The organism is Mesorhizobium sp. ANAO-SY3R2, from assembly GCF_042466635.1.
Classification (GTDB): Bacteria; Pseudomonadota; Alphaproteobacteria; order Rhizobiales; family Rhizobiaceae; genus Aminobacter.
This window is the reverse complement of sequence record NZ_CP159955.1, coordinates 1075087-1131094: the sequence shown is the minus strand read 5'-3', so window position 1 is coordinate 1131094 and position 56008 is coordinate 1075087. Positions and strand designations below refer to the sequence as shown.

The window sequence follows — 56008 nt, the reverse complement described above, 5'->3', positions numbered from 1 at the left end:
CGAACCGCAAGCCCGAAGTCTTCCCGTTGAGAGCAAACGCGTCACGACCCGCAGCCGCCGCGGCTGCCGGTTCGGCGAACGCCTTACCCTTTACTGGAACGAAATCATGGTTACCGATTTGGGATAACATGGGCCTATATGGGCGTCAACGGGAACTGAGCACACAGCGACAACGCGACAGCCCCTTTCGGACCCTTTCACGGCATCCCGACTTTTATGATCCATTAAGGCTAACGAAGAGTTATCGAGCGAGGGGTGCCGGCGGTCGCCCTTGCCCGGCAGCGCGGCTGCGCTTAGCGTCGGGCTCGGTCGATTAGAGAGAGTCCGCAAGCCATGACGAATTCATCGAATTCCCGCGCTGCCTCGCTTGCCCACCTGCGCCGGTCCAGGCTTTCCGTCGGCGACCCCATCCCACTTCCCCTGACCATGGCGGCGATCTACCACACGCCAGGCGATGCAACCGGCTTCGATCAGTACGGACGCTTCAGCAACCCCACCTGGGACGCGGTCGAAGAGATGCTCGGGCACCTCGAGGAAGCTCCTTGCGTGGCGTTCCCGTCGGGCATGGCAGCGATTTCCGCGGTGTTCTTCGGCCTGCTGAAATCAGGCGACCGCGTCCTCCTGCCATCGGACGGCTACCATACGACCCGCACGCTGGCAGAACGCTTCCTCAGCACCTTCGGCGTCGCCTGGGACGTCAGGCCGACAGCTTCGCTTCTTGACGGTGGCTTCGACGGCTACCGCCTGGTTTTCGTCGAAAGCCCGTCCAATCCGACACTCGACATCTGCGATATCAGTGCCGTCGCCACGGCCGTTCATACGGCCGGCGGCCTGCTGGTCGTCGACAACACGACGATGACGCCCTTCGGCCAGCGCCCACTCGATTTCGGCGCCGACATCGTGGTCGCAGCCGACACCAAGGCGCCGAACGGTCACTCCGACGTGCTTTTCGGCCACGTCGCCAGCCGTAATCCGGACATCATCACCGCTGTCACGGAATGGCGAGAGACAGCCGGCGGCATCCCCGGCCCGTTCGAGGCCTGGCTGGTCCATCGCGGGCTTGAAACGCTGGAGATACGTTTCGACCGCATGTGCGCTTCGGCGGAGATCATCGCATTGCGCCTCAGGAACCATCCTGCGGTGCGTTCCATACGTTTTCCGGGCCTACCAGAGGATCCCTCGCACAATCTGGCACGCGCCCAGATGGAGCGCTTCGGCTTCCTCATAAGTTTTATCGTCGCGTCAGAGGAGAAGGCCGAGGACTTCATCAACGGCTGCGAATTGATCCATGCCGCAACCTCGTTCGGCGGCGTCCACACCGTCGCCGAGCGGCGTGCCAAGCGCGGCGATGCCGTTCCGCCCGGCTTCATCAGGCTTTCGGTCGGTTGCGAACCGGTCGAGGAGTTGTGGTCGGTGATCGAAGCATCGCTGGATCGGATCGCCTGACGGCCTCACGACGCGATGTCGTCGCCGGTGATATCGCGGCGACCGTGGAGGACGCGGAGGATGAGCACATCACGCCCGACCACTCGGTAAAAGGCAATGTATTCGCCCATGACCAAATGACGAAGATCAGGCAGCACATCTTCCCGCGTAGCGCCTGAATAGGGCTGGGAGGCAAGGAGTTCCCAGTGCCGGGCAAAGCGCTGAATGAGCCGCACAGCAGCCTGCGGGCTCTCCTGACTGATATAGTCGCCGATGCCTTCAACATCAGCGATGGCCCGTGGTGCGAGCCGATAACTCACTGTCTCGCCTTTGGCTGCACCTGATATTTGGCGAGCAGGCGCTCCATCACCAGAGGCCCTTCCTCACCCGGCCCGCTGTCGATGCCCTCCTGCACCAGCGCGCGCAGTTCCTCGATCGTGTAGCCGAAAAGGTCGCGACGCTCTTTCCACAGCCGCAGCGCGTCGCGGATCACCTCGCTGGCGGATGCATACTCGCCGGCCTCGACTGCGCCATCGACGGCGGCGGCGAGTTCGGGCGAGAGCGTGATGCTGCGCTTGTCGACATGGCCCATGGCGACGCCTCCCGTTGGAAAGCCAAAAGGTACGATCAAATCGCACCGCCTGCAAGGAACACGCCGTCGCGGATATGGCCATGCGGCGACCGCACCTTGAATCAAGACGCGCGGAAATCGCCGCAAGGCACTGAAGGCATATGGCAAAAGGTCAGCGCCAGCTGGCCTATAAGCCGGGTTCTGTATGGCCCCCACGCCTTGCGGCGCGGGAACGTGGCGACCATTCTTCTTGGACGCATGTTGCCATGCGTCTCACGCAACCTACCCGGGCGGTGAGCCGGAAACAGCCCTGAGGGTTGCCCCTCGCACCACCCCTATTCGGTTTTGCTCCCGGTGGGGTTTGCCGTGCCGCTCCTGTTGCCAGTCGCGCGGTGGGCTCTTACCCCACCCTTTCACCCTTACCGCGGAAACCGCGGCGGTTTGCTTTCTGTGGCACTTTCCCTGGGGTCGCCCCCGCCGGCCATTAACCGGCACCGTGTATCCATGGAGCCCGGACTTTCCTCACCCGCTGCCTTTCGGCAATTGCGGGTGCGGCCGCCCGGCCAGCTGGCAAGGCGTATAAAATGGTTCGCTCGGCAAAAGGCAAATGAAAACATTCACCCCGGCTGGCGAACCATCTCGTCCGCGGACCTTATTTGCTGCCGATGCGGGCCTGGACCTTCTTGCAATAGGCTGCAGAGATCGGGTTCATGCGCTTCGCGCCATGGCCGGCATTGTATTTGAGGATCGTACCGCAAGTCGAACCACCGCCGAGCGCATGCGCCTTGGCGAGATACTTCATGCCGAACTTGATGTTGGTCTCGGGATTGAACAGGCCCTTGGCCGAGCCGCTGTAGCCCATCATGCGCGCCGTCGCCGGCTTGATCTGCATCAGGCCGATCTCACCCGCCTTGCCGCGGATATTGGGCTTGTAGTTGCTTTCGACGCTGATGACGGCATGCGCCAGCTTCACCGGCACACCGTAGGACGAAGCGTAGCGCTCAACGATTTCGCCATAGGGCGCTTTCGCCTTGCCGCCGATCGATCCGGTCGTCACGACGTCATCGGCTGCTTTGTCGGCTTCTTTCGTGGAAGCAGTGGCCTCAATCGCCTTCTCTGCGGTCTTTGCAGCACCATCCTTGGCGTGAGCGGCAAAAGAAGTAAGGCCGGCGGCAAATGCCACCGCAATAACGGTCAGATTCTTCATGTTATCCTTGATCTAGTCAGGCCGCGCGATGAACATCGCACAGCAACCCTTCCTAAACGCCGGCAGCTCTCTTCGGAGCGTTAGTCGATCTGGCCAGCGCCTTGCACGGCGATGCATTTGCCGGGAGAACTGGCAGGAAAAATGACCAGGGAAATCACAAAGGGTTACGAGACTGTAACCTTCACGATCGGATGCATGCTAGTCGTCGACTATTCGTCGACATCGATCGGAAGTGCCGCCAGCAGCCGGCGCAGGGTCGAAAGCGTCGACGCATCGGCCACGCCATCGACGCAGCGAGTCCGGTAATGTCGTTGAAAAGCTTGGACAGTTACCTCTGTCTGGCGGTCGAACAGCCCGGTGATCTCGACGCCGTAGCCATACAGGGCCAGCATCGATTGCAACTCTTCGACGGCGTCGCCGGCATCGCCGATCCGTAGCGTGTGCTGCCCTCGGCGCGGCGAGGGTGCGACCCAATGACCGACGCCGGCATGGAACAAAACGCGCCATGGGAACCGCTCGCCCGGGTCGATCTTGCGCCCGAGCGCCACATCCGAATGCCCCAGCACGCGCTCCGGCACGATTGCATGGCGCTCGATGATGCCACGGCACAGTGCCGCCACCGCTTCGATCTGCTTCTCGGGAAAGTCACGATAGCCGAGCGTATGGCCCGGATTGACGATCTCGATGCCGACCGAGCACGAATTTATGTCGGTTTCGCCGCGCCATGAACTCTTGCCGGCATGCCAGGCCCGGTCGCTTTCGCGCACCATCTGCACGACGCGGCCGTCCTCATGGACGAGATAGTGCGACGACACCTCGCTCTCCGGGTTGCACAGCCAGGCCTCGGCGCTGTCGCCGGTCTCCATGCCGGTGTAGTGCAGCACGATCATGTCCGGCTTCATCCCGTCGCGGCGTTGCCCGAAGTTGGGCGAGACCCTCACCTCGGCATGCGGATGATCGGGCAGGAAGCCGCTCATGCGTGCCGCAGCCCCCTTTCGATCATCTCATAGGCTGCGTTGATCGCGGCGATGCGCGTCGTGGCGATCCGGATGAACTCTTCCGGCAGGCCACGGGCAATCAGCCTGTCGGGATGGTTGTGGGCGACAAGCTTGCGGTAGTGCTTGCGCACGTCTTCGAAGGATTTGCCGCGCTCGATGCCGAGCACGCGATAGGGATCGGTCTCGCCCAGATCGACATGACGCGCCAGCATGGTCTGGTAGTGCGCGTCCTCGATGCGGAAGATCTCGGACACGCGATGCAGGAACGTTCCCTCGCGCTGGTGCAGCAGCCCGTCCGCCTTGGCAATGTGGAACAGGCCGTCGAGGATATCCTCGAGCATGGGGCAGTTGGAGTGGCCCGTACCACACAAACGCGCCATCCGCTCGGCGTAGAACTCGAACCCGGCCACATCCTGCTGGGCGATATCGTATAGCCGCGCCACGTCGCGCGCATGTTCGGGCGGAACCGAGAAGATCTCGTAGAAGGCGCGGATCTCGTCCTGCGAAACCACGCCGTCGGCCTTTGCCATCTTCGCCGACAGCGCGATCATCGCCACGGAGAAGGCAACACGCCGGCGCAGTTCGGCATCGCCTGAAAAAATGGTGCGAACGGCCTCGACGACATCGGCGACGCCGCTGGCCGCAGATGCAGAGATACGCGCAATGAAGTCGCCGAGACGGTCCCAAATCGACATTGCCGCTTCTTAGGATGAAACATTCGCAAATGCGAGGCGCATCGCACGTGAAGATTAACTTTGTCGGCGGAAGGCACCGGACGCTTGGACCAAAGGAAATTTCGCGACGCTCGCCCTCGCCATCGTTAACGCTGCCGCCATGGACGCAAGCAACGCCACCCCGCAATCACAGAAAGCCTCCCGCGAGACCATCGGCCTGGCACTGGGCACGCTCGGCGTCGTCATTTTCGGTGGAACCTTGCCTGCGACGCGGGTTGCGCTGGCAACCTTCTCGCCCTGGTTCGTCACCCATGGCCGCGCCGCCGTTGCTTCGCTTGCCGCTGCCTTTCTGCTCCTCATCCTGAGGAAGCAGCTGCCCAAGGACGATGTCCCTGCGCTGTTCCTCGCGGGCCTGCTCCTGGTGTTCGGCTTCCCCATCTTCTCGTCGATCGCCATGCAGACCGTGCCAGCCTCCCATGGCGGCGTCGTGCTGGGCGTGTTGCCGCTGACCACCAGCATTTTTGCCGCCATCATCGGTGGCGAGCGGCCATCGGTGTATTTCTGGATCTGCGGCGTGGCCGGGGCGGCCCTCGTCGTCACCTTCGCCATACGCGACAGCGGCATGCAGCTTTCGACCGGCGATCTGTTTCTGTTCCTCGCCGCACTTTCGGCCAGCCTGGGCTATGTCGTTTCGGGCAAGCTGGCGCGCCACATGCCGGGCTGGGAGGTCATCTGCTGGTCGTTGATCCTGACCGCCCCAATCTCCATACCTGCGGCGATCTGGAGCTGGCATCCCGAATTCGGCGCCGCCTCATCGTCCGAGACCTTCGCGTTCCTTTACCTAGGCTTCGGCTCGATGTTTTTGGGCTTCTTTGCCTGGAATGTCGGGCTCGGCATGGGCGGCATCGCCCGCGTCAGCCAGGTGCAATTGCTGCAATCCTTCGTGACGCTCGCCATTTCCGCCTTCCTGCTCAAGGAGCATGTCAGCGGCGAAACCGTGCTGTTTGCGCTTGGCGTCATCGCGATCGTCGCGCTCGGCCGCCGAACCCGAGTTTCCCGCTGAAACAGCCGGAGCCGCAGCCCCGGCCTTGCCACCATCCCATCGCTACTGGGCAGGCTCAGCCGGCTTGGGCTGCATGGGCTCGCCTTTGTGAACGCGGTCGCCAGTTTCCGGGGCCTTGTCGACACCTTGGGTGGTCATCTTGTCGGTCGCTGACGGCGACGCCTCGGGCTTGACCGTCGTCGACTGCTCGCTTGCCGGCGGCTTCACGCTCTGCGTGGTGGTCTTGTCCTTGTTTTCGTTGCAGGCGGCGATGCCAAACAGCGCAACTGCAGAAACCGATGCCAGAATGAGCTTCTTCATGAAGTATCTCCTTCGCTGATGGCCCCTACAGGCAGACCATCGGGTCCAGAATGCGCGCGCGCTCGATGAGTTTCCTCACGTTCTGAGTCGTATTGTAACAATCCGTGCTTTATGAGCACCATCCTGAGATCGTCATCGCCCCATCGCGCGGCTCGTCGTGGGCGGCGGGCTTATGCCTACTGAACGGCCCTGATCAGCGCCGAAAGCATGGCCTGCGGCTTGTAGTGCAGCTTGGACGGCGTCAGCCCCATACGCACCACGACCAGATTGGCCGATGGCACGATGGCAACCGTCTGTCCGTCGTGCCCCTGCATCCAGAAGGTGTCCTCAGGCAGGTCGAAGCCTCTGTCGGGATCTTGTCCACGCGGCGTGCCGCCTTCCGGTCCGCGTAGCCACAGCTGCCCGCGGCCGTATTCGCCCTTCGACGCCGGCGCTACCTCGCGCATCCAGCCGACATAACCTTCGGGCAGGATGCGCTGACCGTTCCAGGTGCCGTCCTGCAGGAGGAACTGGCCGAAGCGCGCCCAGTCATGGGCGGTGGCGTAGAGATAGGAGGAGCCGGCGAATGTACCGCGCGCGTCGGCCTCGAGCATTGCGCTCGTCATGCCGAGCGGGCCGAACAGCTTTTCGCGCGGCCAGGCCAGCGCTCTCGCCGGGTCGCCCACTGCCTGCTGCCACAGTCGAGACAACAGCAGCGTGGTTCCGCTGGAATAGGAAAAGACCTTGCCGACATAATGCGCCAGCGGCTTGGCTTCGGCGAAGCTGGCCATGTCGGGCTCGAGATAAAGCATGCGGGTGACGTCGGTGACGTCGCCATAGTCCTCGTTGAACTCGAGCCCGCTCGACATCGCCATCAGGTCGGCAAGACTGATTTCGGCGCGCCCGTCCGCCTTCCACGGCTCGAACAGTCCGGTTCTGTCCAGCGCCATCCGGCCCTCGCCGACCAGCGTGCCGATGATCGCCGCCGTCACCGTCTTGGTCATCGACCAGCCGAGCAGCGGCGTCGCGGCATCGAAGCCCGCGCCGTAGCGCTCGCCGATGATCCGGCCGTTCCGGACGACGACGACCGCGCGCATGCCCGGGCCGGCCAGCGCCACATCGTCCAACACCGCAGTGATGGCGGGATCCTGGGACGTTTCTACCTTCTCGCCTTCCGGCCAAAGCGCATCCTGATGCGGCACGGGCGCCGCTGGCACCGCCCCGAGTTTTGCTGCCGAAACGTCGCCGTCGGGCACGGCGGTGCAGCCCGCGCCCTCATGGGAGACGGCCAGTCCCTTCCCGAAAACCCCGAACAGCCCGGCCCGCACCGTGCCGGCATCGCGGTCGACATGGACCGCCATGAATTTCAATAACGGGTGCCCGGGCGCTTGAACGTCGTCGGCCAGAACCTGGCCGGCATCACGCCCGGCAACGAAGACATTCGAACAAACGATCTTGGCGGCATAGCTGGAGCCGACCCTGATCAGATCAGGCGGGGCGAAATAGAGCCAGGCAGAAAGACCTGCGGTGACCACGAGCAAGAGCGCAATCAGCCATTTCAATACTCCGCCCGCGACACGCATTGCTTCCCTCGCCCAGACGCCATGCTTGCGCCATTGAATTGCCCTCATTCGTCCCGCAGATTCGACAGGCTGTCGAGCGCGATCAACGGTTTATCAACCATGATCGGCGATGACAGGGAGGGGATATGCGGCCGCGTGGGGTGCCGCCGATCCGTCATTGAAATCAGTCCGGCCGCGAGGCCGGCCCCATCGCTACCCGTTTCGGCCGGTCGTCCCGGTCATGAGGAGAGGTCATGCGCCGCATTTCGGCTCTCGTGCTGCTCGGCTTGCTCAGCGCCTGTTCGACCGCAGACACGCTGTCATTGGCGCCGGTCGGCAACCCGGCCACGACCATGACCGGCGTGTCGGTCAAGAATCCGCGTTTCATGGACAGCGACCCGCACCAGTGGGAGAGCGGCGCGCCCTGGACCTATGCGGTCCACGGCACGGACGTGTCGAAATACCAGACCTCGATCGACTGGCAGCAGGCCAAGGGCAGCGGCATCTCCTTCGCCTTCATCAAGGCCACCGAAGGCGGCGACCGCGTCGACAGCTATTTCGACGAGCACTGGCGCGAGACCAAGACAGCAGGCGTGCCGCGCGGCGCCTACCATTTCTACTATTTCTGCCGTCCCGCCGCCGAGCAGGCGCGCTGGTATATCGAGAACGTGCCCAACGAGCGCTCCTCCCTGCCGCCGATCCTCGACATGGAATGGAACCCGCAGTCGCCGACCTGCAAGCTCAGGCCGCCGGCAGCCACCGTGCGCAGCGAGATGAAAATCTTCCTCGAGATGGTCGAGAAGCACTACGGCAAGAAACCGATCATCTACACATCGGTCGACTTCTTCGACGACAACGACCTCTCGACGTTCCGCGGCTACCCCTATTGGCTGCGCTCCGTCGCCGGCCATCCGACGCAAAAATATGGCAGCCACCCCTTCACTTTCTGGCAATATACCGGCACCGGCGTGGTGCCGGGCATCAAGGGCGATGCCGACATCAACGTGTTCAACGGCACCGAGCAGCATTGGAAGAAGTGGCTAGCAGCCAACGCCAGATAGCATTTTTGCATGCAGCCGGGCCCGCACTGCCGGGCTGCACATTTCGCATGGCAGATGCGACAAGAAGAGGGGATGCGGCCCTCATCGCGGTTCGGTAGAAGCCGCAGCAAACTGCTACCGCGCCGCTTGTCCCCTTGGATGCGCAATGCGTGCGGTAGAACCTTCAATGCGTGCAAGATCCTTTCCGAAAATCGCTCCCGATTTTTGGGGGCAGGCACCGGAGATCTGCCCATGAGACTGCTGAGCAAAGCACTATTCACCATCCTGTTCACTGCCACTGCCCTGCCGGCATTTGCCCAGGAATGCGGCGACGATTTCGCCGCCTGGAAACAACATCTGGCCGACGAGGCGCGCACTGCCGGCGTCGGTGAGAAAGGCCTCGCCGCCTTGGCCAACGCGACCATCGACCAGAAGGTGCTCGACCGCGACCGTGCGCAGGGCGTCTTCGCCCAGACCTTCACCCAGTTCTCCGAGCGCATGATCAGCGACTACCGCCTCAAGCATGGCGCGGCGAACCTGCAGAAATACGCATCCTACTTCGCCAAAGGCGAACAGGATTATGGCGTACCCGGTCCGGTGATCGCCGCTTTCTGGGCGCTGGAGACCGATTTCGGCGCGGTGCAGGGCAATTTCAATTCGCTCAATGCGCTCGTCACGCTCGCTCATGACTGCCGCCGTCCGGACCTATTTCGGCCGCAGGTCATCCCGCTCATCACCCTCATCGACCGCGGCGTCCTGCCAGCGGACGTCCAGGGGGCCTGGGCCGGCGAGATCGGCCAGACCCAGATCCTGCCGTCCGACTATCTGGCGCGTGGCGTCGATGGCGACGGCGACGGCGTGGTCGACCTGCGCAACACCCCGGCCGACGTGATCCTGACCACGGCCCGCAAAATCGAGTCGCGCGGCTGGAAGCACGGCGAGCCGTGGATCGAGGAAATCCGCGTTCCCGCCGAGATGGCCTGGGAAGAGACCGGCCGCACCAACAAGCTGCCGCTCTCCAGATGGGCTGAAATGGGCGTCACCATGCGCGACGGCAGCCCGCTCAAGGACAACGGCCTCAAGGCCGGCGTCGTCCTGCCGATGGGCCGCAAGGGCCCGGCTTTCCTCGCCTATGACAATTACGACGTCTATCTCGAATGGAACCAGTCGGCGACCTACACGCTGACCGCAGCCCATCTCGCGGCACGCCTTGCCGGCCAGCCGGCCTTCGATCGCGGCAATCCCGACCAGGGCTTCAGCGGCGAAGCCATGAAGCAATTGCAGCAGAAGCTTGCCGACAAGGGCTACGACGTCGGCGGCATCGACGGCATTTTGGGCACCAACACCCGCGAGGCGATCCGCCAGGAGCAGATGCGGCTCAAGCTGCCGGTCGATGGCTGGCCGACGGAAGAGCTGTTGGCGAATTTGTGAGCGAATAGCGAATAGCGAATAGCGAATAGAGAATAGAGAATAGAGAATAGAGAATAGCGAACAGGCAAGACAAAGGGCCTCGGTTCGTCAATGCGAACCGCGGCCTATTTCTTTTGTTCTATTCCCTATTCGCTACTCCCTACTCGCTATTCGCTCTTTTCAATCCGCCATCGTCTCCAGGCTCGCCAGTCCCACCGGCACGTCGCCCTCGTCGAAGGGCGTCGTCACCTCGACGAATGTGTCGGGATAAAAGCCGTTGAAACGGGTCCGCAGCGACAGCGAATAAGCGCCGATATGGCCGATCTCGATCCAGTCGCCGGTATCGATGGTCTCGGGCAGCCAGAACGGCCGCGACAGGATGTCGACGGAATCGCAGGTCGCCCCGCAGACCTTGAACGGCACGATCCTGTCGGCATCGCCGTTGCGCGTGCGGATCGCCGGATCAGGGATGAAGCGCGCCGGCAGCGTGATCTTGCCGGTCCATGAGTCCGACAGCGACGCCCAGATGCCGTCGTTGATGTAGAGCCGCCGCCCCTTGCGTAGCAGCACGCGCACGATGAGCGACAGGCAGCGCGCCACGATCACCCGTCCCGGCTCCGCCACCAGCGGCATCTCGTCGAAACCGTACTCCTTCAGGTCGGCGCGGAAGCGCGACATGATCTGCCCGATCGACGGCATGACAGGCTTCCTGCTGTTCGGATCGTGACCGTATTCGGCCGGAAAGCCCCCGCCGACATCAAGCCCAGCAAGGTCGAAGCTGATGCGGTTGCGCACCCAGTCGACCGAGGCCAGCGCCCGCTCATAGGTGTCTGGGTCCTCGATCTGGCTGCCGACGTGGAAGCAGAGACCGACCTTGTAGCCGTACCGATTGAGCCGTTCGGCGAGTTCCACCGCGTTGGCCGGTCCGGCGCCGAATTTCTTGGACAGCTCGTAGGCCGCCGAGCCCTTGGTCTGCACGCGCACGAAAACCGTGATCGCGCCGGGGTCGATGTCGAGCGCACGCACCACCCGGGTGAGCTTGCCGATCTCGTCCTCATGATCGACGGCGATCACCCTGATGCCGTAGGTCTCCAGTGCCAGCCTGATGTCGGACTGCGCCTTGACCGGATGCATGTAAATCATTTCGGCGTCGTCGGAGACTTCCCTGACCGCCGCGAACTCGCCGGGCGATGCGACATCGAACATCGTCACGCCCGCCTCGACCAGGGCCTTGAGCACTATGCGCTCGCCGTTGGTCTTGACAGCATAGGCGGTCCTGCCGGGAAACATCTCCATGAAGTTCTTGGCGTCCGCCTTGAGCACTTCGGGCCTAAAGCAGTAGACCGGGGCGTCGGGGCGAAGCGCGAGCGCCGCTTCGCGCGCATTCTCGAATCGCTGCATGGAAGCTCCCTCGTTTGGGGCCGGAATCTAGCTCAAGAGACCGTCGATGCAACCAGCGCGCGTCCACAAGGGCGCTGCGTCAGGACATCGAATTCGGGTGGCCCTATCATGGCGTGGCGACTACAGCTTGGATGTGACAGGGCGACGAAGGATACGCACATGACTGCAAGGGACTGGACCAAGCTGCTTTTGCTCGGCGCGATCTGGGGTGGGTCGTTCTTCTTCGTCCACATCGCGGTGGCCGAAATTGCACCGCTCAAGCTCGTCCTGTTCCGTGTGCTGATCGCCGCGGCAGCGCTGCATGTCTACCTGTTGGTGAGCGGCACGTCGTTCCGCCATGCCCTGCCCCATGCCGCGACCTTGCTCGGTCTGTCGCTCATCAACAACGTCATACCGTTTTCGCTGATCTTTGCCGGCCAGACCGAGATCGGCGCGGGCCTCGCCTCGGTGCTCAACGCCACAACCCCATTCTGGACGTTGATCTTCGCCAACATGATGACATCAGACGAGAAGCTGACCTTCAACAAGCTGGCCGGCACAGTCCTGGGCATCGGCGGCACGGCGGTGATGATCGGCCCCGGCCTGCTTGCCGGCCTCGGCGGCCCGATCTGGGCCAAGCTGGCGCTGATCGGCGCCTCGCTGTCCTATGCGCTGTCGCTGATGGTCGCCCGTCGCCTGCGCGGCGTGCCGCCGGCGATCATCGCCACCGGCCAACTGACCACCTCGACCCTCGTCATGATCCCCATCGTGCTCGCCATGCACGGCACCTCAGGCCTCTTCGCTGGCAGTACGAGCGCCTGGGCGGCCGTGTTCGCGCTGGCGCTGGTTTCCACCGCCTTCGCCTACCTCCTGTTCTTCGGATTGGTCGCGTCGGCCGGGGCGACAAACACCTCTCTGGTCACCCTCATCGTGCCGGCGAGCGCCATCCTGCTCAGCGTCACCTTCCTGGGCGAACGACTCGAACCGTTCGAACTTGGTGGCATGGTGCTGATCGCGCTCGGGCTGGTCACCATCGATGGACGCCTGTTGAGGCGCCGACAGGCCATGACAGGCTGAATGTCGGCCACAATTTTTCCACACCTGCGAGGATGGTTTTTGCCGAGTAAATCCAAAGGCTAAGACGGAGGAATGCGACGCATTTTTCGCAATTTCGTCGCAATGCAGCACATTTTTATCTTGTGTGTTGCCGAAATGCCCCTAAATTCCGGGCTGTGGCTTGGGCTTGCGAAGAGGGAGGCTATGCATGGGACTGACTAGGTCAATCAATGCACTCATGATTTGCGCCGCCTTTGCGTTCATTGGCGCGCTCATTGTCGGCGTACTTCCATAGGCCGCTGGACGGCGGAAGACGATAGCACCTCCAAGGTGGTGAGATTCGAGAAGGCCGGGACGGAAGTCCCGGCCTTCTTGTTTCAAGCCGCGGCAGATCCCGACACCGGCGCCTGCGAGCGAATGCCGATCATGTGGCAGACCGCAACCACCAGGTCGGCGCGGTTCATCGTGTAGAAATGAAAGTCGTTGACGCCGCGCTCGACCAGATCGAGAACCTGCTCGACAGCGACCGCCGATGCGACCAGCGCATGGGTCTGCGGTTCCTTTTCCAGTCCGCCGAAGCGCTCCGCCAGCCATGCCGGCACATGCGCGCCGCAGCGGGCCGAAAAATTCGCCACCTGGGTGAAGCTGTGGATCGGCAGGACGCCCGGCACGATCGGAATGTAGATGCCGGCCTTGCGGGCGCGCTCGACGTAACGCTCATAGAGATCGTTGTCGAAGAAGAACTGGGTGATCGCGCGCGTCGCGCCATTGTCGACCTTGCGCTTGAGCATGTCGAAATCGGTGGCGAAATCAGGACTTTCCGGGTGCTTTTCGGGATAGGCCGAGACCGAGATGTCGAAGTCGCCCTGCGCCTTGAGCGCGCCGACCAGTTCGGCGCCATTGGCATAGCCGCCCGGATGCGGCTGGTAGGCCGCGCCCACGCCCTCGGCAGGGTCGCCGCGGAGTGCCACGAAGCGCTTCACGCCCATTGCGGCAAACTCCGCGATCACCTGGTCGACCTCTTCACGACTGGCGTCGACACAGGTCATGTGCGCCGCCGGCGTCAGCGTCGACTCCGTGAGGATGCGCTTGACCGTGCGTGCCGTGCGCTCGCGCGTCGAGCCGCCGGCACCATAGGTCACCGAGACGAATTGCGGCTTGAGCGGCTCGAGCCGGGTCACCGTGTCCCACAACCGCGCTTCCATGTCGTCGTTCTTGGGCGGAAAGAACTCGAACGAGACGCGGATCTTGTCGCCGATATCGGAACGCCTGGAGAGTTGGAATTGGTTCATCAGGCAGTTTCCCTTGCCGCTTGTATTTCAGAATTGGGGTCGGCGATCAGCAGGCGGCGGTCGCGCGCCAGCCAAAGCTTGACGGTGAGGCCCGCCTTGGACGCGCCGCGCGGCTCGAACTCCTGGGTCTCCTCGAGTTCCAGTCCGGCTTCGGCGAGCCAGTCGGCGATCTGACGGTCGGAGAAGCCGAGCCGCGCATGGGCGTGCTCGGAACGCAGGTAGTCCAGCCCGTGCGGGGCGAAATCGACGATCAACAGCCGCCCGCCTGGGCGCAGCAGCCTTGCTGCCTCGTGGATGGCGCGGGCCGGATCGTCGAGAAAATGCAGCACCTGGTGGATCGTCACCAGATCGAAGGAATCGCGCTCGACCGGCGGCGAGAAAATGTCGCCCTGGCGCACCTGGGCATTGGCGACGCCGGCCTTGTCGAGATTGGCGCGCGCCACCGCCAGCATCTCGCGCGACATGTCGATGCCTATGCCGCGGCGATAGAGCGGGGCAAATATCTCAAGCAGCCGGCCGGTGCCGGTGCCGAGGTCGAGCATCGACTGGAACGGCCTCTTGCCGACCAGCTTGAGCAGTGCGGCCTCCACCGCCCGATCAGGCGCATGCAGCGTGCGGATCTCGTCCCAGCTCGCCGCATTGGCGCTGAAATAATGCGCCGCCCGCTCCTGCCGCTTGCGCTTGACGTCCTCGAGACGCTCGAGATCGCGCGAATGCTGGCCGTCTGCCTTGTCGATGCCGGCCACCAGCCCCTGCACGAAACCGTGCGTGCGCTCGCCGTCCGACAAGCGGAAAAAAGCCCAGGAGCCCTCCTGGTAGCGCTCGATCAGGCCGGCCTCGAGCAGCAGCTTGAGGTGGCGCGACACGCGCGGCTGCGACTGCCCGAGAATTTCGGTCAGGTCGGAAACCGTCAGGTCGCCGCGCGAAAGCAGCGTGAGAATGCGCAGGCGGCTGGATTCCGCAGCCGCCTTCAAGGTATCTACCATGGTGTCGAGCGTGACGGACATCAGCTTCGCTTCTTGCCAAAAGACATAAACATATCTTTATGTGACGAAGTCTGAGATTGCAACGCCCAATGTCGCATGCGGGCAACAAAATGGCGCGACGTCAGGAGGTGGCCATGCCGATGTTCGAGCAACGCGAGGGTGAAGTAGCGATGGCCGACGATCCGGCGCAGATGCGCCCCGACGCTGGCATAATCTTTATTGGCAGCATCGCCTCGCCCTGGAAACGCCGCGAGGACTGCCCCAAGAACATGAATGCCGCGCGCGAAACCGGGCGCGGTGCCACGCTGCTGATCGATCCGCCCTACCGGCCGGGACTGGCCGGCCTGGAGGGGGCGAGCCATCTCGTGGTCCTCAGTTGGCTGCAGCACGCGCCGCGGAATCTGATTATCCAGAAACCGCGCCATGCCACTGAAGCGAAAGGCGTTTTTGCCCTGCGCACTCCTGCCCGTCCGAACCCAGTCGGCCTGCACATTGCCGGTATCGTCTCGATCGACATCGAGGCCGGGCGCATCGAACTCGACGCCATCGACGTGCTCGACGGCACGCCGGTCATCGACCTGAAACCCTATTTCCCTTCGGTCGATTCATTTCCGGACGCTGTGCGGCCGGCCAAGGCAACCGCCGAATGAACGCGCCCACCGGTCGCCGCCGCGCCGTAGGCAAGGCGCTGACGCTGCTATTGCCGATGGCGCCCTACCTGGACATCGAGGCGATCCGCGCCGATGCGCTCGCCGTGCACATGAAGACGCTGCCGCCGTCGATCGCCGTATGGCTCGCCACCATCGCCCATGTGCGCCACGCCCATTCCGACTACGACAAGCTGCTCGCCGAAGGCTACGATCGCGATTCCGCCCGCTTCTTCGTCATCGAACAGATCAACGAGACCCTCACCCGCTGGCGTGCTACCCGCCTGCTCGACCCCGACGACGAGGACGTCTGAGGCGCCCCGACTAAACCCCGTAGATCCACTGCTCCGGCACGCGCACCGAAACCTCCTCGCCCGCCGAGATCACGCCTGGCTTCTCGACCCAGGCGACCAGTCCGCGCAGGCGCCTGGCCACCCTGGGGAACAGCAGCGAGCCGGCTTCGTGGTCGGCCATGCGCGCATGCTCGGCAATCGAGCGGCCGGACAGGCGGCACGGCGCGTTCTGACCATCGATCTTGATGGTCACGCCGCCCTTGAAGAACAGCATCGTGCCCGCCGGCAGCATCGACAGCATCGGCACGCCGTCGAGCAGAAGGTTCGCTCCGATCCATTCCGGCCTGATCTCGGCAATGCCCATGCGCTCGGCGATCGTAGCGAGTTCGTCGGGTGCCACGATCGACAGCTGCCGCTCGTTGCGCATCTCGGTGCCGCGCGGGTACCACGGCTCGCGGCCGCCTGACCGTCTGGTGTGACCGGCGTGGAAGTCGCCTGCAATGCCCTCGAAGCTCAGCGGCAGCGTCTCGACCGCCCGGGTAACGAAATGATCCGACTGCGCCGTGTAGACGCCGGCAACGCGCGCGGCGAGCTTTCGGCCCGGCACAATTTCTGGTTCGCCTTCCCGGCGCATGGTCGGATCGAGCATTCTTCGCCTCTCGCTTTCGGGCCGCAGATTTGGCCTGCATCCCCAGAGATATCCAGACAAAAAGCTTGATGATCGGATCACACAAGGTGATCGTTACATCATCCTGACCAACGCCCCGCCGATTGAATAGCCGGCGCCGAAGGCGCAGATCAGACCGTGGTCGCCCGCCTTCAGATCCTCGTGGTTTTCCTTGAGCGCAATGATCGCTCCGGCCGCCGCTGTATTGCCCAGCCGCTCGAGCACCATGGGTGCCTTGTCCTGATCCGCCTCGTGGCCGAGCGCCAGCTTCAGGATCATCGCGTTCATGCGCGCGTTGGCCTGGTGCAGCCAGTAGCGGCGGATATCCGACGGCGTCATGCCGTTGTCAGCGAGGAAGGCGGTGATGAAGCGGTGCGCGGCATGCGTCACCTCCTTGAACACCTTGTTGCCGACCTGCTTGATCATGTTGCCTTCCATCTCGACGACGGAAGGGTTCTCCTGCCCGGCGCGTAGCAGGAAGCCGAAATTGGTGCGAATATTGTTGGAGAACTGCGTCCAGTTGCGCGTGTCGAGGATCTCGAACCGCCCCGGCCGCTGCTCCTTCGGCGCAATCGCCTCGACCACCATCGCCACCGACGCGTCACCGAAGATGAAATGAGTCTGCCGGTCGCGGAAGTTGAGATGGCCGGTGATGATCTCCGGCGAGACGATCAGCACGCGTTTTTGCCCGCCCGCGCGCACCAGATTGTAGGCGACATGCAGCGCCCCCGCCGCCGACGAGCAGCCCAGGCTCATGTCAAATCCGGCGCCCAAAATGCCAAGTTCCTTCTGGATCTCGATGGCGATGGCCGGATAGGGCCGCTGCTGGTGCGAGGCGGCACAGATCACCATGTCAATATCGGCCCCGGTCAGCCCGGCATCGTCGAGCGCCCGTTTCGCCGATGCGACGCCGAACTCGGCCTCCACCGACAGTTCGTCGTCGCTGCGCGCCGGAATGCGCGGGGTCATGCGCTCGGGGTCGAGGATTCCGTCCAGCGTATGCACGTGTCGCTGCTTCACGCCCGAGGCATAGACGATGAAATCGCTGTTCGACTTCTGCAGAAGCTCGAGCCCTGCCGCCTCCCGCCCGACATTTTCCCGGTCGACCCAGGCATTGAAGCTTGCGACCAGCTCGTCGTTACTGATCGATGCCTCCGGAATCTCGACGCCAATGCCACTGATGATAACGCGATGCATGAAAACCCGTCCGCCGCCTGAAACACTCGACGAGCCCTGCCCCTCCGCAGCCCCCAGACTCGCCAATATGCAGTCTACGCCAGCTTGAGCGGTTCGAATACAACCCGCCGGCCAATAGAATCCCCAAAGCAAAACGCCCCGCTGCGAGCGGGGCGTTTCATGAAATAGCAAACCTTAGCGGGTCAGCCTCTTGTGGCTCATCCTGTGCGGGGCCGCAGCCTCGGCGCCGAGACGGCGGATCTTGTCCTTCTCGTATTCCTCGAAGTTGCCTTCGAACCACTCGACATGCGCATCGCCTTCATAGGCCAGCATGTGGGTGGCCATGCGGTCGAGGAACATACGATCGTGGGAGATGATGACGGCGCAGCCGGCATATGCTTCCAGCGCGTCTTCGAGCGCGCCCAGCGTTTCGGTGTCGAGATCGTTGGTCGGTTCGTCGAGCAGCAGGACGTTGCCGCCGTTCTTCAGCATCTTGGCGAGGTGGACGCGGTTGCGCTGACCACCCGACAGGTTGCCGACCTTCTGCTGCTGGTCGCCGCCACGGAAGTTGAACGACGAGCAATAGGCGCGGCTGTTCACTTCGTGCTTGCCGAGCTTGATGACTTCGGCGCCACCGGAAATCTCTTCCCAGACCGTCTTGGTCGGGTCGAGCGCATCGCGGCTCTGGTCGACATAACCGAGCTTGACGGTCTCGCCGATGCGGATCGTGCCGCTATCGGGCGTTTCCTGGCCGGTGATCATCTTGAACAGCGTGGTCTTGCCGGCGCCGTTGGGACCGATCACGCCGACGATGCCGCCGGGCGGCAGCTTGAAGTTCAGGTTCTCGATCAGCAACTCGTCGCCGTAGCCCTTGTTCACGCTGTCGACCTCGATCACCACGTTGCCGAGGCGTTCGCCGGCCGGGATGACGATCTGCGTGTCCGTCGGCTTGCGGTTCTGCGACTGCTCGACCAATTCCTCATAGGCCTTGATACGCGCCTTCGACTTGGTCTGGCGTGCCTTGGGCGAGGATGCGATCCACTCGCGCTCGCGCCAGATCGCCTTCTGGCGCGAATCGTCTTCGCGGCCTTCCTGGATCAGACGCTTGGCCTTGGCGTCGAGGTACTTGGTGTAGTTGCCCTCGTAGGGAATGCCGCGGCCGCGATCGAGCTCGAGGATCCAGCCCGTGACGTTGTCGAGGAAGTAGCGATCGTGGGTGATGATCAGCACGGAGCCCGGATAGTCGCGCAGATGCTTTTCCAGCCACGCCGTGGTCTCGGCATCCAGATGGTTGGTCGGTTCGTCGAGCAGCAGCAGGTCGGGCTGTTCGAGCAGCAGGCGGCACAGCGCCACGCGGCGGCGCTCACCACCCGACAGCTGGGTCACCTCGGAATCGCCGGGAGGGCACTGCAGCGCGTCCATCGCCATCTCGACCTGCTGTTCCAGGTCCCACAGGTTGAGACGATCCATCTCGTCCTGCAGACGCGCGCCCTCATCGGCGGTCTCGTCCGAGTAGTTCATCATCAGCTCGTTGTAGCGCTCGATGATGGCGGTCTTCTTGGAAACGCCGTCCATGACGTTCTCGAACACGGTCTTGGCCGGGTCGAGATGCGGCTCCTGGGCCAGGTAGCCGACGGTCGCGCCGTCAGCGAGCCAGGCTTCGCCCGACCATTCCTTGTCGAGGCCGGCCATGATTTTGAGCACGGTCGACTTACCGGCGCCGTTGGGGCCGAGGATGCCGATCTTGGCGTCCGGGTAGAACGACAGGTTGAGATTATCCAGCACCTTCTTGGTGCCGTAGGACTTGGTCAGTCCCGACATGTGATAGATGAACTGGCGTGCCACGCGCGCGTATCCTGCTTCTCAAGTGATAGGAGTTGGGCGCTATGTAGGCGATCCCACCCGAAACGGCAAATGCTTTCGGCCTCAGGGCGGAAGTGTGCACGGCTGCCAGGCGGCCAAGAAATGCACGCAACCCGATACGCACACCCCAGCTTGCGGAGATCAAAGGCTATCCGAGGACGGCAACATGTCGCCTATGGGAAGTTCTGGATGCCGCCATAGAGCGGATAGGCCAACCGAACCTGCCGTGCATCCGGTACGGTCACGATACGATCCGCTTTGGAGGTGTCGAAATCGACCGCCCCGGCCAAGGTGAAGCTGTCGAAGACAAAAGGCAGGCTCCGTCCGGCGAAAAGGTCGGGCTTGTCTGACAGACCGAAATGCAGGTGGGGGCCCAATGAGGGCCCGGTGTTGCCGATCCTGGCGAGCACCGCCCCAGCCTTCACAACATCGCCGACCTTCACGGTAAGGCTGCCCGGGTGCAAGTGCGCGTAGATGGCGAAGACCTCAGGAGCAATTTCGAGGATCACGTGATTGCCGCCGAAGTCTTCCATCGCTTGCGGCTTCATCAACACGTTCGGGATTGCCTCCGCCTTGCCGTCCTGGATCGAGACGACGGTTCCATCGGCGACCGCCAGCACGTCCTCGCCGAAGGCATAGTGCTGCTCGACCTTGCTGCCGTCGCCATCGAATATTCGACCGTTCCTGACCCTGGCCCAGTCGATGGCGAAGGTTTCGGCAGTCTCGAGGCGGACCCCATCTATCGCCATGCGAAGATCGCGATGGATGTTGGGCTTGCAGCACCCGCTATTCACCAGCCAGCCCTCCCCCCTCAGCGGTGGCCTGATGACGACGGCCGGTTGGCGATTGATCGCAACTTCGGGTGCATTGACCTCGGGGATACCGATCATCACGGCCAGATCCGGGGCCGCCGCAAAGGTGTAGGCGATCTTGTGGGTGACCCGTTCCGGGGCGGTGTCCGGCGGCAGGGTCAGATCGACGTCAACGGAGACCGCTGCCGATGCGGGAACGACGGGCGACGCAATCTTTGCAAAGAGGCTCTGGGTTGCAGCCGCAAGGGCATCCCCTTCGATCCGCATGAGTTCCTTTCCGGCCTGATCGAGTACGGCAATGCTCGCCAATGTCACCGGCTCAGGGAACACGTTGACGACGAGAAGATCGTATTCGACGTGATCCATGTCGTCGTCACCACGGACAAGCTGGGCCTCGTGGATCGGGCTGACCAGGATAGCTGTCGGTCGACCATGCACTTCGGCAGAAGCGGCCGACACAAACGCCAGGACAATGGCCACAAGCAAACAATTGCGCATCTCACACTCCTTGGCTGCCAAGTGATGAGGGCCGTTCGATCCTACGCAATCACCGGCACGATTGAAAGGAATGCCGGGTTGAACAGCACCTTCCGTGCGCTAGGCCGGCGGCAGCATGCCGATGCAAAAGAAGCCGCTATCGGGGCCGTTGTCGGCGTTCCGATTAACGCCTCCAAGAGCCCTGATCAGGCCTTATCATGTCGAGACGCGACAAATCTGTCGCTGCTGCAAAGCAAAATTTAACCATATTTGTCCATTTTTTCCCTCGTTCACTGGTCTGCATGGGGACAATCCGGAAGTCGTGCATCTGCGGTCGCTCGCCGACCTTCAGACCCATGCGGGATGACTGGCTTGGTACGCGTTTGAGTAAATCTGTAAGTGCATTGTCATTGCGCCGTCTGTTGCGCCCACTGCTGGTCGCCTCCTTGGGTACCGCCCTTGCCGGCACGGCCGTGTGGTCCGTGGCCGGCATGGTCGCCACCACGGGCAGCTCCCTCACCGTTGGCTCTAGCCAGGTCAAATCCAGGCTGCAGGTCTACCCGGCCAACGGGCCAAAGGCGCGCCTGTCGGGTGTGCGCATCGCCGCAGGCAAGGCGCCCAGGCTGATCAAGGTTGCGCCGCAGCTTTTTCAGACCGCAAGCCTCGCCGCCGGCCCGGAAAAATCCACCGGCAATCCCGTTATTGCGCCGGCTGCCGCGCCCGACGGCAAGGCGGCGCGCTTCGACTCCATCGTCAAGCGCGCTTCAGTGACGTCAGAGAAGCTGGCCCAGCTGTTCCCCCGCCCGTCCAGGCCGGAGGTTGCGACCGCCGCTGCAAGCGCGCCCGCGCAGCCACCGCTCGCCTTGCCGGCCGCTTCGCCCGATCGGCCCCAGACCTTGCTGGCCTACGCTGCTCCCTCCCCTGGCGGCGCGGCCGGTGCGGCCTTGTCGACATTGCTGGCGCCGTCGGAGGAAGATCTCGCCGCGACACAGGCCCCGGACCCCGAAACGGACACCGCCGCGGCCGTCCCGGTGTTCGAGGACACACCGTCCCAAGCTCCCGTGCCGCAGTCTCGTCCCCGCGATGCACAGGCCGGCACGCCGACGCCGGAGGCCGAGCAAGCTGACGAACGCGAGGCGCCGAAGCAGCAGACCCTCGCCTATGCGCGTCCGGACGCCCCTACCGAGAGCAAGCCCAACAACGGCCTCGGCCGTTCGCTCAGGAACCTGTTCGGCGGTGGCGCGGCCAAGAACAGCAATGGCGTGGCCGTCTACGACATCAGCGCCGCCAAGGTCTACATGCCCGACGGCAGCGTGCTCGAAGCCCACTCCGGCATCGGCAAGATGGCCGACAACCCGCGCTATACGCATGTCAAGATGAACGGCCCCACCCCGGCCCACACCTATAATCTCAGGATGCGCGAAAGTCGCTTCCATGGTGTCGAGGCGATCCGCATGCTGCCTGTCGACGGCAAGAACAAGTTCGGCCGCGACGGCTTCCTCACCCATAGCTACCTGTTGCGCGGCGGCCGCGAAGAGTCGCATGGCTGCGTCGCCTTCGCCGACTATCCGCGCTTCCTGGCCGCGTTCAAGCAGGGCAAGGTCAGGCAGATCGTCGTGGTGCCGAGCGACGGACACGCGACCATGACACGCCTGGCCTCCAACGGCCGACGCACCTGACGGCGCCATCCACATGTTGAGGCCGGATACACCAGAATAGTTCCGGCGGAGCCGCCAACCAGCTAGGGTTGAAGCGAAATTGCCACCTGTCGACGGAACGGAAACCGCCGACAAGTGGCAGGTATCACTGGAGGGCTGTGGCATGCTCAACGAAACCAACGTCCTTCGCATCTCCATCGCGGTGACGTTTGTCGTCGCGCTGTTCGGCATCGTCTTCGGAATACTGGCCGGTTCATTCTCGATCGCCTTCGACGGGGCATATTCCCTCGCCGACGCGACCATGACCGTTCTTGCCCTGATTGTCGCGCAACTCATTACAAGCAATGCCAGCCAGAACCGCGGAAGCAGGCTCCACAAGCGGTTTTCAGTCGGCTTCTGGCATTTGGAGCCCATCGTGCTGGGCCTGAACGGCATCGTGCTGATGAGCGTATCCGTCTACGCCCTAATCAATGCGATCGCCAGTCTTCTTGCCGGCGGCCATCAGCTCGAATTCGGCTACGCCATCATCTATGCCGCGATCACCCTGGCCGCCTGCCTGACCATGGCATTCATCGGCAAACGCGCAAATCGCACGATCCAGTCCGACTTTGTCGCTCTCGATGCCACGGCCTGGATGATGTCTGGCGGCATCACGGCAGCACTGCTGGTCGCATTCATCATTGGCAGTCTGGTCGAAGGTACCGAACTGGGCTGGATCGCACCCTATGTCGATCCGGCCGTGCTGGCGCTCGTCTGCCTGATCGTCATTCCGATGCCCATCGGCACGGTCCGCCAGGCATTTTCGGACATTCTGCTGATCACGCCGCAATCACTGAAGTCGCATGTCGACGAGGTCGCCCGCGCAACCGTGGCCAAACACGGTTTTGTCTCCCACCGCGCCTATGTCGCGAAAACCGGTCGTCTGTCGCAGGTCGAACTCTATTTCATCGTGCCTCCCGGGCTGCCGCCAAGGACCATCGAAGAATGGGACCAGCTACGCGATGAGATCGGTGATGCCATCGGCGAAGAAGGCCCCGACCGCTGGCTGACGATTGCATTCACGGCTGACAAGGAATGGGCCGAGTAGCTCTGCCGCCCTTCACGCCTTGATCCGCCATCCGGTCCTGAAAATCCACCAGACGGCGACCAGGCAGGCGGCGAGGAACAGCAGCGTCATGGCAAGGCTGATCCCGACATTGACATCCGACGTACCGAAGAAGCTCCAGCGGAATCCGCTGACCAGATAGACCACCGGGTTGAACAGCGTCGCCGTGCGCCAGAACGGCGGCAGCATGTCGATGGAATAGAAGCTGCCGCCAAGAAATGTCAGCGGGGTGACGATCAGCATCGGCACCAGCTGCAGCTTTTCGAACCCGTCGGCCCAGATGCCGATGATGAAGCCGAACAGGGAGAAGGTCACCGCAGTCAGCACCAGAAACAGCAGCATCCAGAACGGGTGCTGGATCTCGAGTGGCACGAACAGCGATGCGGTCGCCAGGATGATCAGCCCGAGGATGATCGACTTCGACGCCGCAGCCCCGACATAGGAAATGACGATCTCCACATAGGACACCGGCGCCGACAAAAGCTCATAGATGGTGCCGACGAATTTCGGGAAATAGATACCGAACGACGCGTTGGAGATGCTTTGAGTCAGCAGCGACAGCATGATCAGGCCAGGCACGATGAAGGCGCCGTAGCTGACTCCGCCGATCTCGGCCATATGCGAGCCGATGGCCGAGCCGAAGACGACGAAATAGAGCGATGTCGAGATGACGGGCGACACGATGCTCTGCAAAAGCGTGCGCCAGGTGCGCGCCATCTCGAACAAGTAGATGGCGCGGATCGCATAAAAATTCATCGCCGTTCCCTCACCAGATTGACGAAAATCTCCTCGAGCGAACTCTGCTTGGTCTGCAGGTCGCGGAAGCGGATTCCAGCGTCGTTGAGATCCTTCAGCAGCGAGGTGATGCCGGTCCGCTCGCCCTGGGTGTCATAGGTGTAGACCAGCTCGTTGCCGTCGTCGGACAGCTCCAGTCCGTGGTTCGCAAGCTCCGCCGGAACATGCTCCAGCTTGTTTTGCAAGTGCAGCGTCAGCTGTTTGCGGCCGAGCTTGTGCATCAACTCGGCCTTGTCCTCGACCAGGATGATCTCGCCATGGCTGATCACGCCGACCCGGTCGGCCATCTGCTCGGCCTCCTCGATGTAGTGCGTGGTCAAGATGATGGTCACGCCGGTGTCGCGCAGCAAGCGCACCACGTCCCACATGTCCCGGCGAAGCTCGACATCGACGCCCGCCGTCGGCTCGTCGAGAAACAGGATCTGCGGCTCATGCGACAGCGCCTTGGCGATCATCACCCGCCGCTTCATGCCGCCCGACAGCGTGATGATCTTGCTGTCCTTCTTCTCCCACAGCGACAGGTCCTTCAGCACCTTTTCGATATGGGCGGGGTTCTTGGGCTTGCCGAACAGGCCGCGACTGAAGCTGACGGTTGCCCAGACCGTCTCGAAGGCATCGGTCGTCAGCTCCTGCGGCACCAGTCCGATGCGCGAGCGCGCCGCCCGGTAGTCGGCGACGATGTCGTGGCCATCGGCCAGCACCTTGCCCTCGGACGGGTTGACGATGCCGCAGATGATGGAAATCAGCGTCGTCTTGCCCGCGCCGTTGGGCCCAAGCAGCGCGAAGATCTCGCCGCGGCGGATGTCGAGATTGACGTTCTTCAACGCCGAAAAGCCCGACGTATAGGTCTTGGAAAGATTCGAGACGGAAATAATCGGCTGCATGGCGATCACTTGCGGAGCAGAGGGAAGATAAGGGATTCGAAAAGGTGTGTCCGAAAGCGTGGACCGACCAGGGAGGGTTAGCGGAATATATGATGCGTCTTTCCGCGAACAAGGCCAGACCTGCCAACTCCTGACATCGCGCCTGCCGCTACGGTAGCTTGCCCGACCTTGACGCCCGAGCCCGCCATCGCCGACAGTCCGCAGCTGGGAGAATAGCATGCCGTTCGACGGACCTCAGTTCTTGCAGTCGCCGACCGGCGCAACGCTCAGTCTCTACGTCCGCCGGACTGACGCCCCTGCACGCGCCGTGGTGCAGGTCAACCACGGACTTGCCGAACATGCCGCCCGCTACGGCCGCTTCGCCGATTTCCTCGCAAGCCATGGCTATCACGTCTATGCCCACGACCATCGCGGCCATGGTGCGACGTCAGCCCCTGATGCCCCGGTCGGGCGCTTTGCAGCCAAGGACGGTGTCGAGCGCGTGCTGGACGACGTCCTGGCGGTCCATGACCACATCGCCGAGGAACATCCCGGCGTGCCGGTCGTCATCTTCGGCCATTCGTTGGGCGGACTGATCGCACTCGACTTCGTCTTGCGGCACCCGGACCGCATCGCTGCCGTGGCCATCTGGAACGCCAATTTTTCGGCCGGGCCGCTTGGCCGACTGGCCCAACTGATCCTCGCCTTCGAGCGCTTCCGCCTCGGCTCCGATGTCCCCTCCCGCATGCTACCGAAGCTGACCTTCTCCGACTGGGCGAAGAAAATTCCCGACCGCCGAACCGAGTTCGACTGGCTGTCGCGCAATCCGTCCGAGGTCGATGCCTATGTCGCCGACCCGCTCTGCGGCTGGGATGCGTCGGTGTCGATGTGGATCGACATATTTCAACTCGTCTTCACCGGTGCCGACGACGGCAGCTTCGCCCAAGTCCGCAAGGACCTGCCATTCAACCTCGTCGGCGGCGAGCATGACCCGGCAACGTCGGGCGGCAAGGCGGTGGAGCAACTCGGAGCGCGCTTGCGCCGAATGGGTTTTTCGAATCTCGTTTCAACGGTTTACCCCGAGACCCGCCACGAAAGCCTCAACGAGATAAATAGGGACGTCGTCATGGCTGACTTCGCCGGCTGGCTGGACGGCGTGCTGCCCAAATGAGCACCTGCGACTGGCCCATTGCAACGCGGTGGCGGGAATTCAGGAGTCCTGATAGATCGGGACCCGACTGAAATGAACTCTGGTGCCCCATGAGCAATCCTCCCCTTCACGGCGTCCGCGTCATCGAACTCGCCCGCATTCTCGCTGGCCCCTGGGCCGGGCAGTTGCTTGCCGATCTCGGTGCCGACGTCATCAAGGTGGAGAACCCTGAGGGCGGCGACGACACGCGCAAATGGGGCCCGCCCTTCGTGACCGGCCATGACGGCGAAAACCTGTCCGCCGCCTATTACCATTCCTGCAATCGCGGCAAGCGCTCGATCGCACTCGACTTCTCGACATCTGAGGGTGCCGAGACCGTGCGCAAGCTGGTCGCGGACGCAGACGTGTTCATCGAGAACTTCAAGCTCGGCGGCCTCAAGAAATACGGCCTCGACTACGACAGCCTGAAGAAGATCAATCCAAAACTCGTCTATTGCTCGATCACCGGCTTCGGCCAGACGGGTCCCTATGCACCACGCGCCGGCTACGATTTCATCGTCCAGGGCATGTCTGGCATGATGTCGATCACCGGCGAGCCAGGCGGCGAGCCGCAGAAGGCGGGCGTCGCCATCTCCGACATCTTCACCGGCCTCTATTCGGTCATCGCCATCCAGGCAGCGCTCCGCCACGCTGAAGCAACCGGCCAGGGCCAGCACATCGACATGGCGCTGTTTGATTCCCAGATCTCGGTGCTCGGCAACCAGAACCTCAACTATCTCGTATCCGGCAAGTCGCCGGTACAGATGGGCAACGCGCATATGAACATCGCGCCCTACGAGGTACTGCCGGTGCGCGATGGCCACTTCATCCTCGCCGTCGGCAATGACGGCCAGTTCCAGAAATTCTGCGCTATCGTCGGCCTGAACGACCTGCCGCAGCAAGGCGAATACGCCACCAATTCCGCCCGCGTGATGAACCGCGTATCGCTACGCGAGAAGATCGTAGCAGCCCTTGCCGACCTCGGCCGGGAGGAACTACTGGCCAAGCTCGAAGCAGCGGGCGTTCCGGCAAGCCCCATCAACACCATCGGCCAGATGTTCGCCGACCCGCAAGCGATTGCGCGCGGCATGCGCATGGACCTCGATGACGGCCACGGCAACAAGCTGCCGTCGGTACGCGCGCCGATGGTCATGTCGGAAACGCCACTGGTCTACGAACGTCCCTCGCCCAGGCTGGGCGAACACACCGCGGAAATTCTTGCCGAACTGGAGAAGAAGGCGAAATGAAGACTGGCGGACAACTGATCGTCGACGCGCTCGAGGCCAATGGGGTCGACCGCATCTATTGCGTTCCCGGCGAGTCCTATCTCGCAGTGCTCGACGCGCTGCATGATTCCAAAATTCGCAGCATCGTCTGCCGCCAGGAGGGTGGGGCCGCGATGATGGCCGACTGCCAGGGCCGCCTCACCGGCAAGCCAGGCATCTGCTTCGTCACCCGTGGTCCAGGCGCCACCAATGCGTCGGCCGGCGTCCACATCGCCATGCAGGATTCGATCCCGATGATCCTTTTCATCGGCCAGGTGGCGAGCCACACCAAGGAGCGCGAGGCCTTCCAGGAGGTCAATTACCGCGCCTTCTTCGGCGACATCGCCAAATGGGTGGTCGAGATCGATGACGCCGCGCGTATCCCCGAGTTGGTCACCCGCGCTTTCTCCGTCGCCACCTCGGGCCGGCCCGGCCCGGTCGTCGTCTCATTGCCCGAAGATATGCTGACCAGCGAGGCCGAGGCACCCGCGGCCCTGCCCGCCACCCCGGTCGAGACCCGTCCCGGCGAGGAAGAGCTTTCGAAACTCGAAGCCCTGCTCAACGGCGCGAAAAACCCCTTCGTCATCCTCGGCGGCACGCGCTGGGATGAAGAGGCGGTGGCGCGGATCCAGAAGATCTCCGAAACTTGGGCTTTGCCGGTCGGCGTCTCCTTCCGCCGCCAGATGCTGTTCGATCATCTGCACGAGAACTATGCCGGCGATGTCGGCATCGGCGTCAACCCGAAGCTCGCCAAGGCGATCAAGGAAGCCGACGTCGTGCTGCTGGTCGGCGGCCGCTTCGGCGAGATGCCATCCTCCGACTACACGCTGCTCAAGAGCCCCTATCCCGACCAGAAGCTCGTGCATGTCCATGCCGACGCCGACGAGCTCGGCCGTGTTTATCGCCCGACGCTCGCCATCAACGCCTCGCCGGCGGCCTTCGTCGAGGCTTTTGCCAAGCGCAGGCCCGCTTCCGCACCTGCCTGGACTGGTACCGCCAAGGCGCTGCACGCCGCCTATCTCGAATGGTCGACGCCGCCGCTCACCGGTCCGGGTGCAGTGCAGATGGGCCCGATCATGAACTGGCTGGAAAAGGTGCTGCCGCAAGACGCGATCCTTACCAACGGTGCCGGCAACTATGCCACCTGGGTGCATCGCTTCCACCGCTTCCGCCGCTTCGCCACGCAAGGTGCGCCGACCTCCGGTTCGATGGGCTACGGCACGCCAGCGGCAGTCGCAGCCAAGAGCTTGTTCCCCGAGCGCGAGGTCATCGCCTTCGCCGGCGACGGCTGCTTCATGATGAACGGCCAGGAATTCGCCACCGCCGTGCAATACGGCCTGCCGATCATCGTCATCGTCGTCAACAACGGCACCTATGGCACCATCCGCATGCACCAGGAGCGCGAATATCCGGGCCGCGTCGAGGCGACCGACCTCAAGAACCCCGACTTCGCGGCCCTTGCCCGCGCCTATGGCGGCCATGGCGAGACGGTGCGCGAAACCGACGAGTTCGCGCCCGCTTTCGAACGCGCACGGAGCAGCGGCAAGCCGGCGATCATCGAGATCAAGCTCGACCCCGAGGCGATCACTCCAACCCGCACGCTCAGCGACATCAGGAACAAACGCTAGATGTGAGCTTTCAGGAGGCTGTCCATTCGGATGCGCAATGGACCCTCTACACTTCCGATCAGCCCATCGGCCCGGACGATTTTCGGGCCGATGCGCGAGCCCTGCCGCGCGGGAAATCAGCAGGGGCGTGGCAAATCAGCGGCTTTGATGCTATTCAGGCCGCTCAATCCCGCAATGGTCTGTCATTTTTTCCAGGCAAGCTGATGATTTCAATCGTCATTCCGTGCAAGAACGAAGCCGAGAACCTCGCCATCCTGATCGGCCAGGTTCATGCCGCGATGGCCGGGCGCGACTACGAGGTGATCGTCGTCGACGACGGTTCGACCGATCGCACCCCGGAGGTGATCGCCGAGCTCGCGCGAACCGCCGGTCGCCTGCGCCATATCAGGCACGACCGCTCAGCCGGCCAGAGTGCTGCCGTCCGTTCCGGTGTGTTCGCCGCCAAGGGCGCAATCGTCGTGACGATGGACGGCGACGGCCAGAACGACCCGGCATACCTGCCCAAGCTCGCCGACGCGCTCAAGGCCGCCGGCCCCGCGGTCGGCATCGCCGCCGGCCAGCGCCTCAAGCGCACCGACACCAAGCTCAAGCAACTGTCCTCGCGCTTCGCCAACGGCCTGCGCGAACGCATCCTGCGCGACGGCACGCGCGATTCCGGCTGCGGCCTGAAGGCGGTTCATACCGACCTGTTCCGCCAGCTTCCCTATTTCGACGGCTGGCATCGCTATCTCCCCGCACTCGTCATCCGCGAAGGCCGCGCCGTCGTCCATGTCGACGTCGTCGATCGCTCGCGCATCCACGGCAAGTCCAATTACGGCATTCTCGACCGCGGCCTGCGCGGCATCCTCGACCTCACCGGCGTGTGGTGGCTGCGCCGCCGCCGCCGGGTCGTGCCCACCATCACGGAGCAGAGCCAGTGACCCTCATTTCCGAACTCGGCACCTGGCTGCACGACGTCTTCGTCGCCCAGTTCGATGCCTGGATTTTGCTCGGCTTCGTCGCGCAGGGCCTGTTCACAATGCGCTTCGTGGTGCAGTGGCTCGCCTCAGAGCGCGCCAAGCGCTCCGTCGTGCCGATCGCCTTCTGGTTCTTCTCGCTCGGCGGCGGCACGCTGCTGCTGATCTACGCCATCCAGCGGCAGGACCCGGTGTTCATCGCCGGCCAGGGACTGGGCCTGTTCATCTACATCCGCAATCTCTGGCTGATCGCCAACGAGCGCCGCGCCGCCATGGCTGACGCCGAGTGATATCAGGCATGCAGGCTACCGGAATCAACATTTCAGAGACGCAGCGCAAGGCATTGTCGCCGCTCACATATCTGCTGCTCGCGCTGCTGTGCCTGTTTGCGTTCGCACCCGGCATCGCCTCGCTGCCGCCAACCGACCGCGACGAGTCGCGCTTCGTCCAGGCAACCAAGCAGATGGTCGAGAGCGGCGACTATGTCGACATCCGCTTCCAGGACGTGCCGCGCTACAAAAAGCCCGCCGGCATCTACTGGCTGCAATCGGCAGCCGTGCTCGTCAGCGGCCAGGGCAGCGAAGCGCCGATCTGGGTCTATCGCCTCGTTTCGGTGCTTGCAGGCACGTTCTCCGTGCTGGCGCTCGCCTTCATCGGCGACCGCATGTTCGGCCGCACCGCCGGCGTGATCGCCGGGCTCGGCCTGATGGGCATCCTGATGCTAGGCTTCGAGGCGCGCATTGCCAAGACCGATGCGACGCTGCTGGCCACGGCACTCCTAGCCCAAGGCTCGCTTGCCGCGATCTATCTCGGCCACAAGAACGGCCAGCCGCAGGGCCGCGCCAACTGGCTGTTCTGGATCGCGCAAGGGCTGGCGCTGCTGATCAAGGGACCGGTCATTCCGTTCCTCAGCCTGCTCACCATCGCGGCCCTTGCCCTTTTCGACCGCGACCGCTCCTGGCTGCGCAAGCTCCGACCCTTCACCGGCCTGCTGGTCACGCTGTTCGTCGCCGCGCCTTGGCTGATCCTGATCACGCTCAAGACCGGCGCCGAATTCTGGCAGGAATCGGTCGGAAAGGATCTCCTGAGCAAGGTTGGCTCCGGCCAGGAATCGCACGGCTTTCCGCCCGGCTATTATTTCCTGACCTATTCCGTCTTCATGTGGCCCTTCGCGCTGGTCGCGCTCGAGGGCGGGCTCAAGGCGCTGCGCCGGTTCCGCCAGGATCCGCGCCTGCTGTTCTGCCTGGCCTGGTATCTGCCCTATTGGGTCGCCATCGAGCTGATCCCGACCAAGCTGCCGCACTACGCCCTACCCGCCTATCCGGCGATGATCCTGCTGATGGCCTGGACACTCACCGATCCATCGGCTGCGAGCATCAAGCTGTCGCGCTGGCAGTCGTGGCTGCGTCGCGCCTGCGCCTTCGGCATGTTCGGCATCAGCATCGGCCTGGCTGCCATCGCTCTCGGCATCACGCCCTATTTCCTGGGTCACTTCTCCTGGTGGGGGCTGCTCGCCGCCGTGCTGGTCCTGATTGCCGCCAGATACGGCATCGGCGCCCCCGACGACATGGATCCGGTAAAACGCATCGCCTTCGCAGCTGCTGCCGCAGCCGCCGCCTTTGGCGTGCTGACCATCAAGGTCCTGCCGCCGCTCAAGGCCATGTGGCTCAGCCCTGAGATCGCCGAAGGCTTCGAGAAGCTGAAGCCCTGCCCGACCTCGAAGCTGGTCTCCGCCGGCTACGGCGAGCCGAGCCTGGTCTTCCTTGCCGGCACCGAGACGAAGTTGACCAACGGCAAGGGTGCCGCGGAAGCGCTCGCCGCCGACCCCGCGTGCGCCATCGCGGTCGTCACGGCCGACGAGACCAAGGGCTTCCTTGCCGCCGTGCCCCGCGGCGCCGATGCACTCAAGAAGCTCGGCAGCATCGAAGGCGTGAACTATTCCAAGGGCGAGGCGCGCGCGCTGACGTTCTATATGCTGGCGAAGTAGCGCAGCATGGCTCCCGAAGTTCAGGCTCTCCTCAATGCAATGCGCGAGTTGGAGAGCCTGCTCGAACGAAATGGCGAAGATATCTGGTCAATCAGCGTCAAGCGAGCCGCGGACACAGTCGCCCGCACTGATGCACATGGCTTGACACAGCTTCTCGGCCTCTTTGGCGGCATGGGATCGCTGGACGATCTTGTACTTCACAAGGACGGATTGCCGCTTGTGTCCGAGAACGAACGCCTCAACACATTGCGGTCGAACGCATGGGGCCTTGCAACTCGGCTGAAGCGTGAGATTGACTGAGCCAACAGGGGGCGAGCCACGAAGGACGCACCACCGACGGGCAAAAGAAAAGGGGCGGTCGCCCGCCCCCTTCCCAAAAACCTGTCAGCCAGGCCTTACTTGATCGCCTTGTCGGTGATCGCCGACGTCCAGGCGCCCGAGGGCTCCTTGGTGATGATCTTCTGGTCGAGCAGCGCCTTGGCGGTACGCTCGTAGGCGGCGGGGATCAGCTTGCCGTCGGCATTGTCGATCAGCTTGGCGACTTCGCCCATCATGCGCTTCTGATGGTTTTCGTCCTGGCCGCCGTTCTCGACCACGATCTCGGCTGCCTCGTCGGGATTGTCGACGGCATATTTCCAGCCCTTCATCGAAGCGCGCACGAAGCGGACCATCTTGTCTTCGAAGGCCGGATCCTTGAGCTTGTCCTCCATCACATAGAGGCCGTCCTCGAGCAGGTCGTTGCCCATGGCGGTGTAGTTGAAGACGATCAGGTCCTCCGGCTTGTAGCCGGCGTCGATCAGCTGCCAGTACTCGTTGTAGGTCATGACCGAGATGCAGTCGGCCTGCTTCTGGATCAGCGGCTGCACGTCGAAGCTCTGCTTCAGAACGGTCACGCCGTCCTTGCCGCCTTCGGTCGGAAGGCCGAGCTTGTTCATCCATGCATAGAACGGATACTCGTTGCCGAAGAACCAGACGCCGAGCGTGTGGCCCTTGAAATCGGCTTCCGACTTGATCGGCCCGTCCTTGGGGCAAACCAGCTGCATGCCGGCCTTCTTGTAAGGCTGGGCGATGTTGACGAGGTTGACGCCCTTGTCGCGGGCTGCAAGCGCGCCGCCCATCCAGTCGACGATGACGTCGGCGCCGCCGCCGGCAATCACCTGCTCGGGCGCGATGTCGGGGCCGCCCGGCTTGATCTCGACGTCAAGGCCTTCCTCCTCGTAAAAGCCCTTGTCCTTGGCGACGTAGTAGCCGCCGAATTGCGACTGCGTCACCCATTTCAGCTGCAGCGCCACCTTGTCGGCCGCGAGCGCCTGTGCGGCGGCCAGCGACATCGCCCCGGCCATCAGTGAAACCATAAGTCTTTTCATGTTCTTATTTCCCTCTGAAGTTGGACCGCGGCCCCGCCCAAGGAGCTCAGGTCACGCCCGCCCACCACGGACGGACGGATGCCAGAAAGTGGTGGCCCTCTCGATCAGGGCGACCACGCCATAGAAGACGGAACCGGCGAGGGCCGCAACAGCGATCTCTGCCCAGACCATGTCGACATTCATGCGCCCGATCTCGGTCGAGATGCGGAAGCCCATGCCGACCACCGGCGTACCGAAGAACTCGGCGACGATGGCGCCTATCAGCGCCAGCGTCGAATTGATCTTCAGAGCGTTGAAGATAAACGGCATGGCCGCCGGCAGCCTGAGCTTGAACAGCGTCTGCCAGTAGCTGGAGGCATAGGTGCGCATCAGGTCACGCTCCATGTGCCCGGACGCGGCTAACCCTGCGACCGTGTTCACCAGCATCGGGAAGAAGGTCATGATGATGACCACAGCCGCCTTCGACTGCCAGTCGAAGCCGAACCACATCACCATGATCGGTGCCACGCCGATGATCGGCAGCGCCGACACCATGTTGCCGATAGGCAGAAGCCCCCGGCGCAGGAACGCCACGCGGTCAGCGAGGATGGCCACGACGAAACCTGCCCCGCAGCCGACGACATAGCCGAACAGCACCGCCTTGAAGATCGTCTGCCAGACGTCGGCAGCCAGGATCGGCACCGAACTGGCAAGCTTGGCGGCCACGGCACTCGGCGGCGGCAGAAGGATGAACGGGATGCCCGCCCCCCTGGTCACGGCTTCCCACAGGATCAGGATCCAGGCGCCGAAGATCGCCGGGATCAGCAGGCGCAGAAAGGTTTTGGCCTGCGGCGCCTTCGGCCGCAGCGCCGACAAAACGGCGACGCAGCGCCAGGCGAGCAGCCATGCGGCGGCAAGCAGCAGGAAATAAGGCGTCCGCGCCATGCCCTCGTTGCCCGAGATGCTCGCGATCAGCAGCCAGGCAGCCCCATGGGCTCCGACGAACAGGACTGCAGCCGTCGCCAATGGCGACAGCAGTCTCGCGAAGGACGCAATCGCGGCGGCAATCAGCAGCGCGATGATCGCGGCGGCATAGGTGCCCGATGCAGGCTCCGAGGTCCCCGCAGCGATCATCGGCAAGGTGACGCTCGCCGCAAGACTGAGCAGCAGAGCGGCAGCCGCCTGCCAGGACGGTTTCGAAAAAGTCATGCCGGCCTCCCGCCCATGGACCGTTCGACCAGCTTACCGACGATGCCGACCGCCACCACCAGCAATGCCGCGACGATCGAGCCGGCGACCAGCACCGCCCAGATGTCGATGGTCTGGCTGTAATAGGCGCCGGCGAGCAGCTTGGCGCCGATGCCTGCCACCGCCCCCGTAGGCAGTTCGCCGACGATGGCGCCGACCAGACTCGCCGCCACCGCCACCTTCATCGAGGCGAACAGGAACGGCACCGAGGCCGGCACGCGCAGTTTCCAGAAGGTCTGCGCAGCGCTGGCGTTGTAGGTATGCATCAGGTCGAGATGCATGATCTCGGGCGAGCGCAGGCCCTTCACCATGCCGACGGCAACGGGGAAGAACGACAGGTAGGTCGAGATCAACGCCTTGGGGATCAGCCCGGTGATGCCGATCGCCGCCAGCACCACGATGATCATCGGCGCCACCGCAAGGATGGGTATGGTCTGCGAGGCGATGATCCACGGCATCAGCGAGCGGTCGAGCGCCAGCACATGGACGATGCCGACCGCAATCAGGATGCCGAGTGCTGTGCCGAAGGCAAAGCCCAGCAGCGTCGACGACAGCGTCACCCACGCATGGTAGACGAGGCTGCGATTGCTGGTGACCTTCCGGAGAAACGTGTTTTCGAAGAAGTTCTGCGCCACCTGATGCGGCGCAGGCAGGGTCGGCTTCGGCTGCGACAGGGTCTTGCCGATGAATTCCACAGTCGTCGGCGTCTCGCCGGCGCGCCGGTCGAGATCGCGCTGGAACGGCGCGTTCATGAACACGGCCGCGACGTACCAGATAGCCACCAGCACCGCGAGGATGGCGACGACGGGGATGATCTTGTCTCGAAGACGATCCATCAGCAGGTCTCCGGCGACTGTCGACCTCCTCTCCCCAACGGGGAGAGGGTGGCCGGAGCGAAGCGAAGGTCGGGTGAGGGGGTAGAAATCTTCCCCTCCAGCACCGCGAGGATCGTCTCGAGAACGGTCTGGCGTTCGGCCAGCACCTCGTTGTTCCAGAACCGCAGCACCGAATAGCCCTGCCGATTCAACCACTCAGTTCTGATCGCATCAGATGCGGAGTCCGCGTGCTGGCTGCCATCGATTTCGACGACCAGTCGCCTGTCACGACAGACGAAATCGGCCACATATGGCCCTAGAGGAACCTGCCTAGCGAACTTGTAGCCGTTGAGGTGCCTCCCCCGCAGTTCTCCCCAGAGGCGGTACTCCGCCTCGGTTTCGTCCAGCCTCAGCTTTCTGGCGCGTGCCGTTGCTCCGGCACGCCGTTTGGTCGGGTCGAACATTGCCCCCTCACCCGTCCGCTTCGCGGCCACCCTCTCCCCGTTGGGGAGAGGAGACTGCCGATCGCCCCTCGCCTCAATCCTCATAGCTGTGCCCTGCCCTCAGGCCGTCGCGGACGCGGGCGGCGATCGCCAGGAATTCCGGGCTCTCGCGGATGTCGAGCGGCCGCTCCTTCGGCAGCGTCGACTCGATCACGTCGGTCACCCGGCCCGGCCTGGGTGACATGACGACAATGCGCGTCGACAGATACACAGCTTCCGGGATCGAGTGTGTGACGAAGCAGATCGTCTTGCTGGTCCGCCGCCACAGCTGCAACAGTTGCTCGTTCAAGTGGTCGCGAACAATCTCGTCGAGCGCCCCGAACGGCTCGTCCATCAGCAGAAGATCGGCATCGAATGCCAGCGCGCGGGCAATCGAGGCGCGCTGCTGCATGCCGCCGGACAGCTGCCAGGGGTATTTCTTCTCGAAGCCCGAGAGATTGACGAGATCCATCGTGCGCTTGATGCGCTCCTGCTGCTCGGCTTTGGAGAGGCCGATGATCTCCAGCGGCAGCGCCACATTGCGCTCGATCGTCCGCCACGGCAGCAGTGCCGCCGCCTGGAACACATAGCCATAGGCGCGCGCCTCGCGCGCCTGTTCCGGCGTCATGCCGTTGATCGAGATGGTGCCGGCCGTCGGTTTTTCGAGGTCGGCAATGACGCGCAGAAACGTCGTCTTGCCGCAACCCGAAGGACCGATGAAGGAAACGAACTCGCCCTTGTTGATGGTCAGGTCGACGTCGGTGAGCGCCCTGACCGGGCCGTCATTGGTTTCGAAAGTAAGCCCCAGCTTTCTGGCTTCGACGACGGCGCTCTGATCGACGCTGGTCGCCGTGGCTTGATTGACTGTCATGAGCATCGCCCGGCTTTACCCCACATAATGCCATCCTCGCCGAAGATGAGGCAGGCGTCCATATTGTCAGCTTCGGTTTCCGCGCAGCTGCAGCGAACCGCTGTTGCGATCGCCTCGCGGCCGCATGATGCGGCCGCGCTGCCAAACCCGGAAAACCGCCTGCGCGAAGGCGCAGGCCGCATCCGGTCAAACCCCCGTCGCCGGAATGCCCGTCCGCTCAACCTTGCGGGGTGCTGTGATCTCCTTCCACTGCGACAGCGCCCGGTTGACCGCAGCATGCGGCTCGCGCGCCACGAATTCGCCGTGGCCGGGGTTGGCCTTGACCTCATCCCCCTGGATGGCCAGCTCGCCGCGGGTGAAGACGAAGCGCGGCAGGCCGGTCACTTCGATGCCCTCGAAGACGTTGTAGTCGATGATCGACTGCTGGGTCTTGGACGAGATGGTCTTCTTGCGCTTGGGATCCCAGACGACGATGTCGGCATCCGCGCCCTCAACGATTGCGCCCTTCTTCGGATACATGTTGAGGATCTTGGCGATGTTGGTCGAGGTCACCGCGACGAACTCGTTCATCGTCAGACGGCCGGTGTTGACGCCCTTGGTCCACAGCACCGGCATGCGGTCCTCGAGACCGCCGGTGCCGTTGGGGATCTTGGTGAAGTCGCCAACGCCGGTGCGCTTCTGCTCGGTCGTGAAGGAGCAATGGTCGGTTGCCACCACCTGCAGCGAACCGGCCTGCAGGCCGGCCCACAGCGAGTCCTGGTGCAGCTTGTTGCGGAAGGGCGGGCTCATCACCCGGCGCGCCGCGTGGTCCCAGTCCTTGTCGAAATATTCGGTCTCGTCGAGCACCAGATGCTGGATCAGCGGCTCGCCATAGACGCGCATGCCCTTCTGGCGGGCCCGGCGGATTGCCTCATGCGACTGCTCGCAGGAAGTGTGCACGACATAGAGCGGTGCCCCCACCATGTCGGCGATCATGATGGCGCGGTTGGTTGCCTCGCCTTCGACCTCCGGCGGCCGCGAATAGGCATGCGCCTCGGGCCCGTTGTTGCCCTCGGCCAGAAGCTTGGCCGACAGCTGGGCAACCACGTCGCCGTTTTCGGCATGCACCAGCGGCAGCGCGCCAAGCTCGGCGCAGCGTTTGAACGACGAATACATCTCGTCGTCGTCGACCATCAGCGCGCCCTTGTAGGCCATGAAGTGCTTGAACGAGGTGATGCCCTTGTCGACGACCTCAGCCATCTCGTTGAACACCTGCTCGCCCCACCAGGTGATCGCCATATGGAAGGAGAAGTCGCAACAGGCCTTCGACGTCTTGTTGTCCCACATCTGCAGCGCTTCGAGCAGCGACTGGCCGGGCGACGGCAGGCAGAAATCGACCACCATCGTCGTGCCGCCGGAAAGGGCCGCGCGCGTGCCGGTCTCGAAATCGTCGGCCGAATAGGTGCCCATGAAGGGCATTTCGAGATGGGTGTGCGGGTCGATGCCGCCTGGCATGACGTAGCAGCCGGTGGCGTCGAACTCGTGATCGCCATGCAGGTTATCGCCAATGGCGACGATCTTGCCATGCTGGATCAGCACGTCGGCCTTCCACGTCCGGTCGGCCGTCACGATGGTGCCGTTTCTGATGACTTTTGTCATTTTAGTTCCCCTATTGTTGCCGCGCTTCTTTGCGAGCGCTTTGGCATTGGTTCAAATCATGTAAGGATCGACACCCCGCGCTGGCAGTGCGACGCAAAAAGCCCCTCCCCAAGATGGGGAGAGGCAAGATGCGCATGGGTATGAGCCCAAAAACTCACTCAACGATCTCCGCCGTCTCCACCACCGCGTGGAACAGCACGTCGCATCCGGCGGCGGCCCATTCGGGATAGATTTCCTCGTCCTCGTTGTGGCTCAGCCCGTCGACGCATGGGCAAAACACCATCGCTGTCGGCGCCACGCGGTTGATCCAGCAGGCGTCATGGCCGGCGCCCGAGACGATGTCGCGATGGCTGTAGCCGAGCCGCTCGGCGGCATCGCGCACGGCCTTCACGCAGTCCTTGTCAAAGGCGACGGGGTCGAAATGACCGACCTGCTCGATCTCGAAGGAGATGTCGAGCGCCTCGCAGATGGTCGCCACACCCTCGCGGATGCGCGTGTCCATGGCGTCGAGCACTTCCTTCTCCGGCGAGCGGATGTCGATGGTGAACACCGTGCGCCCGGCAATGATGTTGCGCGAGTTCGGATAGACCTCCATGTGGCCGACCGCACCGACGGCGTCGGGCTGGTAGTCCATCGCGATCTCGTGCACCAGTTCGGTCACGCGCGCCATGCCGAGGCCGGCGTTGCGGCGCTTGTACATCGGCGTCGAGCCGGTATGCGCCTCCATGCCGGTCAGCGTCACCTGCAGCCACTTCAGGCCCTGGCCGTGGGTAACGACGCCGATCTCGATGTCCTCGTCCTCGAGGATCGGTCCCTGCTCGATATGCAGTTCGAAGAAGGCCTTCATCTTGCGGGCGCCGACCTTCTCGGTGCCCTTCCAGCCGATGCGTTCCAGCTCGTCGCCGAAGCGCTTGCCCTTGGCGTCCTTGCGGTCGTAGGCCCAGTCCTGATCCAGCTCGCCGGCAAACACGCCCGAAGCCAGCATGGCGGGCGCAAAGCGCGTGCCTTCCTCGTTGGTCCAGTTGGTGACGACGATGGGATGCTTGGTCTTGATGCCGAGATCGTTGAGCGTGCGCATCACCTCGAGACCACCGAGCACGCCGAGCACGCCGTCGAACTTGCCGCCGGTCGGCTGGGTGTCGAGATGGCTGCCGACATAAACCGGCAATGCCTCTGGGTCGGTGCCTTCGCGGCGGGCAAACATGGTGCCCATCTCGTCGACGCCCATTTCGAGCCCGGCCGCCTCGCACCACTTCTTGAACAAATGCCGGCCTTCGCCGTCTTCATCGGTCAGAGTCTGGCGATTGTTGCCGCCGGCAATGCCGGGACCGATCTTCGCCATCTCCATCAGCGAATCCCACAAACGGTCTGAATTGATTCGCAGATTTTCGCCGGGGGCGGCCATCGAATCGTCCTCTCATTTTCTTGTTCGGCCCGGAAACCCCAGCGGTTCCCGGCGCCGGATCTCCTTCGTTCGGCTTTCGCCTGGAAGTCCCGCCCTGAAACGGTACGGGACTCCCCTGTTCGTCGGAGCAAGCCCCGGAGAGCATGCCTGCCCGCCGGGATCAAGCTCTAGCGTGCGGCACATCCACTGGGACGCGCCGACCCTTTCAGTCGATCGTCCTCAACACTTCGCGGACGTGATCGATCAGCTCGTTGATCTGGCCCTTGGTGATGATCAACGGCGGCGACAGCGCGATGATGTCGCCGGTGGTGCGGATCAGCGCGCCGCGTTCGAACGCCTTCACAAAGGCCGAGAAGGCGCGCTTGCTCGGGCTGCCGGCGATCGGCTGCAGCTCGATCGCGCCGATCAGGCCGATGTTGCGGATGTCGATGACATGCGGCTCACCCTTGAGCGAATGCAGTGCTTCTTCCCAATAGGACGCAAGCTCGGCACCGCGGGTCAGCAGCCCCTCTTCCTTGTAGGTGTCGAGCGTCGCCAGTGCCGCAGCCGACGCAATCGGATTGCCCGAATAGGTGTAGCCGTGGAAGAACTCGATCAGATGCTCAGGCCCGGTCATGAAGGCGTCGTGGATTTCCTTCTTCACGAACACCGCGCCCATCGGGATGACGCCGTTGGAGACGCCCTTTGCCGTGGTCATGATGTCGGGAACGACGCCAAAATAGTCAGATGCGAAAGGCGTGCCGAGACGACCGAAGCCGGTGATGACCTCATCGAAGATCAACAGGATGCCGTGCTTGGTGCAGATCTCGCGCAGGCGCTGCAGATAGCCCTTCGGCGGGATCAGCACACCGGTGGAGCCGGCGACCGGCTCGACGATGACAGCCGCGATTGTCGAGGCGTCATGCAAGGTGACGATGCGCTCCAGCTCGTCGGCAAGCTCAGCACCATATTCCGGTTCGCCCTTTGTGAAGGCGTTCTTGGCCGGCAGATGGGTGTGCGGCATGTGATCGACGCCGCCGAGAAGCGTGCCGAACATCTTGCGGTTGGTGACGATGCCGCCGACCGAGATACCGCCGAAATTGACGCCGTGATATCCGCGCTCGCGGCCGATGAGGCGGGTGCGTGCGCCCTCACCCTTCACGCGCTGATAGGCGATCGCCATCTTGAGTGCGGTTTCAACCGATTCCGAACCGGAATTGGTGAAGAACACATGGTCCATGCCCTCAGGCGCGATATCGACCAGTCGGTTGGCCAATTCAAAGACGATGGGGTGCCCCATCTGGAACGCCGGCGCATAGTCGAGCTCGGCGGCCTGGCGCTGGATCGCCTCGGTAATCTTGGGCCGGCAGTGACCGGCGTTGACGCACCACAGGCCTGCGGTCCCGTCGAGAATCTTGCGGCCGTCGCTGGCCGTATAATGCATATCCTTGGCCGCCACCATCATTCGCGGCGCCTGCTTGAACTGCCGGTTCGAAGTAAACGGCATCCAGAATGCGTTGAGATCGTTGGGCGTAACTTTTAGCCTGTCCGACATGACCAAGCTCCCTTTCTTCCCCTGTTTCAATACGGCCAACGCTTGGTCTTCGGTGCGCTTTTGTGTTACGCAATTTTTTGACCGATTGGACAAACGTTAGCACCGCCGCATTGGCGGTCAAGGGATTACTAGCGGAAATGCGGCTTCTGAGGCGCGCTCCACAGGTCGGCAAGAACTGGTCCAGCGGATTGGTCCAGATTGCACCTGCTTCCCTCCCGCGTCGCGAGGCACGATGACCATGGACGGTTCGGCACCCCGGAGCCACACACGCATCCAGAAGGAAAAGCGCGAGGTCATTCTCGAAGCGGCCCTCGAGGTGTTTTCGACCAACGGTTTCAGGGGTTCGACCATCGACCAGATCGCCGAGGCCGCCGGCATGTCGAAGCCCAACCTGCTCTACTATTTCCGCCGCAAGGAGGACATCCACGAGACGCTGATGCACCGGCTGCTGGAAACCTGGCTGGCCCCGCTGAAGGAGCTCGACAACATCGGCGACCCGATGACCGAGCTCAGGAGCTACATCCGCCGCAAGCTCGAGATGGCGCGTGATTTCCCGAGGGAAAGCCGGCTGTTCGCCAACGAGATCCTGCAGGGCGCACCGCGCATCATGCCGATGCTGGAGGGCGAACTGAAGAGTTTGGTCGACGAGAAGGTCGAAGTCATCAAGGGCTGGATGCGATCAGGCAAGATCGCCAAAACCGACCCGTGGCACCTCATCTTCGCCATCTGGGCGACGACCCAGCACTATGCCGACTTCGACGTCCAGGTGCGCGCCGTGCTCGGCCCCGACCGCGGCGGCGAAGGCCGCTTCGAGGATGCCGCCCGCTTCCTCGAACAGCTTTTTGTTGAAGGACTTAGGCCGAAAGGCTGAATCAACTTGGCAGCCGCCGCTGTGCCCTATTGGCCGGCCGCGATCAGGAACAGAAAGCTGCCAGCCAAGGCGACGTTGCTGACCACACCATTGATGCGTGCAGCACGGTCGGGGCCCGAATGATCCCAGAAATTGTGGAATATCAGGGTTCCGCCGATGAGGAAGGCAATCAAGGCCGCAGCCGCGTATGGAACCTGGAATCCTGCGACCAGCATCAGGCCGGCAACGATTTGAAGCACGATGCCGACCCACAGGAATAGCCGGGCTTGAGGTACACCACGCGCGGCCATCATGGCTGAGAGCAGCGATGCATTTGCGATGTTGCGCAGGCCGGCGAAAACGAACGCGCCTCCCAAAAGCAAGCGGCCGACGAAGGCCAGCATCAAAGGTTCAAGCATCAATCTCTCCCAAGCGATCGCCCGAGGATGGCCACCGCATTTTTGATTGCTGTTTTGGATGTCAGGCAGCCTTGGCCTCGCCCACCGGGTGGACGGCATGGAACGTCACGCATAGCCGGTTCCAGGTGTTGATCATGCCAAGTGCAACCGTCAGCTTGACCAGTTCTTCCGCCGAGAAGTGCTTTTGCGCTTCGGCGTAGAGCTCACCCGGCACGCCAGCGTCGGCGATGTTGGTCACTGCCTCTGTCCAGGCAAAGGCCATGCGCTCGCGCTCGGTGAAGAGAGGCGACTCCTTCCAGGCGGCGACGAGCCAGAGGCGCTGTTCGGTCTCGCCGTCCTGCTTGGCTTCACGACTGTGCATGTCGACGCAATAGGAGCAGCCATTGATCTGCGACGCGCGAAGCTTGATGAGATGAAGCAGGCCGTGCTCGAGCCCGCATTCGTTGACCGCCTTGTTGAGCGCGACCAGATGCTTGGTCAGCTCGGGCGCGGCGTTGTAGAAATTTAGCCTGGGCTTCATGGCTTATTCCTCTCGTTGATGGTTCTTGTCTTCTGCGGACGCTGGTGTTGCACGACAAAGGCGCAGCTGGCGGCCACGATGCGCGGATCGGTATCAGAGTTGAAATCCGCGACGATATCGGACAGCCGCGTCTCGGAGAGCGCGACGCGATAGGCGCGCTCTGCCTTGAGCATGGCGACATTGATGCCGCAGGGTTTGACATAGACTGCAGGCTCGAGCGCATAGCTGCCCTTCTGACGTATTTCGCCACAGCGAAACGCCGGCTCCCTGCCTTCGATGGCCAGCACGATGTCCAGCAGCGTGATATTCTCGGCCGAACGCGCCAGCCGGTAACCACCGCTCGGTCCCGGCACCGATTCCAGCACCTTCGCCGCCGTCAGCGCCTTGAGATGCTTGAGCAGATAGCTTGGTGAAAGGCCGAACGCCTCTGCCATCGCGTTGCCCGGCATCGTGCCGTCGCCCTGGATGCCCGCCAGCATCGCTGCGCAATGGATCGCCGCTTCCACGCCGTCGCCGAGCTTCATCGCCATCTCCTCAATCGTAGACTCAAATTATCATGGATAATTTATATCCACAATAGCCACAAAAAGACGGCGCCCGAAGGCGCCGCTTGCTGGAGGAGACCTATTCTGCGGCCACCTTGGCCATCGGATTGTTCGGGTGCGTCGTCCAGTTCGCATAGTTGGGCGACACCGGCTTGCCGGTGCGCTTGTCCATCGCGCCAACGGCCAGCGGCTCCATGGTGATGCAGCCCTGGACCGGGCAGACATTGACGCAGAGGTTGCAGCCGACGCATTCCTCCTCGATCACCTCGAAGTGGCGCGCACCATCAACCATGCTGGTGATCGCCTGGTGCGAGGTGTCCTCGCAGGCGATGTGGCAGCGACCGCACTTGATGCAGGCGTCCTGGTCGATATGCGCCTTGGCGATGTAATTGAGGTTGAGATACTGCCAGTCGGTGACGTTGGGCGTGGCACGGCCGATGACGTCGGACAGCGACTTGTGCCCCTTCTCGTCCATCCAGTTCTCGAGGCCGGCGATCATCTCCTGCACGATCTTGAAGCCGTAGGTCATGGCTGCGGTGCAGACCTGGACGTTGCCCGCGCCAAGCGCCAAGAACTCGGCGGCATCGCGCCAGGTGGTGATGCCGCCGATGCCCGAGATCGGCAGGCCGCGGGTCTCGGGATCCCTAGCGATCTCGGCCACCATGTTGAGCGCGATCGGCTTCACCGCCGGACCGCAATAGCCGCCGTGGCTGCCCTTGCCGTCGATCGACGGTTCAGGCGAGAAGCTGTCGAGATCGACCGAAGTGATCGAGTTGATGGTGTTGATCAGCGACACCGCATCGGTGCCGCCGGCATGAGCCGCGCGCGCCGGCTTGCGGATGTCGGTGATGTTGGGCGTCAGCTTGGTGATGACGGGCATGCGCGTATACTGCTTGCACCAGCGCACCACCATCTCGATGTATTCGGGCACCTGGCCGACCGCAGCACCCATGCCGCGTTCAGACATGCCATGCGGACAGCCGAAATTGAGCTCGATACCGTCGGCGCCGGTTTCTTCCACCAGCGGCAGAATTGCCTTCCAGGCGTTCTCCTCGCACGGTACCATGATCGAAGCGATCAGCGCCCGGTCCGGCCAGTTCATCTTGACCTGCTTCATCTCGCGCAGGTTGGTCTGCAGGTCGCGGTCGGTGATCAGCTCGATGTTGTTGAGGCCGAGCAGCCGCCGATCCGCACCCCAGATCGCGCCGTAGCGCGGGCCGTTGACGTTGACGACCGGCGGGCCTTCCTCGCCCAGGGTCTTCCACACCACGCCGCCCCAGCCCGCCTTGAAGGCGCGTTCGACATTGTAGGCCTTGTCGGTGGGCGGCGCGGACGCCAGCCAGAATGGGTTGGGCGACTTGATGCCGACGAAATTGTTGCGGATGTCTGCCATCTTATCCTCCCTCAGCCGACCAGGGCGCGGTTGATGGATTCCGCCGCGTCGCGCCCTTGCGCCACGGCCGAGACGGTCAGGTCGTCACCCCCGGCGATGCAGTCGCCGCCGGCCCAGACCTTCTTGAGCGATGTCCGCCCCTCCTCGTCGACCTTGATGCGGCCGCCCTCCATGGCGATCGAAGCGCCGCTGCCATTGAGTGCTGCCGGCTCGAAACTCTGGCCGATTGCCTTGAACACCTGATCGGCGGCGAGCCGCACGATCTCGCCGGTCCCGGTGAGCTTGTCGCCCTTCATGGCGGTGTATTCGAGCTCGATGGCGAGCACCTTGCCGCCTTCGGAAATGACCTTCTTCGGCTGCAGCCAGTGGCGGATGACGACGCCGTTTGCGGCGGCGAGGTCCTGCTCGAACTGGGAGGCGTTCATGTGCTCCTGGCCGCGGCGGTAGCAGATCGTCACCTCCTCGGCGCCGAGCAGCTTGGACTGCACGGCGGCGTCCACCGCCGTCATGCCGCCGCCAATGACGACGACGCGGCGTCCCACAGGCAGGCTCGCAAGGTCACTCGCCTGGCGCAGGGTCGAGATGAAGTCGACGGCATTGGACACGCCGTCCGCATCCTCGCCTTCGGCGCGCAGGGCGTTGACGCCAGCAAGCCCGAGGCCGAGGAACACCGCATCATAGGACGCCGTGAGATCGGCGAGATGGTAGTCGCGGCCAAGCGCCTTGCCGTTTTCGGTCGCAATGCCGCCGATCGATGTGACGTAGTCGACCTCGGCCTGGGCGAAATCGTCGGTGCTCTTGTAGGCGGCGATACCGTATTCGTTGAGGCCGCCGGCCTTGGGCCGCGCCTCGAGGATGGTCACGTCATGGCCATGGCGAGCAAGCCGGTGGGCTGCGGCGAGACCGGCCGGGCCGGCGCCGATGACGGCGACCTTCTTGCCGGTCGACTTTGCGCGGGCATAGAACTGCTTGCCCTCTTCCATCGCCACATCAGTGGCGTAGCGCTGCAAGCGGCCGATCTGCACCGGCTTGCCCTCCGCGACCTCGCGAACGCAGACCTCCTCGCACAGCGTCTCGGTTGGGCAGACGCGGGCGCACATGCCGCCAAGGATGTTCTGGTCGAAGATGGTCTTGGCCGAACCGAGCGGGTTTCCGGTCGCGATCTGGCGGATGAACATCGGGATGTCGATGGAGGTCGGACATGCCTGCATGCAGGGTGCATCGTAGCAGAAATAGCAGCGATCAGCCTCGACCAGCGCCTCGTGATGGTCGAGTGGCGGGTGCAGATCCGAAAAATTCTCGGCGTATTGCTCTGGCGCAAGGCGGCCGCCGACGATGCCTTCCTTGAAAAGACCTTCTGCCATTCCAGTTCCCCAATTTATTCTAGTTTTGAGGAAGCGTAGCACTTTCTGTTTTTTTATCAATTGGTCAATTTTCAAGCTAAGTGCTTGAAAATGCGCAAAAATAATATGACTTTTATTGTCATGATTTTCTTCATTTACTTGCTGCACTGCAGTAAATTTTGACCCGTTGTCGGAATTTCGTCCGGGTCTCCGTCCTATGATGGTCCTGCCGCGCTAGGCCGGCAGGAAACGCAAGGGAGACAGACATGCCGAACACCCCGCAGTCCTTCTTCTGGTATGAGCTGATGACCACCGATCTCGACGCCGCCGAGGCCTTCTACACCGCCGTCGTGGGCTGGCGCGCCGAGCCCTTCGACAAGACGCCCGGCATGCCCAGATACGTCATCGTCAATGCAGGCAACCGCGGCGTCGGCGGCCTGATGAACCTCCCGGAGGAGGCCAGGAAGATGGGCATGCCGCCCGCCTGGATCGGCTACATCCACAGCAGGGACGTCGACGCCTCGGTGGCGTCGCTGACCAAGGCCGGCGGTATCGTTCACAGGGCGCCTGCCGACATCCCGAGCGTCGGGCGGTTTGCCGTCGTCGCCGATCCGCAGGGAGCGGTCTTCATGCTGCTGCAGCCTGATGGACCCGACCAGCCGGCGGTGCCGCTGGATACGCTTGGGCATGTCGGCTGGCACGAGCTCTATGCGACCGACTGGCAGAAGGCCCTCGACTTCTATTCCGGCCAGTTCGGCTGGGGCAAGGACGAGCAATTCGACATGGGGCAGATGGGCATCTACCAGCTGTTCAACGCCGGCGCAGGCATGATCGGGGGCATGATGAACAAGCCCGAGCAGATGCCGGCGCCGGCCTGGCAATTCTACTTCAACGTGGCTGCGATCGACGCCGCCGCCAAGCGCGTGACCGACCATGGCGGCAAGGTGCTGATGGGGCCGATGGAGGTGCCCGGCGGCCAGTGGATCGTGCAATGCGAGGACCCGCAGGGCGCCCATTTCGCCTTGCTGGCGCCGGTGCGGTAGGCGCGGCGGTGGTACGCCGCCTTCCGTGCAAGGGAGCCGTCCGCTGCGGCTGTCATCCCGGACGAGCGTAGCGAGACCCGGGACCCATTGACCGGCACGGCCGGGTTCTCGCTACGCACCGCCTACGCCAAGGCGAGCGCCCGGCCGCGCTCCATGATGATCCAGTCAATGGGTCCCGGATAACCTGCGCTTCGCTCCGGTTTCCGGGATGACGGCGCCTAGGTTTGCGCCAAGATTCTTCACTGCCACGCCCCGTTTCCGGTCTGGCTATTGTCAAAGAACTTGGGAAGCGGGGCGCGAGGCCGTGCCTTCCGATAGTATTCTTTGTGGCGCGACGTTCGCGCCCCGCCCGGTTGCTTGCCCCGCTCAATCGCCTCGGCATTTCCGCCGCCAGCCGCCGCAAGGCCCGGGCTTGGGGGGGGAAACACCCAGCAGGAGAACCGACCTCCCACCAGCCCGGCACCGGCGCTTCCCCCCGATGCCCGGTGCGCAGCCGGGGTCCCGTGGAAGATCGCCCGATCATGGTACGGGAGGTTTTCGGGGTGTGGAAAAACGAGGGCGTTTTTCCACGCGAATTGGTGACAGATGCTGACAGTTTCGGGATCTGGTTCTGGACCGCAGCGGCGGCTCGACGATCACGGCATGGATTCCCGACACTCTCCGCTCGTTTCACTCGCTCACGAGGTCGGGAATGACGGATTGCGAAGCGCGCCCCCGCCAATCTCATCCGATGGCAATTGGGCGGGGATAGCAGTTGAGGCAGCGAATCTGCTCATCTCTGCGATGACGATTGCCTCTGTGATGACGATTGCCTCTGCGATGGCGACTGTCTCTGCGATGGCGACTGTCTTTGGGACGGCGATTGCCTCTGCGATGGCGATTGGCGGGAGTATGGTCCCGGTTGGCGGGCGCGGCATAGGAACCTCGTCATTCCCGACCTCGTGAGCGAGTGAAACGAGCGGAGAGTGTCGGGAATCCATGCCGTGATGACGAAGCTCCGCAAGAGTGCAGAACGCGGGGAACGACACATCAGTCCCGGCGAACGGGATATGTGCACGCGGTCGTGCCCTGCAATATCCGCACGTCCGTGGAGAAATTCTCCCCGCCCTACTCCCCAGGCGCGATGTCGTGCGCGCCTGCGCCCTTGCCCAGACTGATGACCGGCTCCATGGCTTCGAATGTACTCGCCGGCAAATGGCACTTGATTTGGTGGCCGTCGCCCATGTCGCGCATCGGCGGCACCTGGGTTTCGCAGAGACTGTTCGGCACCTGGCTCTTGTAGGGGCAGCGGGTCTGGAACGGGCAGCCGGACGGCGGGTTCATCGCCGAGGGGATGTCGCCCTCGAGCACGACGTGCTTTTTCACCACCGACGTGTCGGCGATCGGGATCGCCGACAGAAGCGCCTCCGTATAGGGGTGGTAGGGCGGCGAGAATATCTGGTCGGTGGTGCCCTGCTCGACGATGTGCCCAAGATACATGACCACGACACGGTCGGCGATGTAACGCACCACCGAGAGGTCGTGACTGATGAACAGCATCGTCGTCTTCGACTTGCGCTGGATGTCCATCAGGAGCTCGGTGACCGCAGCCTGGACGGAGACGTCGAGCGCGGAGACCGGCTCGTCGGCGACCACGACGCGGGCATTGCCGGCAAAGGCGCGGGCGACGCCGATGCGCTGCTTCTGCCCGCCCGACAGCTGGCGCGGCATGCGCTCGGCGAAAGCGCGGGGCAGCTTGACGAGGTCGAGCAGTTCGAGCATCCGTTGCTTGCGCTCGGCGGCGTTGCGGCCGACCTTGAATTTTTCCAGCGTGCGGATGATCTGCGAGCCGACCGAATGGCTCGGATTCAGCGTGTCGAACGGGTTCTGGAACACCATCTGGATCGACGAGACGGTGTCAACGTCGCGATCCTCGATGCCGGTCGACTGGATCTCCCTGTCGGCGAGCAGCACCTTGCCGGAGCTTGCGGTCTCCAGCCCGAGCAGCACCTTGGCCAGCGTGGACTTGCCGCAGCCGCTTTCGCCGACGATGGCGACCGTCTCGGATTCGCGCGCCGTAAAGCTGATGGTCTCGTTGGCCTTGACCACCCTGCCCTCGCCGCCGAACACCTCGCCGCCGCCGACGCGGTAATACTTCCTGAGGTCGTCGATCTTGAGCACCGGGGCACCGGGCTCGACCGGGACGTGCTTGTTGCCCGCGCCGGGCGGCAAGGCCGCCCAGTCGATCTCGTTGAAGCGGACGCAGCGGCTGAAATGGCCGTCATGCCCGGCGACCGGGACCATCGGGATTTCACCGGCGTTGCAAAGGCCCTCGACGAAATGGTGGCAGCGCGGGCCGAAGTTGCAGCCCTTGGGGCGCTGGTGCGGCAAGGGGAACTGGCCGGGGATGGCGACCAGGGGCCGCGAATTCTTGTCGGCGCCGGGCAGCGGGATCGAACGGAACAGCCCTTGCGTATAGGGGTGGCGCATGCGGTCGAAGACGTCAGCGATCGAGCCGGTCTCGACCGCCTCGCCCGAATACATGACCGTGATGCGGTCGCAGGTCTCGAGGATGAGGCCGAGATTATGCGACACGAAGATCATCGAGGTGCCGAACTGCTTGCCAAGCCCCTTGACCAACTGCACGATGCCGGCCTCGACGGTGACGTCGAGCGCCGTCGTTGGCTCGTCGAGCAACAGCAGCGCGGGCTTCGACAAAAGCGCCATGGCAATGACGATGCGCTGCTGCTGCCCGCCCGAAAGCTGGTGCGGAAAGGACTTCATCATGCGCTCGGGGTCGGGCAGCTTGACGGCGCGGACCATGTCGAGCGCGCGCCTGTAGGCTTCGTCCTTCGACACCTTGTCGTGGATCATGGGCACTTCCATGAGCTGCCGCCCCACCTTCATGGCCGGATTGAGGCTCGCCATCGGCTCCTGGTAGATCATGGCGATCTTGTTGCCGCGGATGGCGCGCAATTCCTCCTCGGACATGTCGCCCATGTCCCGGCCCTGGAATTTTATCCTACCGCCGACGATCCTGCCGATATTGGAGAGGTCGCGCATGATACCGAGCGACACGGTCGACTTGCCGCAGCCGCTCTCGCCGACGATGCCCATCGCCTCGCCGGGCATGACGGTGCAGGAGAAATCCATCACCGCCGGGATCTCGCCGGCGCGGGTGAAGAAGGAGATGGAGAGGTTCTCGATCTCGAGGATGGGCTGGGTTGGATTGGCGACGACCTCGTTCATTGCGGTCTCCTTTCCAGGTAGCACTCTGTCCCACCCCCCTCTGTCCTGCCGGACATCTCCCCCTCAAGGGGGGAGATCAGCTGTCGCCACCGTCTTGGCAAACCGCCAACGCTGCAAAATGAAGGCGAGGCGTCGAAGCCGCCAATCTCCCCCCTTGAGGGGGAGATGTCCGGCAGGACAGAGGGGGGTGCGAAGGTGCGAATCCCGGCCAGCATCGTCTGTCCACTCAATCCTTCATCGATTGTTCGCGCAACGCATCGGCAAGCAGGTTGAGGCCGAGCACGAAGGACATCAGCGCGATCGTCGGCGGCAGCGCGGGGTGGATGAAAGAACGCAGGAGCCGGCTGGCGTCCTTGATCGCCGTGCCCCAGTCGGGGCTTTCGGGCGCCAGCCCGAGGCCGAAATAGCCGAGCGTGCCGAGCAGGATGGTAGTGTAGCCGATGCGCAGGCAGGCGTCGACGATGAGGGGCCCACGCGCATTGGGCAGGATTTCCCACAGCATGATATACCAGGGTGTTTCGCCGCGTGTCTGGGCGGCGGCGACATAGTCGCGCGTCTTGATGTCCATGGTGAGCCCGCGGACGATGCGAAATACGCCGGGGCTGGAGGCGAAGACGACGGCGACGAAGATGTTGAGCTGGTTAGGGTCGATCGAAATGATGCCGAGCGGGTCGGCGTTGAAGACGAGGCCGGCATAGACCCAGCCGCCGAAGACCAGCGTCAGGCCTAGCAGGAGATAGAGGCGCTCGGGCCGGGTCTTGAAGCGGCTGTAGAACAGCACCGAAAAGAAGATGATCGGAAACAGGAAGAACACCCCCGCCATGGCATAGGGGATCGGCGTGTCCATGATGCCGGGCGTGACCAGCAGGTAGAACAGCAGGATCACCGGGAAAGCCAGCACCAGGTTGGCGAGGAACGACAGGAGGGCGTCGATGCGCCCGCCATAGTAGCCGGCCGGCAGGCCGAGCGTGATGCCGACCATTAGGGCAAAGGCGGTTGCCGCGGGCGCGATGATCAGCACGATCTGGCTGCCGAAGACCATGCGCGAGAACACGTCGCGGGCGAGCTTGTCGCCGCCGAAGAGATAGACCTTGGCCGAAGCCGGCTCGATGGCGCCGGGCAGTGCGTCCTTCATGATCGGGATCTGGGCGAGCGGATCGAAGGGCGCGATGCGGGCGGCGAAGATGGCGGTGAACAGCCAGAACAAGCAGATGAAAACGCCTGCGATGCCAATGCCGGAATCGTAGAGCTGGCCGTAGAGGCCAAGGCGCTTGCGGAAGTTGAAGCTGGCGACAAGCACGATGGCGAGCGCGGCCCACACCGGCCAAAAGCGGGCGAGCACGCCGAGAACGATCTGGAAGGCGCCGATGTATTCGACCTGCATGGCGCGCTCCCTATTGAACCCTGATGCGTGGATTGAGGTAGGCGTAGCCGACATCTGATATCAGCTGGGTGATCAGCACGATGAACACCGAGACCAGCGAACAGCCGAGCAGAAGGTCGATGTCGTTGTTGCCGGCGGCCTCGACCAGCGTGTAACCGAACCCCTGGTAGCGGAACATGACCTCGACGATGACGACCCCGGTGAGCAGCCAGGGAAACTGCAGCATGATGACGGTAAACGGTGCGATCAGCGCGTTGCGCAGCGCGTGCTTGACGACGACGCCGGAGAAGCTCAGCCCCTTGAGCCGGGCGGTGCGGATATATTGCTGGGTCATCACCTCGACCATCGAGGCGCGCGTCATGCGGGCGATGTAGCCGATGCCGTAGATGGCAAGCGTCATCACCGGCAGGGTGAAGTTGTAGAAGGTGATGCCCTGGCTGGCCGAGGCCGCCGAACCGTTGAGCCAGCCGAGCCACGAGGCGAAGATGACGGTGAAGATGACGCCCGAGACATATTCGGGTGTGGCGGTGGTGGCGATCGAGGCGACCGACAGCGTCCGGTCGGTGCGCGAGCCCTCGCGCATGCCGGCGAGGATGCCGATGAGCAGCGCGATCGGCACCATCGTCGCCAGCACCCAGAACATCAGGATGCCGGTGGCGCCGAGTGCCGGGAACAGTTTTGTCGCGACCGGCGTCTTGAACTTGGTCGAGCAGCCGAAATCGCCTTGCAGAATGCCGGAATAGGTCGGCACGGCGGGCTCGTTGCAGAAGCGGAAACGCGGCACCGCCTGGCCGGTGGCCGGGTCGATATTGGGTTGCTTCTGGACGACGCCAAGCCATTGGCCGTAGCGGATGAAGAAGTTCTGCCGGTAGCCATTGCGCTGCAGCCAGCTTTCGAGCTGGTCGGCGGTGGTGCGCATCTCAGTCTGGCTGATCGCCAGCTTCTTGAGGTTGGGCTCGAGGTTGATGAGGAAAAACACCACGAGCGTCAAGCACAGCATGGTCAGTGCCATGGTGCCCAGCCGGCGCATTATGAAGGATAGCATTGTCGTCCCCTGCCTTGGCGGATTGGGGGGCCGTAGCGATCAACCCTTTTACGGAAGGAAGGAGGGGCGCGTCCCGCCCCTCCCCGGATTGCGGCTCACCCCTCCGCGAGCCAGACCTTGCCGTAGTCATGCTCGAAGGTCGGGTGCATGCCGTGGTTCTGCACCGCCGCCACCGAGTGATTGTAGAGCTTGCGCCAGAACGGCTGGATGATGATGCCGGACTCCTGCAGGGTCAGCTCGATGTCCTTCATCATCTCCTTGCGCTTTTCGGCGTCGGCGACGGCAAGCGCTGCGTTGAGCTTCTTGTCCCATTCCGGGTTGGACCAGGCGCTTTCGTTCCACGCCTCGCCGGTACGGTAGGCGAGCGCCAGGACCTGTACGCCGAGCGGGCGCATGTTCCAGTTGGTCATCGAGAACGGGTACTTGGTCCAGTCGTTCCAGAAGGTCGAGCCGGGCAGGACGGTACGCTTGACCTTGATGCCGGCCTCGCGCAGCTGGGCGGCGATGGCGTCGCCGGTATTCTTGTGCCAATCCTCGTCGACGGTGATCAGCTCGTGCTCGAAGTCGGCCTGGCCGGCCTCAGCCATCATTGCCTTGGCGGCAGCGATGTCGCGCGTCTGCTTAGGCAATTCGTAATATTCGGGGTGGATCGGCGCGACGTGGTGGTTTTCGGCGACCGCGCCGGCATTGCCGTAGCCGAGCTGCAGCACCACCGCATTGTCGACCGCCTTGTGCAGCGCCTGGCGCACCCTCTGATCCTCATAGGGCTTGTTGGCGACGTTGGTGCGGGCGACGATGGTGGCTGCGGTGACCACTTCCGACTTGTTGAGCCCAAGGCCGTCGAGGATCGCCACGTAATCGGCCGAGGTCTCGAAATTGGTGTGGACCTCGCCCGCCTCGAAGGCGCTGACCATGGCGGCCGGATCGGTGCCGTAGTCGATCAGCTCGACGCCATCGAGATAGACGTCACCGTTCCACCACTTGTTGTCCTCGCGGCGCTTGTAGACCACCTTCTGGCCGACGTCGTAGGAGACGAGCTCGAACGGACCGGTGCCGATCGGGCAGGATTTGAAGTCGCCACCCTTCTCGTCGAAGCTCCTGTGGACGACGAGGCCGGGATAGTCGCACAGGTTCGGGATGATCGAGATGTCGGACGAGGTCAGCTTGAGCTTGACCGTCATGTCGTCGACCTTCTCGACCGCGCCCTCGCGCAGCTTGCCGGTCTTCTCGTCAACCAGCGAGCCAAGGCGGCCAGGCATCGAGTTGCCTTCCGCACTCTTGTCGCCCCAGCGGTGGAAATTGAAGATGACGTCATCGGCGGTGAACGGATCGCCATTGCTCCAGGTCACGCCTGGGCGGACATGCAAGACGTATTCGGTGGCGTCGTCGTTCACTTCCCAGTTGGCGAGCAGGTAAGGCTCGAAGGTGTATTTGGCAGTGTATTTGACCAGCGGCTCGATCGCCTGGCGCTGGGCATTGGCGATCTCCGACCAGTCGGCCTTGCGCGGATCCTTGGGGTCCTTGATCCACTGCGCGACCTTGAGGATGCCGCCTTTCCTGGGTTCCTGCGCCTGCGCTTCCATGGGGACGGCGAGGCCAATCATGCCATAGGCCATCGCGGCAGTGGCGCCGAAGGTGGTCGCCATGGCGAGGAACTCGCGGCGATCCATCTTGCCGTTCACGACTGCCTGCGCCAGCTCGTGGATGTGGCCGGGCACAACATCAGAGTTACTCTTGTAGAATGTCATTTCCGTCTCCCATTTTTATTGGCCTTGTAACGATACAATTCCGCATCCTTATGCCGTTGTCAAAACGGTCGGATGTCGACGTTCCCGAGCCAAGTCTGCAATTTCTGGGAGGGGGGCAGTTCTGCTATTGCGACAATCGTGACGCAAAACTGCTAATGCTCGCCGGATTCGTGAGAATCTGCGACGCTGATTGACTTGGCCATGGGGTGGCATTGCGCGACAGGGCCACTGTCGCCGTAGTATGATGTCAGCAAAGTGCAGACAGGCAGGGACGCGTGGTACGCATCGCGGTAGAGCGCGACCTTCGGGTTGAAGAAACGCGCAGCTTCAGACCTTCAGGCGCACCCCAGTGGGGAGGCGCCTAATATTCCTTCTCGAAGAAGATGCCGCCCTTGGCCTCGCCCTGGTCGGTCGCCTGGCCCCTCAGCTTGACACCGCGGCCGACATTGAGGTCGATCGTGGCCTTGCCCGAACCGGGCTGGTCGCCCTTCTCGATGGTCAGATAGGTGTGGTCGTTGAGATGTTTGCCGACCGCGACCGACGTGCCGCCCTGCGCGTTGGTCCTGACGTCGAGGTCATCGACGCCAAGCGACGAGCGCAGGCTGGAGAGCAGCGAGGTCGTGCCGCCGATGCCGGCCATGGTAGCAGCAGCATCAGCAAGTTGAGCGATCTGCAGCGGCGACAGGTTTGACATCGAGCGGCCGAAAATGAGCCGCGCCAGCACCTCGTCCTCCGGCAGAGCCGGCACCGAAGAGAAGTTGAACTTGGGATTGTTGGCCTCGCCGGTGATGCCCACCGTGACCTTGGCATCGCCTGCCGTGGTCTCG

52 protein-coding genes and 1 other RNA gene (1 of these 53 cut by a window edge) are annotated in these 56008 nt (G+C 63.3%); 18 read left to right on the top strand and 35 right to left on the bottom strand.

Going from position 1 to position 56008, the window contains the following annotated elements:
- Positions 1–333: 333 nt before the first annotated feature.
- On the top strand, positions 334–1446 hold the full coding sequence (locus ABSY17_RS10155) for a cystathionine gamma-lyase (protein WP_378949917.1): 1113 nt from the start codon (positions 334–336) through the stop codon (positions 1444–1446).
- 5 nt (positions 1447–1451) lie between these two features.
- Here the strand turns inward: ABSY17_RS10155 and ABSY17_RS10150 are convergent, their stop codons facing one another.
- The 6 genes from ABSY17_RS10150 to ABSY17_RS10125 all read right to left on the bottom strand — a co-directional run bounded on the left by ABSY17_RS10150 (position 1452) and on the right by ABSY17_RS10125 (position 4896).
- The gene (locus ABSY17_RS10150; RefSeq protein WP_378949915.1) at positions 1452–1745 is read right to left on the bottom strand and encodes a type II toxin-antitoxin system RelE/ParE family toxin; all 294 of its coding nucleotides are present in this window, start codon (positions 1743–1745) and stop codon (positions 1452–1454) included.
- Positions 1742–2017, bottom strand: coding sequence for a type II toxin-antitoxin system ParD family antitoxin (locus ABSY17_RS10145; protein ID WP_378949913.1), 276 nt, complete (start codon positions 2015–2017; stop codon positions 1742–1744). Before ABSY17_RS10145 ends, ABSY17_RS10150 begins: the two co-directional genes overlap by 4 nt.
- A 153-nt stretch (positions 2018–2170) precedes the next feature.
- Positions 2171–2567: RNase P RNA component class A (gene rnpB, locus ABSY17_RS10140), an RNA gene on the bottom strand.
- An 81-nt stretch (positions 2568–2648) separates the two neighbouring features.
- Positions 2649–3203 carry a lytic transglycosylase domain-containing protein gene (locus tag ABSY17_RS10135; protein ID WP_378949911.1) on the bottom strand — a complete coding sequence of 185 codons (555 nt, stop codon included), beginning with the start codon at positions 3201–3203 and terminating at the stop codon, positions 2649–2651.
- Between the two features lie 209 nt (positions 3204–3412).
- The gene (locus ABSY17_RS10130; protein ID WP_378949909.1) at positions 3413–4180 is read right to left on the bottom strand and encodes an N-acetylmuramoyl-L-alanine amidase; all 768 of its coding nucleotides are present in this window, start codon (positions 4178–4180) and stop codon (positions 3413–3415) included.
- Positions 4177–4896 carry a TerB family tellurite resistance protein gene (locus tag ABSY17_RS10125; protein ID WP_378949907.1) on the bottom strand — a complete coding sequence of 240 codons (720 nt, stop codon included), beginning with the start codon at positions 4894–4896 and terminating at the stop codon, positions 4177–4179. Before ABSY17_RS10125 ends, ABSY17_RS10130 begins: the two co-directional genes overlap by 4 nt.
- Positions 4897–5035: 139 nt before the next feature.
- Here ABSY17_RS10125 and ABSY17_RS10120 point away from each other — a divergent pair, with 139 nt between their 5' ends.
- Positions 5036–5938, top strand: coding sequence for a DMT family transporter (locus tag ABSY17_RS10120; RefSeq protein ID WP_378949905.1), 903 nt, complete (start codon positions 5036–5038; stop codon positions 5936–5938).
- 42 nt (positions 5939–5980) lie between these two features.
- On the opposite strand, the gene ABSY17_RS10115 is transcribed toward ABSY17_RS10120, so the two are convergent.
- On the bottom strand, positions 5981–6238 hold the full coding sequence (locus ABSY17_RS10115; protein WP_378949903.1) for a hypothetical protein: 258 nt from the start codon (positions 6236–6238) through the stop codon (positions 5981–5983).
- Positions 6239–6414: 176 nt separating this feature from the next.
- Positions 6415–7800, bottom strand: a complete 1386-nt coding sequence (locus ABSY17_RS10110) for a serine hydrolase domain-containing protein (RefSeq protein ID WP_378949901.1) — start codon at positions 7798–7800, stop codon at positions 6415–6417.
- 233 nt (positions 7801–8033) lie between these two features.
- Between ABSY17_RS10110 and ABSY17_RS10105 the strand changes: the two genes are divergently transcribed.
- Entirely contained in the window at positions 8034–8840 is an 807-nt protein-coding gene (locus tag ABSY17_RS10105) for a GH25 family lysozyme (protein ID WP_378949899.1), read from the top strand.
- A gap of 231 nt (positions 8841–9071) precedes the next feature.
- Positions 9072–10250, top strand: a complete 1179-nt coding sequence (locus ABSY17_RS10100; RefSeq protein WP_378949898.1) for a lytic murein transglycosylase — start codon at positions 9072–9074, stop codon at positions 10248–10250.
- Between the two features lie 159 nt (positions 10251–10409).
- Here ABSY17_RS10100 and ABSY17_RS10095 read toward each other — a convergent pair whose 3' ends face one another.
- A complete protein-coding gene (locus ABSY17_RS10095; RefSeq protein WP_378949896.1) occupies positions 10410–11630 on the bottom strand; it encodes an alanine racemase in 1221 nt (406 codons plus the stop codon).
- Positions 11631–11789: 159 nt separating this feature from the next.
- Between ABSY17_RS10095 and ABSY17_RS10090 the strand changes: the two genes are divergently transcribed.
- Positions 11790–12686: a DMT family transporter gene (locus tag ABSY17_RS10090; protein WP_378949894.1), complete on the top strand. Its 897-nt coding sequence runs from the start codon at positions 11790–11792 to the stop codon at positions 12684–12686.
- A 356-nt stretch (positions 12687–13042) separates the two neighbouring features.
- On the opposite strand, the gene metF is transcribed toward ABSY17_RS10090, so the two are convergent.
- Positions 13043–13957, bottom strand: a complete 915-nt coding sequence (gene metF, locus ABSY17_RS10085; protein WP_378949892.1) for a methylenetetrahydrofolate reductase [NAD(P)H] — start codon at positions 13955–13957, stop codon at positions 13043–13045.
- Positions 13957–14964: an ArsR/SmtB family transcription factor gene (locus ABSY17_RS10080; protein WP_378949890.1), complete on the bottom strand. Its 1008-nt coding sequence runs from the start codon at positions 14962–14964 to the stop codon at positions 13957–13959. Before ABSY17_RS10080 ends, metF begins: the two co-directional genes overlap by 1 nt.
- Positions 14965–15083: 119 nt before the next feature.
- Here ABSY17_RS10080 and tsaA point away from each other — a divergent pair, with 119 nt between their 5' ends.
- Together tsaA and ABSY17_RS10070 are read left to right on the top strand one after the other, a co-directional pair.
- Positions 15084–15593 carry a tRNA (N6-threonylcarbamoyladenosine(37)-N6)-methyltransferase TrmO gene (tsaA, locus tag ABSY17_RS10075; protein WP_378952566.1) on the top strand — a complete coding sequence of 170 codons (510 nt, stop codon included), beginning with the start codon at positions 15084–15086 and terminating at the stop codon, positions 15591–15593.
- The gene (locus tag ABSY17_RS10070; protein ID WP_378949888.1) at positions 15590–15904 is read left to right on the top strand and encodes a DUF2293 domain-containing protein; all 315 of its coding nucleotides are present in this window, start codon (positions 15590–15592) and stop codon (positions 15902–15904) included. The genes tsaA and ABSY17_RS10070 overlap by 4 nt, the downstream gene beginning before the upstream one ends.
- A 10-nt stretch (positions 15905–15914) precedes the next feature.
- Here ABSY17_RS10070 and ABSY17_RS10065 read toward each other — a convergent pair whose 3' ends face one another.
- From ABSY17_RS10065 to ABSY17_RS10050, 4 genes are all read right to left on the bottom strand, one after another.
- Positions 15915–16532 (bottom strand): MOSC domain-containing protein, encoded by a 618-nt coding sequence (locus ABSY17_RS10065; RefSeq protein ID WP_378949886.1) that lies wholly within the window; start codon positions 16530–16532, stop codon positions 15915–15917.
- A gap of 93 nt (positions 16533–16625) precedes the next feature.
- Positions 16626–17747, bottom strand: a complete 1122-nt coding sequence (locus ABSY17_RS10060; protein ID WP_378949884.1) for a beta-ketoacyl-ACP synthase III — start codon at positions 17745–17747, stop codon at positions 16626–16628.
- A 174-nt stretch (positions 17748–17921) separates the two neighbouring features.
- Positions 17922–19571, bottom strand: coding sequence for an energy-dependent translational throttle protein EttA (gene ettA / locus ABSY17_RS10055; RefSeq protein WP_378949882.1), 1650 nt, complete (start codon positions 19569–19571; stop codon positions 17922–17924).
- Between the two features lie 191 nt (positions 19572–19762).
- Positions 19763–20899 (bottom strand): M23 family metallopeptidase, encoded by a 1137-nt coding sequence (locus ABSY17_RS10050; RefSeq protein ID WP_378949880.1) that lies wholly within the window; start codon positions 20897–20899, stop codon positions 19763–19765.
- A 425-nt stretch (positions 20900–21324) separates the two neighbouring features.
- Between ABSY17_RS10050 and ABSY17_RS10045 the strand changes: the two genes are divergently transcribed.
- Both ABSY17_RS10045 and ABSY17_RS10040 read left to right on the top strand, forming a co-directional pair.
- Positions 21325–22557: a tlde1 domain-containing protein gene (locus tag ABSY17_RS10045; protein WP_378949878.1), complete on the top strand. Its 1233-nt coding sequence runs from the start codon at positions 21325–21327 to the stop codon at positions 22555–22557.
- A gap of 142 nt (positions 22558–22699) precedes the next feature.
- Positions 22700–23623, top strand: coding sequence for a cation diffusion facilitator family transporter (locus ABSY17_RS10040; protein ID WP_378949876.1), 924 nt, complete (start codon positions 22700–22702; stop codon positions 23621–23623).
- A gap of 12 nt (positions 23624–23635) precedes the next feature.
- Here ABSY17_RS10040 and ABSY17_RS10035 read toward each other — a convergent pair whose 3' ends face one another.
- A complete protein-coding gene (locus ABSY17_RS10035; RefSeq protein ID WP_378949874.1) occupies positions 23636–24397 on the bottom strand; it encodes an ABC transporter permease in 762 nt (253 codons plus the stop codon).
- Positions 24394–25320 (bottom strand): ABC transporter ATP-binding protein, encoded by a 927-nt coding sequence (locus ABSY17_RS10030; RefSeq protein WP_378949872.1) that lies wholly within the window; start codon positions 25318–25320, stop codon positions 24394–24396. Before ABSY17_RS10030 ends, ABSY17_RS10035 begins: the two co-directional genes overlap by 4 nt.
- A 217-nt stretch (positions 25321–25537) precedes the next feature.
- Between ABSY17_RS10030 and ABSY17_RS10025 the strand changes: the two genes are divergently transcribed.
- From ABSY17_RS10025 to ABSY17_RS09995, 7 genes are all read left to right on the top strand, one after another.
- A complete protein-coding gene (locus ABSY17_RS10025) occupies positions 25538–26470 on the top strand; it encodes an alpha/beta fold hydrolase (RefSeq protein ID WP_378949871.1) in 933 nt (310 codons plus the stop codon).
- A gap of 89 nt (positions 26471–26559) precedes the next feature.
- Positions 26560–27735 (top strand): CaiB/BaiF CoA transferase family protein, encoded by a 1176-nt coding sequence (locus ABSY17_RS10020; protein ID WP_378949869.1) that lies wholly within the window; start codon positions 26560–26562, stop codon positions 27733–27735.
- Positions 27732–29381: a thiamine pyrophosphate-binding protein gene (locus ABSY17_RS10015; protein ID WP_378949867.1), complete on the top strand. Its 1650-nt coding sequence runs from the start codon at positions 27732–27734 to the stop codon at positions 29379–29381. The genes ABSY17_RS10020 and ABSY17_RS10015 overlap by 4 nt, the downstream gene beginning before the upstream one ends.
- 203 nt (positions 29382–29584) lie before the next feature.
- Positions 29585–30301: a glycosyltransferase family 2 protein gene (locus tag ABSY17_RS10010; protein ID WP_378949865.1), complete on the top strand. Its 717-nt coding sequence runs from the start codon at positions 29585–29587 to the stop codon at positions 30299–30301.
- Positions 30298–30627, top strand: a complete 330-nt coding sequence (locus tag ABSY17_RS10005; protein ID WP_378949863.1) for a lipid-A-disaccharide synthase N-terminal domain-containing protein — start codon at positions 30298–30300, stop codon at positions 30625–30627. The genes ABSY17_RS10010 and ABSY17_RS10005 overlap by 4 nt, the downstream gene beginning before the upstream one ends.
- An 8-nt stretch (positions 30628–30635) precedes the next feature.
- The gene (locus tag ABSY17_RS10000; RefSeq protein WP_378949861.1) at positions 30636–32324 is read left to right on the top strand and encodes an ArnT family glycosyltransferase; all 1689 of its coding nucleotides are present in this window, start codon (positions 30636–30638) and stop codon (positions 32322–32324) included.
- Between the two features lie 6 nt (positions 32325–32330).
- Positions 32331–32624: a DUF6966 domain-containing protein gene (locus ABSY17_RS09995; protein WP_378949859.1), complete on the top strand. Its 294-nt coding sequence runs from the start codon at positions 32331–32333 to the stop codon at positions 32622–32624.
- Positions 32625–32719: 95 nt separating this feature from the next.
- Here the strand turns inward: ABSY17_RS09995 and ABSY17_RS09990 are convergent, their stop codons facing one another.
- From ABSY17_RS09990 to ABSY17_RS09955, 8 genes are all read right to left on the bottom strand, one after another.
- Positions 32720–33691 carry an ABC transporter substrate-binding protein gene (locus tag ABSY17_RS09990; protein ID WP_378949857.1) on the bottom strand — a complete coding sequence of 324 codons (972 nt, stop codon included), beginning with the start codon at positions 33689–33691 and terminating at the stop codon, positions 32720–32722.
- Positions 33692–33742: 51 nt separating this feature from the next.
- Entirely contained in the window at positions 33743–34879 is a 1137-nt protein-coding gene (locus ABSY17_RS09985) for an ABC transporter permease (RefSeq protein WP_378949855.1), read from the bottom strand.
- A complete protein-coding gene (locus ABSY17_RS09980) occupies positions 34876–35754 on the bottom strand; it encodes an ABC transporter permease (RefSeq protein ID WP_378949853.1) in 879 nt (292 codons plus the stop codon). Before ABSY17_RS09980 ends, ABSY17_RS09985 begins: the two co-directional genes overlap by 4 nt.
- Entirely contained in the window at positions 35754–36281 is a 528-nt protein-coding gene (locus ABSY17_RS09975) for an endonuclease domain-containing protein (RefSeq protein ID WP_378949851.1), read from the bottom strand. Before ABSY17_RS09975 ends, ABSY17_RS09980 begins: the two co-directional genes overlap by 1 nt.
- Positions 36271–37092, bottom strand: coding sequence for an ABC transporter ATP-binding protein (locus ABSY17_RS09970; RefSeq protein ID WP_378949849.1), 822 nt, complete (start codon positions 37090–37092; stop codon positions 36271–36273). Before ABSY17_RS09970 ends, ABSY17_RS09975 begins: the two co-directional genes overlap by 11 nt.
- A gap of 180 nt (positions 37093–37272) precedes the next feature.
- Entirely contained in the window at positions 37273–38724 is a 1452-nt protein-coding gene (gene hydA, locus ABSY17_RS09965; RefSeq protein WP_378949847.1) for a dihydropyrimidinase, read from the bottom strand.
- A 154-nt stretch (positions 38725–38878) separates the two neighbouring features.
- Positions 38879–40129, bottom strand: a complete 1251-nt coding sequence (locus ABSY17_RS09960; RefSeq protein ID WP_378949845.1) for a Zn-dependent hydrolase — start codon at positions 40127–40129, stop codon at positions 38879–38881.
- Positions 40130–40334: 205 nt separating this feature from the next.
- The gene (locus ABSY17_RS09955; RefSeq protein ID WP_378949843.1) at positions 40335–41663 is read right to left on the bottom strand and encodes an aspartate aminotransferase family protein; all 1329 of its coding nucleotides are present in this window, start codon (positions 41661–41663) and stop codon (positions 40335–40337) included.
- A 238-nt stretch (positions 41664–41901) separates the two neighbouring features.
- Between ABSY17_RS09955 and ABSY17_RS09950 the strand changes: the two genes are divergently transcribed.
- A complete protein-coding gene (locus ABSY17_RS09950; RefSeq protein ID WP_378952563.1) occupies positions 41902–42534 on the top strand; it encodes a TetR family transcriptional regulator C-terminal domain-containing protein in 633 nt (210 codons plus the stop codon).
- 26 nt (positions 42535–42560) lie between these two features.
- Here the strand turns inward: ABSY17_RS09950 and ABSY17_RS09945 are convergent, their stop codons facing one another.
- The 5 genes from ABSY17_RS09945 to ABSY17_RS09925 all read right to left on the bottom strand — a co-directional run bounded on the left by ABSY17_RS09945 (position 42561) and on the right by ABSY17_RS09925 (position 46754).
- Positions 42561–42917 (bottom strand): DoxX family protein, encoded by a 357-nt coding sequence (locus ABSY17_RS09945; protein WP_378949841.1) that lies wholly within the window; start codon positions 42915–42917, stop codon positions 42561–42563.
- Positions 42918–42993: 76 nt separating this feature from the next.
- Positions 42994–43452 (bottom strand): carboxymuconolactone decarboxylase family protein, encoded by a 459-nt coding sequence (locus ABSY17_RS09940; RefSeq protein WP_378949839.1) that lies wholly within the window; start codon positions 43450–43452, stop codon positions 42994–42996.
- Positions 43449–43976, bottom strand: a complete 528-nt coding sequence (locus ABSY17_RS09935; protein WP_378949838.1) for an RrF2 family transcriptional regulator — start codon at positions 43974–43976, stop codon at positions 43449–43451. The genes ABSY17_RS09940 and ABSY17_RS09935 overlap by 4 nt, the downstream gene beginning before the upstream one ends.
- A gap of 100 nt (positions 43977–44076) precedes the next feature.
- The gene (preA, locus tag ABSY17_RS09930; RefSeq protein WP_378949837.1) at positions 44077–45390 is read right to left on the bottom strand and encodes an NAD-dependent dihydropyrimidine dehydrogenase subunit PreA; all 1314 of its coding nucleotides are present in this window, start codon (positions 45388–45390) and stop codon (positions 44077–44079) included.
- Positions 45391–45401: 11 nt separating this feature from the next.
- Positions 45402–46754 carry an NAD(P)-dependent oxidoreductase gene (locus ABSY17_RS09925; protein ID WP_378949835.1) on the bottom strand — a complete coding sequence of 451 codons (1353 nt, stop codon included), beginning with the start codon at positions 46752–46754 and terminating at the stop codon, positions 45402–45404.
- A gap of 245 nt (positions 46755–46999) precedes the next feature.
- On the opposite strand from ABSY17_RS09925, the gene ABSY17_RS09920 reads away from it, so the two are divergent.
- Positions 47000–47776: a VOC family protein gene (locus ABSY17_RS09920; RefSeq protein WP_378949833.1), complete on the top strand. Its 777-nt coding sequence runs from the start codon at positions 47000–47002 to the stop codon at positions 47774–47776.
- A gap of 1107 nt (positions 47777–48883) precedes the next feature.
- Here ABSY17_RS09920 and ABSY17_RS09915 read toward each other — a convergent pair.
- The 5 genes from ABSY17_RS09915 to ABSY17_RS09895 form a co-directional block, all read right to left on the bottom strand.
- On the bottom strand, positions 48884–51004 hold the full coding sequence (locus ABSY17_RS09915; RefSeq protein ID WP_378949831.1) for a dipeptide ABC transporter ATP-binding protein: 2121 nt from the start codon (positions 51002–51004) through the stop codon (positions 48884–48886).
- A gap of 226 nt (positions 51005–51230) precedes the next feature.
- Positions 51231–52388 carry an ABC transporter permease gene (locus ABSY17_RS09910; RefSeq protein WP_378949829.1) on the bottom strand — a complete coding sequence of 386 codons (1158 nt, stop codon included), beginning with the start codon at positions 52386–52388 and terminating at the stop codon, positions 51231–51233.
- 10 nt (positions 52389–52398) lie between these two features.
- On the bottom strand, positions 52399–53433 hold the full coding sequence (locus ABSY17_RS09905) for an ABC transporter permease (RefSeq protein WP_378949828.1): 1035 nt from the start codon (positions 53431–53433) through the stop codon (positions 52399–52401).
- Positions 53434–53528: 95 nt separating this feature from the next.
- Complete coding sequence (locus ABSY17_RS09900; RefSeq protein ID WP_378949826.1) at positions 53529–55181, bottom strand: ABC transporter substrate-binding protein; 1653 nt, start codon at positions 55179–55181, stop codon at positions 53529–53531.
- 361 nt (positions 55182–55542) lie between these two features.
- On the bottom strand, positions 55543–56008 hold the 3' portion of the coding sequence (locus ABSY17_RS09895; RefSeq protein WP_378949825.1) for a translocation/assembly module TamB domain-containing protein. Its footprint extends 3704 nt past the window's final position; the window shows 466 of its 4170 coding nt (coding positions 3705–4170); its start codon lies beyond the right edge, outside the window; it ends in the stop codon at positions 55543–55545.

Bases quoted from the DNA above. Each gene is read 5' to 3' on its own strand.
- ABSY17_RS10095 (WP_378949896.1), bottom strand. From the start codon at position 11,630: ATGCAGCGATTCGAGAATGCGCGCGAAGCGGCGCTCGCGCTTCGCCCC.
- ABSY17_RS10155 (WP_378949917.1), top strand. From the start codon at position 334: ATGACGAATTCATCGAATTCCCGCGCTGCCTCGCTTGCCCACCTGCGC.
- ABSY17_RS10080 (WP_378949890.1), bottom strand. From the start codon at position 14,964: ATGTCCGTCACGCTCGACACCATGGTAGATACCTTGAAGGCGGCTGCG.
- ABSY17_RS10025 (WP_378949871.1), top strand. From the start codon at position 25,538: ATGCCGTTCGACGGACCTCAGTTCTTGCAGTCGCCGACCGGCGCAACG.
- ABSY17_RS10010 (WP_378949865.1), top strand. From the start codon at position 29,585: ATGATTTCAATCGTCATTCCGTGCAAGAACGAAGCCGAGAACCTCGCC.
- tsaA (WP_378952566.1), top strand. From the start codon at position 15,084: ATGTTCGAGCAACGCGAGGGTGAAGTAGCGATGGCCGACGATCCGGCG.
- ABSY17_RS10030 (WP_378949872.1), bottom strand. From the start codon at position 25,320: ATGCAGCCGATTATTTCCGTCTCGAATCTTTCCAAGACCTATACGTCG.
- ABSY17_RS09985 (WP_378949855.1), bottom strand. From the start codon at position 34,879: ATGACTTTTTCGAAACCGTCCTGGCAGGCGGCTGCCGCTCTGCTGCTC.
- ABSY17_RS09940 (WP_378949839.1), bottom strand. From the start codon at position 43,452: ATGAAGCCCAGGCTAAATTTCTACAACGCCGCGCCCGAGCTGACCAAG.
- ABSY17_RS10145 (WP_378949913.1), bottom strand. From the start codon at position 2,017: ATGGGCCATGTCGACAAGCGCAGCATCACGCTCTCGCCCGAACTCGCC.
- ABSY17_RS09900 (WP_378949826.1), bottom strand. From the start codon at position 55,181: ATGACATTCTACAAGAGTAACTCTGATGTTGTGCCCGGCCACATCCAC.
- ABSY17_RS10120 (WP_378949905.1), top strand. From the start codon at position 5,036: ATGGACGCAAGCAACGCCACCCCGCAATCACAGAAAGCCTCCCGCGAG.
- ABSY17_RS09945 (WP_378949841.1), bottom strand. From the start codon at position 42,917: ATGCTGGCCTTCGTCGGCCGCTTGCTTTTGGGAGGCGCGTTCGTTTTC.
- ABSY17_RS10130 (WP_378949909.1), bottom strand. From the start codon at position 4,180: ATGAGCGGCTTCCTGCCCGATCATCCGCATGCCGAGGTGAGGGTCTCG.
- ABSY17_RS10115 (WP_378949903.1), bottom strand. From the start codon at position 6,238: ATGAAGAAGCTCATTCTGGCATCGGTTTCTGCAGTTGCGCTGTTTGGC.
- preA (WP_378949837.1), bottom strand. From the start codon at position 45,390: ATGGCAGACATCCGCAACAATTTCGTCGGCATCAAGTCGCCCAACCCA.
- ABSY17_RS10070 (WP_378949888.1), top strand. From the start codon at position 15,590: ATGAACGCGCCCACCGGTCGCCGCCGCGCCGTAGGCAAGGCGCTGACG.
- ABSY17_RS09980 (WP_378949853.1), bottom strand. From the start codon at position 35,754: ATGGATCGTCTTCGAGACAAGATCATCCCCGTCGTCGCCATCCTCGCG.
- ABSY17_RS10090 (WP_378949894.1), top strand. From the start codon at position 11,790: ATGACTGCAAGGGACTGGACCAAGCTGCTTTTGCTCGGCGCGATCTGG.
- ABSY17_RS09970 (WP_378949849.1), bottom strand. From the start codon at position 37,092: ATGCTCATGACAGTCAATCAAGCCACGGCGACCAGCGTCGATCAGAGC.
- ABSY17_RS09915 (WP_378949831.1), bottom strand. From the start codon at position 51,004: ATGAACGAGGTCGTCGCCAATCCAACCCAGCCCATCCTCGAGATCGAG.
- ABSY17_RS10035 (WP_378949874.1), bottom strand. From the start codon at position 24,397: ATGAATTTTTATGCGATCCGCGCCATCTACTTGTTCGAGATGGCGCGC.
- metF (WP_378949892.1), bottom strand. From the start codon at position 13,957: ATGAACCAATTCCAACTCTCCAGGCGTTCCGATATCGGCGACAAGATC.
- ABSY17_RS09905 (WP_378949828.1), bottom strand. From the start codon at position 53,433: ATGCTATCCTTCATAATGCGCCGGCTGGGCACCATGGCACTGACCATG.
- ABSY17_RS10110 (WP_378949901.1), bottom strand. From the start codon at position 7,800: ATGCGTGTCGCGGGCGGAGTATTGAAATGGCTGATTGCGCTCTTGCTC.
- ABSY17_RS10040 (WP_378949876.1), top strand. From the start codon at position 22,700: ATGCTCAACGAAACCAACGTCCTTCGCATCTCCATCGCGGTGACGTTT.
- ABSY17_RS09995 (WP_378949859.1), top strand. From the start codon at position 32,331: ATGGCTCCCGAAGTTCAGGCTCTCCTCAATGCAATGCGCGAGTTGGAG.
- ABSY17_RS10100 (WP_378949898.1), top strand. From the start codon at position 9,072: ATGAGACTGCTGAGCAAAGCACTATTCACCATCCTGTTCACTGCCACT.
- ABSY17_RS09935 (WP_378949838.1), bottom strand. From the start codon at position 43,976: ATGAAGCTCGGCGACGGCGTGGAAGCGGCGATCCATTGCGCAGCGATG.
- ABSY17_RS09990 (WP_378949857.1), bottom strand. From the start codon at position 33,691: ATGAAAAGACTTATGGTTTCACTGATGGCCGGGGCGATGTCGCTGGCC.
- ABSY17_RS10065 (WP_378949886.1), bottom strand. From the start codon at position 16,532: ATGCTCGATCCGACCATGCGCCGGGAAGGCGAACCAGAAATTGTGCCG.
- ABSY17_RS10135 (WP_378949911.1), bottom strand. From the start codon at position 3,203: ATGAAGAATCTGACCGTTATTGCGGTGGCATTTGCCGCCGGCCTTACT.
- ABSY17_RS09950 (WP_378952563.1), top strand. From the start codon at position 41,902: ATGGACGGTTCGGCACCCCGGAGCCACACACGCATCCAGAAGGAAAAG.
- ABSY17_RS10015 (WP_378949867.1), top strand. From the start codon at position 27,732: ATGAAGACTGGCGGACAACTGATCGTCGACGCGCTCGAGGCCAATGGG.
- ABSY17_RS09975 (WP_378949851.1), bottom strand. From the start codon at position 36,281: ATGAGGATTGAGGCGAGGGGCGATCGGCAGTCTCCTCTCCCCAACGGG.
- ABSY17_RS10050 (WP_378949880.1), bottom strand. From the start codon at position 20,899: ATGCGCAATTGTTTGCTTGTGGCCATTGTCCTGGCGTTTGTGTCGGCC.
- ABSY17_RS09910 (WP_378949829.1), bottom strand. From the start codon at position 52,388: ATGCAGGTCGAATACATCGGCGCCTTCCAGATCGTTCTCGGCGTGCTC.
- ABSY17_RS10020 (WP_378949869.1), top strand. From the start codon at position 26,560: ATGAGCAATCCTCCCCTTCACGGCGTCCGCGTCATCGAACTCGCCCGC.
- ABSY17_RS09925 (WP_378949835.1), bottom strand. From the start codon at position 46,754: ATGGCAGAAGGTCTTTTCAAGGAAGGCATCGTCGGCGGCCGCCTTGCG.
- ABSY17_RS09960 (WP_378949845.1), bottom strand. From the start codon at position 40,129: ATGGCCGCCCCCGGCGAAAATCTGCGAATCAATTCAGACCGTTTGTGG.
- ABSY17_RS09920 (WP_378949833.1), top strand. From the start codon at position 47,000: ATGCCGAACACCCCGCAGTCCTTCTTCTGGTATGAGCTGATGACCACC.
- ABSY17_RS10060 (WP_378949884.1), bottom strand. From the start codon at position 17,747: ATGCATCGCGTTATCATCAGTGGCATTGGCGTCGAGATTCCGGAGGCA.
- ABSY17_RS10125 (WP_378949907.1), bottom strand. From the start codon at position 4,896: ATGTCGATTTGGGACCGTCTCGGCGACTTCATTGCGCGTATCTCTGCA.
- ABSY17_RS10105 (WP_378949899.1), top strand. From the start codon at position 8,034: ATGCGCCGCATTTCGGCTCTCGTGCTGCTCGGCTTGCTCAGCGCCTGT.
- hydA (WP_378949847.1), bottom strand. From the start codon at position 38,724: ATGACAAAAGTCATCAGAAACGGCACCATCGTGACGGCCGACCGGACG.
- ABSY17_RS09955 (WP_378949843.1), bottom strand. From the start codon at position 41,663: ATGTCGGACAGGCTAAAAGTTACGCCCAACGATCTCAACGCATTCTGG.
- ABSY17_RS10000 (WP_378949861.1), top strand. From the start codon at position 30,636: ATGCAGGCTACCGGAATCAACATTTCAGAGACGCAGCGCAAGGCATTG.